54 protein-coding genes (1 of these 54 running past the window's edge) are annotated in these 56,489 nt (G+C 63.0%); 29 read left to right on the top strand and 25 right to left on the bottom strand.

Features of this window, described 5'->3' with window-relative positions; all coding sequences use genetic code 11:
* The 3 genes from BGP00_RS07920 to ftsH form a co-directional block, all read left to right on the top strand.
* Positions 1-419, top strand: the 3' portion of a protein-coding gene (locus tag BGP00_RS07920) for a homoserine O-acetyltransferase (RefSeq protein ID WP_172249261.1). 703 nt of this gene lie to the left of the window's left edge; 419 of the gene's 1,122 nt are visible here — the last part of the coding sequence; its start codon lies beyond the left edge, outside the window; its stop codon occupies positions 417-419.
* Positions 420-427: 8 nt separating this feature from the next.
* The gene (metW, locus tag BGP00_RS07915) at positions 428-1,021 is read left to right on the top strand and encodes a methionine biosynthesis protein MetW (protein ID WP_168603990.1); all 594 of its coding nucleotides are present in this window, start codon (positions 428-430) and stop codon (positions 1,019-1,021) included.
* 102 nt (positions 1,022-1,123) lie between these two features.
* Positions 1,124-3,073 (top strand): ATP-dependent zinc metalloprotease FtsH, encoded by a 1,950-nt coding sequence (ftsH, locus tag BGP00_RS07910; protein WP_292693278.1) that lies wholly within the window; start codon positions 1,124-1,126, stop codon positions 3,071-3,073.
* Between the two features lie 143 nt (positions 3,074-3,216).
* Here ftsH and rpoZ read toward each other — a convergent pair whose 3' ends face one another.
* Together rpoZ and BGP00_RS07900 are read right to left on the bottom strand one after the other, a co-directional pair.
* On the bottom strand, positions 3,217-3,561 hold the full coding sequence (gene rpoZ, locus BGP00_RS07905) for a DNA-directed RNA polymerase subunit omega (RefSeq protein WP_168603988.1): 345 nt from the start codon (positions 3,559-3,561) through the stop codon (positions 3,217-3,219).
* 93 nt (positions 3,562-3,654) lie between these two features.
* On the bottom strand, positions 3,655-5,199 hold the full coding sequence (locus tag BGP00_RS07900; protein WP_168603987.1) for a replicative DNA helicase: 1,545 nt from the start codon (positions 5,197-5,199) through the stop codon (positions 3,655-3,657).
* A 192-nt stretch (positions 5,200-5,391) separates the two neighbouring features.
* Between BGP00_RS07900 and BGP00_RS07895 the strand changes: the two genes are divergently transcribed.
* From BGP00_RS07895 to BGP00_RS07885, 3 genes are read left to right on the top strand one after another with little or no spacing between them, the layout of a single operon-like run.
* On the top strand, positions 5,392-5,907 hold the full coding sequence (locus tag BGP00_RS07895; protein ID WP_292923520.1) for a UPF0262 family protein: 516 nt from the start codon (positions 5,392-5,394) through the stop codon (positions 5,905-5,907).
* A 51-nt stretch (positions 5,908-5,958) separates the two neighbouring features.
* On the top strand, positions 5,959-6,687 hold the full coding sequence (locus BGP00_RS07890) for a glycoside hydrolase family 25 protein (RefSeq protein WP_168603985.1): 729 nt from the start codon (positions 5,959-5,961) through the stop codon (positions 6,685-6,687).
* Positions 6,606-7,148, top strand: a complete 543-nt coding sequence (locus tag BGP00_RS07885) for a cytidine deaminase (protein ID WP_292693272.1) — start codon at positions 6,606-6,608, stop codon at positions 7,146-7,148. Before BGP00_RS07890 ends, BGP00_RS07885 begins: the two co-directional genes overlap by 82 nt.
* On the opposite strand, the gene BGP00_RS07880 is transcribed toward BGP00_RS07885, so the two are convergent.
* Positions 7,145-7,579 (bottom strand): nuclear transport factor 2 family protein, encoded by a 435-nt coding sequence (locus tag BGP00_RS07880; RefSeq protein ID WP_292693270.1) that lies wholly within the window; start codon positions 7,577-7,579, stop codon positions 7,145-7,147. The two genes, BGP00_RS07885 and BGP00_RS07880, sit on opposite strands and share 4 nt — an antisense overlap.
* 245 nt (positions 7,580-7,824) lie before the next feature.
* Positions 7,825-8,556, bottom strand: a complete 732-nt coding sequence (locus BGP00_RS07875) for a nuclear transport factor 2 family protein (protein ID WP_168603982.1) — start codon at positions 8,554-8,556, stop codon at positions 7,825-7,827.
* Positions 8,557-8,709: 153 nt separating this feature from the next.
* Here BGP00_RS07875 and BGP00_RS07870 point away from each other — a divergent pair, with 153 nt between their 5' ends.
* The 7 genes from BGP00_RS07870 to BGP00_RS07840 all read left to right on the top strand — a co-directional run bounded on the left by BGP00_RS07870 (position 8,710) and on the right by BGP00_RS07840 (position 14,852).
* A complete protein-coding gene (locus BGP00_RS07870) occupies positions 8,710-9,723 on the top strand; it encodes an NAD(P)-dependent alcohol dehydrogenase (RefSeq protein ID WP_292693267.1) in 1,014 nt (337 codons plus the stop codon).
* Between the two features lie 10 nt (positions 9,724-9,733).
* Positions 9,734-10,843: an NAD(P)-dependent alcohol dehydrogenase gene (locus BGP00_RS07865; RefSeq protein WP_292693265.1), complete on the top strand. Its 1,110-nt coding sequence runs from the start codon at positions 9,734-9,736 to the stop codon at positions 10,841-10,843.
* Positions 10,844-11,151: 308 nt separating this feature from the next.
* The gene (locus BGP00_RS07860; protein ID WP_292693262.1) at positions 11,152-12,285 is read left to right on the top strand and encodes a cobalamin-independent methionine synthase II family protein; all 1,134 of its coding nucleotides are present in this window, start codon (positions 11,152-11,154) and stop codon (positions 12,283-12,285) included.
* Positions 12,286-12,327: 42 nt separating this feature from the next.
* A complete protein-coding gene (locus tag BGP00_RS07855; protein WP_292693259.1) occupies positions 12,328-13,074 on the top strand; it encodes an IclR family transcriptional regulator in 747 nt (248 codons plus the stop codon).
* 175 nt (positions 13,075-13,249) lie between these two features.
* Positions 13,250-13,681: a 50S ribosomal protein L11 gene (gene rplK, locus BGP00_RS07850; protein WP_168603978.1), complete on the top strand. Its 432-nt coding sequence runs from the start codon at positions 13,250-13,252 to the stop codon at positions 13,679-13,681.
* Positions 13,682-13,684: 3 nt separating this feature from the next.
* Complete coding sequence (gene rplA / locus BGP00_RS07845) at positions 13,685-14,386, top strand: 50S ribosomal protein L1 (RefSeq protein ID WP_168603977.1); 702 nt, start codon at positions 13,685-13,687, stop codon at positions 14,384-14,386.
* Between the two features lie 136 nt (positions 14,387-14,522).
* Positions 14,523-14,852: a hypothetical protein gene (locus BGP00_RS07840; RefSeq protein WP_168603976.1), complete on the top strand. Its 330-nt coding sequence runs from the start codon at positions 14,523-14,525 to the stop codon at positions 14,850-14,852.
* On the opposite strand, the gene BGP00_RS07835 is transcribed toward BGP00_RS07840, so the two are convergent.
* The 6 genes from BGP00_RS07835 to rimO form a co-directional block, all read right to left on the bottom strand.
* Positions 14,849-15,598, bottom strand: coding sequence for a hypothetical protein (locus BGP00_RS07835; protein ID WP_292693255.1), 750 nt, complete (start codon positions 15,596-15,598; stop codon positions 14,849-14,851). The genes BGP00_RS07840 and BGP00_RS07835 overlap by 4 nt on opposite strands.
* 2 nt (positions 15,599-15,600) lie before the next feature.
* Positions 15,601-16,797, bottom strand: a complete 1,197-nt coding sequence (locus BGP00_RS07830; protein ID WP_292693253.1) for a toxic anion resistance protein — start codon at positions 16,795-16,797, stop codon at positions 15,601-15,603.
* Between the two features lie 103 nt (positions 16,798-16,900).
* Complete coding sequence (locus tag BGP00_RS07825) at positions 16,901-17,461, bottom strand: YqgE/AlgH family protein (protein WP_168603973.1); 561 nt, start codon at positions 17,459-17,461, stop codon at positions 16,901-16,903.
* Positions 17,462-17,502: 41 nt separating this feature from the next.
* Positions 17,503-18,021, bottom strand: a complete 519-nt coding sequence (locus tag BGP00_RS07820; protein WP_292693248.1) for a hypothetical protein — start codon at positions 18,019-18,021, stop codon at positions 17,503-17,505.
* A 2-nt stretch (positions 18,022-18,023) separates the two neighbouring features.
* Entirely contained in the window at positions 18,024-18,800 is a 777-nt protein-coding gene (locus tag BGP00_RS07815) for a molybdopterin-binding protein (RefSeq protein WP_168603971.1), read from the bottom strand.
* A gap of 245 nt (positions 18,801-19,045) precedes the next feature.
* Positions 19,046-20,428, bottom strand: a complete 1,383-nt coding sequence (gene rimO, locus BGP00_RS07810) for a 30S ribosomal protein S12 methylthiotransferase RimO (protein WP_292693243.1) — start codon at positions 20,426-20,428, stop codon at positions 19,046-19,048.
* A 74-nt stretch (positions 20,429-20,502) separates the two neighbouring features.
* Here rimO and BGP00_RS07805 point away from each other — a divergent pair, with 74 nt between their 5' ends.
* Positions 20,503-20,862: a DUF1761 domain-containing protein gene (locus BGP00_RS07805; protein WP_292693241.1), complete on the top strand. Its 360-nt coding sequence runs from the start codon at positions 20,503-20,505 to the stop codon at positions 20,860-20,862.
* On the opposite strand, the gene BGP00_RS07800 is transcribed toward BGP00_RS07805, so the two are convergent.
* The 8 genes from BGP00_RS07800 to BGP00_RS07765 form a co-directional block, all read right to left on the bottom strand.
* Positions 20,859-21,182 (bottom strand): gamma-glutamylcyclotransferase family protein, encoded by a 324-nt coding sequence (locus BGP00_RS07800; RefSeq protein ID WP_292693238.1) that lies wholly within the window; start codon positions 21,180-21,182, stop codon positions 20,859-20,861. The two genes, BGP00_RS07805 and BGP00_RS07800, sit on opposite strands and share 4 nt — an antisense overlap.
* The gene (locus BGP00_RS07795; protein WP_292693235.1) at positions 21,179-22,249 is read right to left on the bottom strand and encodes a M23 family metallopeptidase; all 1,071 of its coding nucleotides are present in this window, start codon (positions 22,247-22,249) and stop codon (positions 21,179-21,181) included. The genes BGP00_RS07800 and BGP00_RS07795 overlap by 4 nt, the downstream gene beginning before the upstream one ends.
* Positions 22,246-23,010, bottom strand: coding sequence for a 5'/3'-nucleotidase SurE (gene surE, locus BGP00_RS07790; RefSeq protein WP_292693232.1), 765 nt, complete (start codon positions 23,008-23,010; stop codon positions 22,246-22,248). The genes BGP00_RS07795 and surE overlap by 4 nt, the downstream gene beginning before the upstream one ends.
* 139 nt (positions 23,011-23,149) lie before the next feature.
* Entirely contained in the window at positions 23,150-23,407 is a 258-nt protein-coding gene (locus BGP00_RS07785) for a hypothetical protein (RefSeq protein WP_292693230.1), read from the bottom strand.
* Positions 23,408-23,474: 67 nt separating this feature from the next.
* On the bottom strand, positions 23,475-24,746 hold the full coding sequence (serS, locus tag BGP00_RS07780; RefSeq protein WP_292693227.1) for a serine--tRNA ligase: 1,272 nt from the start codon (positions 24,744-24,746) through the stop codon (positions 23,475-23,477).
* Between the two features lie 134 nt (positions 24,747-24,880).
* A complete protein-coding gene (locus BGP00_RS07775) occupies positions 24,881-25,075 on the bottom strand; it encodes a hypothetical protein (protein ID WP_292693225.1) in 195 nt (64 codons plus the stop codon).
* A gap of 294 nt (positions 25,076-25,369) precedes the next feature.
* Positions 25,370-26,656 (bottom strand): dicarboxylate/amino acid:cation symporter, encoded by a 1,287-nt coding sequence (locus BGP00_RS07770; RefSeq protein ID WP_292693222.1) that lies wholly within the window; start codon positions 26,654-26,656, stop codon positions 25,370-25,372.
* A gap of 80 nt (positions 26,657-26,736) precedes the next feature.
* On the bottom strand, positions 26,737-27,924 hold the full coding sequence (locus tag BGP00_RS07765; protein ID WP_292693219.1) for a cytochrome P450: 1,188 nt from the start codon (positions 27,922-27,924) through the stop codon (positions 26,737-26,739).
* A 119-nt stretch (positions 27,925-28,043) separates the two neighbouring features.
* Between BGP00_RS07765 and BGP00_RS07760 the strand changes: the two genes are divergently transcribed.
* A complete protein-coding gene (locus BGP00_RS07760; protein WP_292693216.1) occupies positions 28,044-28,928 on the top strand; it encodes a helix-turn-helix domain-containing protein in 885 nt (294 codons plus the stop codon).
* On the opposite strand, the gene BGP00_RS07755 is transcribed toward BGP00_RS07760, so the two are convergent.
* Positions 28,925-29,560: a hypothetical protein gene (locus tag BGP00_RS07755; protein WP_292693213.1), complete on the bottom strand. Its 636-nt coding sequence runs from the start codon at positions 29,558-29,560 to the stop codon at positions 28,925-28,927. The genes BGP00_RS07760 and BGP00_RS07755 overlap by 4 nt on opposite strands.
* Before the next feature lie 127 nt (positions 29,561-29,687).
* On the opposite strand from BGP00_RS07755, the gene BGP00_RS07750 reads away from it, so the two are divergent.
* Positions 29,688-30,632, top strand: a complete 945-nt coding sequence (locus tag BGP00_RS07750) for an MBL fold metallo-hydrolase (protein ID WP_292693210.1) — start codon at positions 29,688-29,690, stop codon at positions 30,630-30,632.
* A gap of 46 nt (positions 30,633-30,678) precedes the next feature.
* Complete coding sequence (locus tag BGP00_RS07745; RefSeq protein WP_292693207.1) at positions 30,679-31,653, top strand: MBL fold metallo-hydrolase; 975 nt, start codon at positions 30,679-30,681, stop codon at positions 31,651-31,653.
* Between the two features lie 93 nt (positions 31,654-31,746).
* Here BGP00_RS07745 and hcp read toward each other — a convergent pair whose 3' ends face one another.
* Positions 31,747-33,387: a hydroxylamine reductase gene (gene hcp / locus BGP00_RS07740; RefSeq protein ID WP_292693206.1), complete on the bottom strand. Its 1,641-nt coding sequence runs from the start codon at positions 33,385-33,387 to the stop codon at positions 31,747-31,749.
* A gap of 97 nt (positions 33,388-33,484) precedes the next feature.
* On the opposite strand from hcp, the gene BGP00_RS07735 reads away from it, so the two are divergent.
* The 8 genes from BGP00_RS07735 (at position 33,485) to BGP00_RS07700 (ending at position 42,503) form a co-directional block, all read left to right on the top strand.
* Positions 33,485-33,886, top strand: a complete 402-nt coding sequence (locus BGP00_RS07735) for an Rrf2 family transcriptional regulator (RefSeq protein WP_292693203.1) — start codon at positions 33,485-33,487, stop codon at positions 33,884-33,886.
* Positions 33,887-33,900: 14 nt separating this feature from the next.
* Complete coding sequence (locus BGP00_RS07730; RefSeq protein WP_292693200.1) at positions 33,901-34,491, top strand: HPP family protein; 591 nt, start codon at positions 33,901-33,903, stop codon at positions 34,489-34,491.
* Between the two features lie 9 nt (positions 34,492-34,500).
* On the top strand, positions 34,501-34,986 hold the full coding sequence (locus BGP00_RS07725) for a CBS domain-containing protein (protein WP_292693198.1): 486 nt from the start codon (positions 34,501-34,503) through the stop codon (positions 34,984-34,986).
* 89 nt (positions 34,987-35,075) lie between these two features.
* Positions 35,076-35,744 (top strand): response regulator transcription factor, encoded by a 669-nt coding sequence (locus tag BGP00_RS07720; RefSeq protein ID WP_292693195.1) that lies wholly within the window; start codon positions 35,076-35,078, stop codon positions 35,742-35,744.
* Positions 35,741-37,075 (top strand): HAMP domain-containing sensor histidine kinase, encoded by a 1,335-nt coding sequence (locus BGP00_RS07715; protein ID WP_292693192.1) that lies wholly within the window; start codon positions 35,741-35,743, stop codon positions 37,073-37,075. The genes BGP00_RS07720 and BGP00_RS07715 overlap by 4 nt, the downstream gene beginning before the upstream one ends.
* A complete protein-coding gene (locus BGP00_RS07710; protein WP_292693189.1) occupies positions 37,072-38,454 on the top strand; it encodes a TolC family protein in 1,383 nt (460 codons plus the stop codon). The genes BGP00_RS07715 and BGP00_RS07710 overlap by 4 nt, the downstream gene beginning before the upstream one ends.
* The gene (locus BGP00_RS07705) at positions 38,451-39,419 is read left to right on the top strand and encodes a hypothetical protein (RefSeq protein ID WP_292693187.1); all 969 of its coding nucleotides are present in this window, start codon (positions 38,451-38,453) and stop codon (positions 39,417-39,419) included. The genes BGP00_RS07710 and BGP00_RS07705 overlap by 4 nt, the downstream gene beginning before the upstream one ends.
* A 3-nt stretch (positions 39,420-39,422) precedes the next feature.
* A complete protein-coding gene (locus tag BGP00_RS07700; RefSeq protein ID WP_292693184.1) occupies positions 39,423-42,503 on the top strand; it encodes an efflux RND transporter permease subunit in 3,081 nt (1,026 codons plus the stop codon).
* An 18-nt stretch (positions 42,504-42,521) separates the two neighbouring features.
* Here BGP00_RS07700 and BGP00_RS07695 read toward each other — a convergent pair whose 3' ends face one another.
* Positions 42,522-42,767 carry a helix-turn-helix transcriptional regulator gene (locus BGP00_RS07695; protein WP_292693181.1) on the bottom strand — a complete coding sequence of 82 codons (246 nt, stop codon included), beginning with the start codon at positions 42,765-42,767 and terminating at the stop codon, positions 42,522-42,524.
* A gap of 687 nt (positions 42,768-43,454) precedes the next feature.
* Here BGP00_RS07695 and BGP00_RS07690 point away from each other — a divergent pair.
* The 3 genes from BGP00_RS07690 (at position 43,455) to BGP00_RS07680 (ending at position 45,673) form a co-directional block, all read left to right on the top strand.
* Positions 43,455-44,648, top strand: a complete 1,194-nt coding sequence (locus BGP00_RS07690; protein ID WP_292693178.1) for a helix-turn-helix domain-containing protein — start codon at positions 43,455-43,457, stop codon at positions 44,646-44,648.
* Positions 44,649-44,730: 82 nt separating this feature from the next.
* Positions 44,731-45,378, top strand: a complete 648-nt coding sequence (parA, locus tag BGP00_RS07685; RefSeq protein ID WP_292693176.1) for a ParA family partition ATPase — start codon at positions 44,731-44,733, stop codon at positions 45,376-45,378.
* A 4-nt stretch (positions 45,379-45,382) separates the two neighbouring features.
* Entirely contained in the window at positions 45,383-45,673 is a 291-nt protein-coding gene (locus tag BGP00_RS07680) for a ribbon-helix-helix domain-containing protein (RefSeq protein WP_292693174.1), read from the top strand.
* Between the two features lie 81 nt (positions 45,674-45,754).
* On the opposite strand, the gene BGP00_RS07675 is transcribed toward BGP00_RS07680, so the two are convergent.
* The 4 genes from BGP00_RS07675 to BGP00_RS07660 all read right to left on the bottom strand — a co-directional run bounded on the left by BGP00_RS07675 (position 45,755) and on the right by BGP00_RS07660 (position 54,498).
* Positions 45,755-47,551 (bottom strand): ATP-dependent helicase, encoded by a 1,797-nt coding sequence (locus BGP00_RS07675; protein ID WP_292693172.1) that lies wholly within the window; start codon positions 47,549-47,551, stop codon positions 45,755-45,757.
* Positions 47,551-49,674 (bottom strand): AAA family ATPase, encoded by a 2,124-nt coding sequence (locus BGP00_RS07670; RefSeq protein ID WP_292693363.1) that lies wholly within the window; start codon positions 49,672-49,674, stop codon positions 47,551-47,553. The genes BGP00_RS07675 and BGP00_RS07670 overlap by 1 nt, the downstream gene beginning before the upstream one ends.
* 53 nt (positions 49,675-49,727) lie before the next feature.
* Positions 49,728-50,684 carry a 3'-5' exonuclease gene (locus BGP00_RS07665; RefSeq protein WP_292693170.1) on the bottom strand — a complete coding sequence of 319 codons (957 nt, stop codon included), beginning with the start codon at positions 50,682-50,684 and terminating at the stop codon, positions 49,728-49,730.
* Between the two features lie 121 nt (positions 50,685-50,805).
* Entirely contained in the window at positions 50,806-54,498 is a 3,693-nt protein-coding gene (locus BGP00_RS07660; protein ID WP_292693168.1) for an RNA-directed DNA polymerase, read from the bottom strand.
* A 418-nt stretch (positions 54,499-54,916) separates the two neighbouring features.
* Here BGP00_RS07660 and BGP00_RS07655 point away from each other — a divergent pair.
* A partial coding sequence (locus tag BGP00_RS07655; RefSeq protein ID WP_292925733.1) for a strawberry notch-like NTP hydrolase domain-containing protein occupies positions 54,917-56,489 on the top strand: 1,573 nt, incomplete at its 3' end.

Raw genomic sequence — 56,489 nt, 5'->3', positions numbered from 1 at the left:
AATTCGGGCGGCGGCTTCAGGACAGGGACGCGAAAAGCTTTGGCTTTGGCGCGGATTTTCAGGTGGAAAGCTATCTGCGCTATCAGGGCAGCAGCTTTACCGGCCGGTTCGACGCCAATTCCTATCTCTATATCACCCGCGCGATGAGCTATTTCGATGTTTCCGAGGAGCGGTTCGGGGCAGACCATACCACCCGCCTGTCCGAAGCCTTTGCCGGGGTTACGGCGCGTTTCTGCGTGGTCAGCTTCGACACCGACTGGCTCTATCCCACCGCCGAATCGCGCAAGATCGCCCATGCGGTCAATGCCGCCGGGGCGCCGGTGTCCTTTATGGAGCTGGCCGCGCCCTATGGGCATGACAGCTTCCTGCTCGATGTGCCCGCGCTCGACCGGGTGATTACGGGATTTTTGAGCCGATGAACCGGATTATGGCAAATTTGCGCCCCGATCTGGCGGTGATCGCCGGGCATGTGGCGCCTGGGGCGAAGGTGCTGGATGTGGGCTGCGGCGACGGCACGCTGATGGCGGCGCTGCGCGATGAGCGGGGCTGCGATGTGCGCGGGCTGGAGATCGACCCGCATAATGTCGCCGAATGCGTGGGCCATGGGCTTTCGGCCATTCAGGGCGACGCGGACACCGATCTGGCGCTCTATCCCGACGCCAGTTTCGATTACGCGATCCTGAGCCAGACGCTGCAGACCACCAAGCGGCCCGACATGGTGTTGGAGGAATTGCTGAGGATCGGGCGTCGAGCCTTTGTTTCCTTTCCCAATTTCGGCCATTGGCGGGTGCGCAGCGATCTGTTGTGGCGCGGGCGGATGCCGGTGACGCGGCTGTTGCCGGTGGGTTGGTATGAAACGCCCAACATCCACCACCTGACCATCGCCGATTTCCGCGATTTCGTGGCCCAGCGCGGGCTGAAGGTGGAAGGCGCGTGGTATTTGAACGGCGACAGCCTGATCAGCCCCGCGATGGCAACCTGGCGCGCGGAACATGCGGTCTATCTGCTTTCGAGAGGATAATCGCTTCTGATCGGTAAACTCGATCGGAATATACACCTTCCCCAGCTTGCGATTCAGCCCCGCCGCCCTACATTACATGGGTGTGAAAGGACGCGCCCCTCGATGAATGACGAACAGCCCAATGGAAACCCCTGGACGAAGAGCCTTTTGGTGTGGGGAGGGATCTTCCTCGCCCTGTTCTTCGCCGTATCGCTGTTCAGCGCGCGCAATGACATAGGCGCGCAGGCGATCCCCTATTCCGAATTCCGCGCCAAGGTCGCCGAGGGCAGCGTCTATGACGCGCAGGTGGGCGAACAGCGCATCACCGGCAAGTTCAAGAACGGCGAAGCCTACAGCACCGTTCCCATTCCCAATGACGTGACGCTGGCGCCTTTGTTGGCCCAGAATAACGTGAAATATCAGGGCAAGGCGCCCGAAGAGCCGAATGTTCTGCTCTATATCCTGCTGCAGGCTCTGCCTTTCCTGCTGATCGTGGCGGTGGGTTTCCTCGCCATGCGTCAGATGCAGAAGGGCGGTGGCGGCGGCGCCATGGGCTTTGGCAAGAGCAAGGCCAAGATGCTGACCGAAAAGCAGGGGCGCGTGACCTTTGCCGATGTGGCCGGCATTGATGAGGCGCGCGAGGAGCTGGAGGAAATCGTCGAGTTCCTGCGCGATCCGGGCCGCTTTTCCAAGCTGGGCGGCAAGATCCCCAAGGGCGCGCTGCTGGTCGGTTCGCCGGGTACGGGTAAGACGTTGCTGGCCCGCGCGATTGCGGGCGAGGCGGGCGTGCCTTTCTTCACCATTTCGGGTTCGGATTTCGTCGAAATGTTCGTGGGCGTGGGCGCAAGCCGCGTGCGCGACATGTTCGAGCAGGCCAAGAAGAACGCGCCCTGCATCGTCTTCATCGACGAAATCGACGCGGTCGGCCGCAGCCGCGGCAATGGCCTCGGCAATTCGAACGACGAGCGCGAGCAGACGCTGAACCAGTTGCTGGTCGAGATGGACGGGTTCGAGGGCAATGATGGTATCATCATCATCGCCGCGACCAACCGCCCCGATGTGCTCGATCCCGCCCTGCTGCGTCCGGGCCGTTTCGACCGTCAGGTCGTGGTGCCGGTCCCCGATATCGAGGGCCGCGAAAAGATCCTGGCCGTGCATATGAAGAAAGTGCCGCTGGCCCCCGATGTTCAGCCCCGCGTGATCGCGCGCGGCACGCCGGGCTTTGCGGGTGCGGATCTGGCCAATCTGGTCAATGAGGCGGCGCTGCTGGCGGCCCGGCGCAACAAGCGTCTGGTGGCGATGCAGGAATTCGAGGACGCCAAGGACAAGGTCATGATGGGCGCCGAGCGTCGCAGCATGGTCATGACCGAGGAAGAGAAGAAGATGACCGCCTATCACGAGGCCGGCCATGCGCTTGTCTCGGTGAATGAACCGGCCAGCGATCCGATCCACAAGGCGACGATCATCCCGCGCGGCCGCGCACTGGGCATGGTGATGCGCCTGCCGGAACGCGACTCCTATTCGTATCACCGCGACAAGATGCATGCGAACCTCTCGGTCGCCATGGGCGGTCGCGTGGCCGAAGAGCTGATCTTTGGTTATGAGAAGGTGTCGAGCGGCGCCTCGGGCGATATCCAGTATGCCACGGGTCTGGCGCGCAATATGGTCACCAAATGGGGCATGAGCGACAAGCTGGGGCCGCTGCAGTATGAGGATCAGAACGAGGGCTATCTGGGCATGGGCGCCAGCCAGCGCCTGTTCGCCTCGGATGAAACGAACAAGCTGATCGACAGCGAGATCCGCAATCTGGTCGACAATGCCCATGTGCGGGCGACCGACCTGCTCAAGTCGCAGATCGACAAGCTGCATACGCTGGCGCAGGCGCTGCTGGAATACGAAACGCTGACCGGTGACGAGATCAAGCAGGTGGTGGACACCGGCAAGATCGACCGCCCCGAAGCGCCCAGCGGTGTGCCTCTGCCCGCAGCGATCAGGGGCACCAGCGTGCCGCGCGCGGGCCGGTCGAGCGGTCTGGCGAACGGCCTTGGCGGGATTTCGCCGCAGGGGGCATAAAAGCTGCCTTGGTTGCGAAAATGGGCCTCGCTGGCAACAGCGGGGCCTTTTCTTTGGGGGCGTATCGAAGGCTCAAAACAAAAGGCCCCGGAAAAGCCGAAGCTCTTCCGTGGCCTTTTGTCTTAATCGCCAATGCGATGAAATCAGCCGTCGTAATCCCCGCCCAGCGAGGTGTTACGCACCGGAGCCGCCGCCGTGATGCGCAGCGCCTCGGCGCTTTGCGAGAGCGAGCCGATGTCATCGACTTCATCATCATCGTCAGGCAGGACGCGCTGCATCGAGGTGATCAGCGATTCCTTGAGGATCTTGGGACGGACGGTTTCCTCTGCGATTTCACGCAGGGCCACCACCGGGTTTTTATCACGATCGCGTTCGAGCGTCAGTTCCGCACCGCCCGAGATTTCGCGCGCGCGCTGGGCAGCCAGCAGCACGAGATCGAAGCGGTTGGGGATCTTGTCGACACAATCTTCAACGGTTACGCGCGCCATGGGCACTCCGTCTTGAATAGGGAAATTCCAGCGAACCTTGGCGCCTAGGCGGCAAAGCGGCGAAAGTCAAGGATTCGTGAGGCAAAGGACGCCTCACTCCTCCAGGTCATAGGAATAATTGGCCAATTCCTCGGGCGCCAGATCGCTGAACTTGGTGATCTTGGCCTCAAAGCGCATACGGACCTTGCCGGTGGCGCCATGGCGCTGCTTGGCGATGATCAGCTCAGCCAGACCAAAGACGCGCTCCATTTCCTCCTGCCACTTGGCATGGGCCTCGACCACCGCGGGCGGATCGGTGGGGCCGGGCTCCTTGGGCTCGCGGCCCTTGACGTAATAGTCCTCGCGGAACACGAACCAGACCATATCGGCGTCCTGTTCGATCGAGCCGGATTCGCGAAGGTCGGAAAGCTGGGGACGCTTGTCCTCGCGCTGTTCCACCGCACGCGAAAGCTGGGACAGGGCGATCACGGGAACATGCAGTTCCTTGGCCAAAGTCTTCAAACCGCGCGAGATTTCCGAGATTTCGTTCACGCGATTGTCGGTCGCCCGCCCGCTGCCCTGCAGAAGCTGAAGGTAGTCGACGATGACCAGACCAATGTCATGGCGCCGCTTCAAACGGCGCGCACGGGCGCGCAGGCCCGCAATCGTCAGGCCCGGCGTATCGTCAATATACAGCGGCAATTGGCTCAAACGCTGGCTGGCGAAGGAGAGCGCCTGAAAATCCTCACGGCTGATCTTGCCCATACGCAGCGCGCTGGAGGAAATGCCCGATTGCTCGGCAAGGATACGCGTGGCGAGCTGATCCGCGCTCATTTCGAGGCTGAAAAAGGCCGTCGCCGCGCCGATGCTCTTGGCTGGATCAAGGCCCAACTCGCGGTCGGTCAGCAGGCGGTTGGCCGCGTTGAAGGCGATATTGGTGGCCAGCGAGGTTTTGCCCATACCCGGACGGCCGGCCAGAATGATAAGGTCGGAATCGTGCAGACCGCCGATGCGCTGGTTGACCGAATCAAGGCCCGTGGTCTTGCCCGCGACATGGCCGCCGCTGTTGAACGCCTTTTCGATGCCCGAAATGGCGGTGCGGGTGGCCTCGGCAAAGCTCTTGGCCTCATTCGCGCCGCCCGCGCCGTCGGCCACCTTGTAGAGCGCGGCCTCGGCGGCCTCGATCTGCTCCAAAGGCTCGACCGATTCGCTGGTGTCCATCGCGCCCTGCACCAGATCGCGCCCCACCCGCACCAGTTCGCGCAGCAGCGCCAGATCGTAAATCTGTTCGGCCAGCACGCGCGGCGCGATCAGCCCCTGACCATCGGCGGTCAGGCGGCCCAGATAGGCCGTGCCGCCCAGCGCCTTGAGCGCTTCGTCGCTTTCGAAATAGGGCTTGAGCGTGACCGGCGTGACCACCGCCTTGCGATCCAGCAACTGCAGGATACGCTCAAAGATGCGGCCATGGACAGGTTCGAAGAAATGTGCGGGCGACAAGGGCTTGGCCAGTTCCTCGACCACGCGGTTGTCGATCAGGATGGCGCCCAGAAAGGCTGCCTCGGCCTCGATATTGGCGGGCAGCGCCTGCGCGCGCGCACCGGAATCATTGGCGGGCGAAAACGGCAAAGCCGGGGCGAGATGGGTGTCAGATTGTGCCATGGATGGGCCCTCATGCGCCCAGCGGCGGGGCGGCGCAATGGGGTGTGTTGCAAACGACCCTGTGGATAATGGGGATTGGGTCGGGGCGCTGGCGGGAAAATCTCTGTGCGGGCCCATGCTATGGTTTGCACCATAGTTCCTTGCACCCCCTTGCCTGCGCCCCTCGCATTTGCGAAATGAGGAGGTCTTATGTTGTCCAACCTGCCTCCCGTGGCGCCCACTGCGCGCATTTCCAGCATCGATCTGGATGAAACGACGATTCTGCGTCGCAATGACGACATCGAGCAGGAGCGGCGCGTGGCGGTGTTCGATCTGATCGAGGACAATGTTTTCAAGCCCTTGCGGATCTGGGATGCGGGCTATCACGGCCCCTATGCGGTGCGCCTCGCGGTCCATGACGGGCGTCTGTCGATGGAGATCAGCGATGGGCGCGAAGGGCATGAGGGCGAATTGCTTGAAACGATCATGCTGGGGCTGGGGCGCTTCCGCCGCTCGATTCGCGAATATTTCGCCATTTGCGAAAGCTATTATCAGGCGATCCGCAAGGCTTCGGCCAAGGAAATCGAGACGATCGACATGGCTCGGCGCGGGGTCCACAACCATGCTGCCGAACTTCTGCTCGAAAGGCTGGAGGGCAAGGTGGAAACCGACTTCCCCACCGCGCGCCGGTTGTTTACGCTGATTTGCGTACTGCATATCAAGGCCTGATGACGATTCGCGTTTCATGCGGACGGGCCATCACAAAGAACGTTGAATAACATGGCAAAAACCAAAACCCGTCCGCGCGGCAAAGGCCGTAGCGGGCGCCCGTCGCTTCTCTGGCGTCTGCTGGCGGTGCTGGCGCTGCTGGGCATTGTTGGCGGGGTCTGGGCATGGTGGAGCATGCGCCACTGGCAGCCCGACCGCACGACATTCCCCACGCAGGGCGCGCTGGTGGGCAGCGCGGACGGGCCGGTGGATTTTGTTGCCTTGAAGGCGATCGGCGCCAATTTCGTCTATATCGAGGCTTCGGCCAGCGCTTTCGCGCGCGATCCCGCCGTGGTGAAAAATCTGGATGCGGCGCGCAGCGCGGGCCTGCCATGGGGCGCGCTGCACAAATATGACCCGTGCCAGCCCGCCGACAAACAGGCCGCCAATTTCGTCACCGTGGTCCCGCGCGATAAAAAGATGCTGCCCCCGGCGGTCGAACTGGAGCAACTGGCCGATCATTGCCCGGTGCCGGTGTCGGATGCCGCCGTGGTCAGCGAGCTGATGACCTTTCTCAACCAGATCGAGACGCATACGGGCAAACCGGCTGTGCTGAAACTGGGGCGCGAATTTGAAAAGACCTATCCCATTGCTGCCACGCTCGACCGTGCGCTGTGGCTGAGCGCGGACCGGGTGCAGCCCGATTACGGCGGGCGGCCATGGGCACTGTGGACCGCCAATTCGGGCCTGCAGACCTCGGCGGCCGAGCAGCCCTTGCGCTGGGTTGTGGTGCAGAAGTAAAAAGGACCATGATGCACGCCATGAATCATAACCGTGATGCCCTGATCGCCGCCGCTCGTTCGGCTTCCGCCCGCGCCTATGCGCCCTATTCGGCGTTTCATGTCGGCGCGGCGCTCGGCTTTGCCGATGGCAGCGTGGTGACCGGCGCGAATGTCGAGAATGCCTCCTATGGGCTGGCGCTCTGTGCGGAAACGGTGGCGGTGTCGCGGGCGATGGCCGATGGCGTGCGCGGCGGGCTGGTGGCCGTGGCGGTCATCGGCGGATCGCCGGGCGAGGATGGCGTGGCCCAGCCCGGACCGGGGCCGGTGACGCCCTGCGGGCGCTGCCGTCAGGTGCTCAACGAACTGGCGCAACTGGGCGGCACCGATCCGGTGGTGTGGAGCGCATCGGCCGATGGCGTTGCGGAAATGAAGCTGTCGGAACTGCTGCCGCTGGCCTTTGGTCCGGCCAATCTGCTTTAGGCTTGCCGGAAATCCAGAGTGCCGCGCCGCTCGGCAAATTTCCATTCGCCTGAAATCAGCACCAGACGGTCCTGATAGCTGCCTACCAGCGGCGGCTTGGGTGATTGCAGCGGAAGGCCAGCGCCATCAGCTTCGCCGGTGAAGAGCAGGATCTGGCTGAAAGCGCTGGCGCTTTGCCCGTCATCGGCGACATCTACCACGATATTGGCCACGATATGTCGACTGGCGCGCGGCGGGCGGGCCTGAAACGCGGCCAGAATCGCCTCGCGCCCGGTGGTGAAACTGTCGGGAGCGGTGGGGCGGTTCATCCTCCCATCCTGCGTGTAAAGCGCGGCCAGATCCTCCCATTGGCCAGCGTCGTTCAGGTGGACGTAGCGCGTGATGAGGCGGGCGATGGCGTGTTCGGCAAGGAGGCGGTCGAGGTCGGTCATGGTGGGGGCTTTAGCAGGGTTTGCCTCCGGCGGGCAAAGGGACTTGTCCCTTTGCAATCCCGTTAATGGGGTGGGGGTTCGGGGGCGTGTGGGATTGGATTTAAAGCCTGCGGCGCGGCAAGGGAGCGCAAAAAGCGCCGCAGGCTTTAACAATTCAGCCATGGCGTCCGACACTCAACGCCGAACCCCATGCGCAACGAAGACATTAACGGGAGCGCGAGGGTCTAGACCCTCGCACCTGAAACTTAATCCTTAAACCCTTCCCGCGCCCGCGAATTATCCAGCACGATGGGCGCGCCGGTCACGGGGTGGGGATAGTGGAACGGCACGGTATCGGTGGCGGGCCACAGGCGGGGCAGGGGATCGACCAGCGCGTCGGGGCCGAGCGGATCTTCGGGGAAGAGCGTCTTGGTCATCGGGATATAGTCGATGGGGGTCTTGGCCCAGCCATCGGCAAAGGTGCCATGCCAGAAGGGATAGTAGCGCAGCGCCTTGATTTTCCAGACGAGTTCGCCCGCCTCATTGGCCTCGCGGACATATTCGTTTTCATACAGGCCGCCTTCCCACCATGCGCGCTGGTTGCCCTCGGCGCTTTCGTGCAGGCCGGCCTGCATCATCGAGCGGCCGCGCACATGGGCGGTCTTGCGGTCGGGGGCGACGTCGATCACCATTTGCAACTGGGGATGGTCGAGCAGCCAGCCGTAGCGCGGGCCATTGTGGCCCTGCGTGAAATTGGTCTGGAAACGCTCGATATAGAGGCGGCGGACCCCGGCCTTGCCCTTGTAGATCCCGCCCAGAAACCACACTTCGCCTTCATCGGAGAAGAGGTCGACAACCTCATTATATTGTGATTTATCAATGAAGAAGCCATAGGTGTACTGGATACGGCGGATCTGGTGGATATCCTGCTGGATGGCCAGATCATGCTCGACGCGTTCAAGGCGCGCGGCAAGGTCTGCGAGGGTTGCTTCAGCCATGGTACTCTCCCGGAGAAACGAGTCTTGGGACTCTGTGAATCTTTGTCATCCTTGTGATAACTTCATGGTTGCGAATATCAAAGCAAGAAATATGTATTACATACAAATTTGCCTCGCCATAAGAACGGGGACGCTAGGCCGGAGGAGGACGCTATGAAGGCATGGGTTCTGCGCAAAGGGGCGACCAGCCTCGATGACCTGCATCTGGTCGAGCGCGATGTGCCGCGCCCCGGCTGGGGCGAGGTGCTGATCCGGGTGCGGGCCTGCTCGCTCAATTTCCGCGATTCTGCGATCGTGCGCGGCGTCTATATCGGCGGCCCGGTGGCCGAGGATATCGTGCCCTTTTCCGATGGCGCGGGCGAGATCGTCGGGCTGGGCGATGGGGTACATGATCTGGCGCTGGGCGACCGGGTGGCGGGGATCTTTTTCCAGCATTGGCTCGAAGGGCCGCCCAATCCCGGCGTCGGCCCCGCGCTGGGGGCTGGCGGGGCCAACGGGATGCTGGCCGAATATGTCGTGCTGCCCGCGCAAGGGGTGATCCGCATCGCCCGCACGCTCAGCTTTGAGGAGGCGGCCTGTCTGCCCTGCGCCGGGGTGACGGCGTGGAATGCGCTGATGTGCGGTCCATCCCCGGTCAAGGCGGGCGACAATGTGCTGGTGCTGGGCACCGGGGGCGTGTCATTGATGGCGCTGCAGATCGCCAAGGCGGCAGGCGCGCGCGTGGTGGCCACCAGCAGCAGCGCGGGCAAGCAGGAGCGCGTGGCGGCGTTGGGGGCCGATGCCACCGTCAATTATCGCGACAATCCGCAATGGGGCGTCGAGGCGGCCACCCATACCAACGGCGGCTTTGAACATGTGGTCGAAGTGGGCGGGGCGGGCACGCTGGCGCAATCCATCGCGGCGGTCGGCTTTGGCGGCGAAATCGCGCTGATCGGTGTGTTGACGCGCGATGGCGACACCAGCCCCCACGGGCTGATGCTCAAAGGCGCCAGCTTGCGCGGGATTTTCGTTGGCTCGAAGGCGATGGCCTTGGAGTTGAACGCTTTTATCGATAGCAATCGCATCAGGCCGGTGGTCGATCGGGTGTTTCCGATGGCGCAGGTCAAGGATGCCTTCGCCTATCAATCCTCGCCCGATCTGTTCGGCAAGGTCGTTATCGCGCTTTAAGGGAGCCATTATGCCTGAAATTACCGCTGCCGTTTGCCGTCAGCCGCACGGAGCTTTGACGCTCGAAACCTTGCGCCTTGATGATCCGCGCGATGATGAGGTGCTGGTGCGGATCGTCGGCTCGGGCATTTGCCACACCGACCTTGCCGTGCGTGATCAGCAATTGCCCACGCCCATGCCGGTGGTGCTGGGCCATGAAGGGGCGGGTATCGTCGAGGCGGTGGGCGCGGATGTGACTCATGTGAAGCCGGGCGACCGGGTGCTGATGAGCTTCAACTCCTGCGGCACATGCCCGTGCTGTCACGATCACGCGCCGACCTATTGCTACAACTTCTTCCCGCATAATTTTGCCGGGGCCCGTGCCGATGGCAGCTTTACCCTGCATGCGGGCGAGGAGCCGGTGCATGGCAATTTCTTCGGCCAAAGCAGCTTTGCCACCTATGCGCTGGCCACGGCGCGCAATGTGGTGCGCGTGCCCGACAGTGCGGGCGCGGTGCCTTTGGAGCGCCTTGCGCCGCTGGGCTGCGGGATGATGACCGGGGCAGGTGCGGTTCTGCGCAGTATGAAGGTGCAGGCCGGGATGCCGATTGCCATCTTTGGCGCGGGCGCGGTGGGCCTTGCCGCGGTGATGGCGGCCAAGATTGCCGGGGCCGATCCGATCATCGCGGTCGATCTGCACGAAAACCGCCGCGCGCTGGCGCTGGAATTGGGGGCGACGCATGCGTTGGACGGGCGCGATGATCCTTTCGGCAAGATCGCGGCGCTTTGCCCCCAAGGGCTGGCCTATGCCTTTGACAACACCGGCCTTGGCAGCATCATCGAGAGCGCCTTCAACCTGCTCGCCCCGCGCGGCGTGCTGGGCATCGTCGGGGCCAGCGACCCCACCGCCATGCTGACGTTCAACGAAACCGCCTTCATGGGCGGCGGGCGCACGGTCAAGGGTATTCTTGGCGGGGATTCTGACCTGTTCGGCTTCCTGCCCGAACTGATCGAGCATCATCTGGCCGGGCGCTTTCCCTATGATCGGCTGATCGGGGTATTTCCGTTCGAGCAGATCAATGAGGCGATTGAGGCCGGAGAAAGCGGGGCTGTGGTCAAGCCGGTGGTGGTGATGCGGTAGGGTTCTAAGGGAGTTTAGATGCGAGGGTCTAGACCCTCGCGCTCCCGTTACTGTCTGCGTTGCACGATGGGTTCGGCGGATGGGTGTCGGACGCGGCGTTTGAGATTTAAAAGCCTGCGGCGCGGACAGGGATGCCTTTGCCGCGCCGCAGGCTTTATCGCCATCACCCAGCTATGAACCATAACCCCACCCCAAAATCGGGATTGTTAAGGGCCCCCGCCCTTAACCCGCCGGAGGCACACTTCTTTCTTCACCCATCCGATAATTTCATATAGGAGAACGCAAAAGCCCGTCACAGGAGAGGACACATGCCCCATATCCGCACCACCCATGTTGGCTCGATGCCGCGTGGGGAAGAGCTGACGCCGCTGCTGATCGCGCGCGACCGTGGCGAACCTTATGATGCGGCGGAATTTGACGCCAAGGTGTCGGCAGCGGTGAAGGAAGCGGTGCGTCATCAGGTGGAATGCGGGGTCGATATCGTCTCGGACGGCGAGATCGGGAAGATCGGCTATTCGACCTATATGATCGAGCGTCTGAGCGGCTTTGGCGGCCATGTGGATCGTAAGTCCGCGCTTGATCTGGCCGAGCATCCCGCGCTGGTGAAGAAGCTTTCTGCGATGATGGGCAGCCAGGATTTCGTGCGGGCGAGCTGCGTGGGGCCGATCAAGCTGGTCAATCTGGAGCCGCTGCACGAGGACATCCGCCGGTTCAAGGCGGCGCTGGCGCAAGAGGGCCGCGAGGGCACGCAGGCCTTCATGAACGCGGCCTCACCGGGCCTGATCACCGCGTTTCAGGTGAACAAATATTACCCCAGCCACGAGGCTTACCTTGCCGATCTGGCCGAGGCGATGCGGACGGAATATGAAACCATCGTCGATGAAGGTTTCTATCTGCAACTCGACTGCCCCGATCTGGCGATGAGCCGCCACACCGGCTATCAGGACCTGAGCGAGGCCGAATTCCTCAAGGTGGCCGAGGAGAATGTGGCCGCCTTGAACGCGGCGACCGCCAACATTCCGCCCGAGCGGATGCGGATGCATATCTGCTGGGGCAATTATGAAGGCCCGCATGACCATGACATTCCGCTCGAACGCGTGGTCGATATCATCCTGAAAGCCCGCCCCGCCACGATCCTGTTCGAGGCCGCCAATCCGCGCCACGAGCATGAGTGGAAGGTCTGGGCGGACGCCAAGATCCCCGATCACAAGATCCTTGCGCCGGGCCTGATCGACACCTGTTCGAACTATGTCGAGCATCCCGAACTGATCGCCCAGCGCATCGAGCGTTTCGCCGGGATCGTGGGCGCCGAGCGCGTCGTGGCCAGCACCGACTGCGGGTTTGGCACCTTTGCCGGTTATGGCAAGATCGACCCGGATGTGACGTGGAAAAAGCTGCGGTCTCTGCGCGAAGGGGCCGATATCGCCGGGGCGCGGCTGTAATCAGGGCTTTTACTGGGGCGTGGGCATTCTATAGGAGGGGGCATGGCTGAAGCTGGAACTTCCACCTCGCATGTCAAATCGGCGATGCGCACGCTCGACATTATCGAATATGTCGTGGCGCGGGGTGGCCCCGCGGTGGCGCAGGAAATCGCCGGGGCGCTGGCTATTCCGGTTTCCAGCTTGTCCTATCTCCTCGCCACGCTGGTCGAGCGCGGCTATCTGGAACGGGCCGGGCGCAATTACCTGCCGGGGCCGGGGTTGCAGCGTTTGCAGGCCCGCTCCGAGCCGACGCTGGAGGATCGCGTGGCCCCGCTGGTGCGCGCGCTGCGGGTGCAATTGAACGAGACGGCATCCTTCTTTGTCCGCGATGGCTGGCAGTTGCAGACGCTGGTGACCGAAAGCAGCGAACATGCGCTGCGTTATGCGATTGCCGTGGGCGCGCGGGCGCCGCTGCATGGGCTGGCGGCGGGCAAGGCGATTCTGGCCGCGATGCCCGATGAGGAGGTCGAGCGTTATCTGCGCGAAAGCCGCCGCGAGAGCTTTACCGAGGCCACGCTGGTGAGCGCGGCGGATCTGCGCCGCGAGATTGCCCGCACGCGCGAGCGTGGCTATGGCCGCACCGGCAGCGAATATTCGGTGGGCATCGAGGGGCTGGCCTGTGCGGCCATGGCCGGGGGCGAGGTGATTGGGGCCTTTGCCGTGGCGGTGCCGTCTGTGCGTTTCGATGCGGAGGTGGAGCAGCGCGTGGCCGGACTGCTGATGCGCACGGCGGGGCTTTTTGAAGGCTGACCCGCAGCCCCGCTTGCAATTACCCGACAAAGCTGTATGGGCGACCGCTTGCCGAATGAGGCGGGCTTGCCCGATTCTTTCGGTATTTCCGCGCGGGAGGGGCCTTCGGGCGCCGTTCGACCGCTTGATCTGAAGGGTCGGCCCGCCGGCTCGTACAGGATGAAAGGAGGCCATCGTGGCCAAGAAAATTGACGGTTATATCAAGCTGCAGATCGCAGCCGGCCAAGCCAAGCCCAGCCCGCCGATCGGCCCGGCTCTGGGTCAGCGCGGCGTCAACATCATGGGTTTCTGTAAGGAATTCAACGCGGCCACCCAGGGCGTCGAGCCCGGCACCCCGCTGCCCACCGTGATCACGGTTTATTCGGACAAGTCGTTCTCGTTCGTGACCAAGACCCCGCCCGCCACCTTCTTCATCAAGAAGGCGCTGGGCCTGAAGTCGGGTTCGAAGGCTCCGGGCAAGGATTCGGCCGGCAAGATCACCCACGCTCAGCTCGCTGAAATCGCTCAGGCCAAGATGAAGGACCTGAACGCCAACGATCTGGACGCGGCTGTCAAGATTATCGCCGGTTCGGCCCGCGCCATGGGCATTCAGGTTGTGGAGGGCTAAGACATGGCCAAGCTGACCAAGAAGCAGAAGTCGCTCGCCGAGAAGCTGGGCGACAACCAGAATCTGCACGGCATCAACGATGCCATCGCGCTGCTGCGCGAACTCAAGAGCGCCAAGTATGACGAAACGCTCGAAATCTCGATGAACCTGGGCGTTGACCCCCGCCACGCCGACCAGATGGTCCGCGGCATGGTCACCCTGCCCTCGGGCACCGGCAAGGACGTGAAGGTTGCCGTGTTCGCACGTGGCGACAAGGCTGAAGCGGCTCTGGCCGCCGGCGCAGACCGCGTTGGCGCCGAAGACCTGCTCGAAGACATGCAGGCCGGCAATCTCGACTACGGTCGCGTTATCGCCACGCCCGACATGATGGGCATCGTGGGCCGTCTGGGCAAGCTGCTGGGCCCCAAGGGCCTGATGCCGAACCCCAAGCTGGGCACTGTGACGCCGAACGTTGCCGAAGCGGTCAAGGCTGCCAAGGGCGGTCAGATCGAATTCCGCGTCGAAAAGGCCGGTATCATCCACGGCGGCATCGGCAAGCTCTCGTTCTCGGACGAAGCTCTGCGCGCCAACTTTGACGCTTTCGTTGACGCGATCGTCAAGGCGAAGCCCGCCGGCGCCAAGGGCAAGTATGTCCGCAAGATCGGCCTGTCGACCTCGCAGGGTCCGGGCATCAAGGTGGATCTGGCCGAAGTTCACGGTGGTTAATTCCATCGTCGGCTGATCCGCTTCATCTTCGGATGGACGGAATCAAGGGTCGGGAAAGGGCAACCTTTTCCGGCCCTTTTCCTTTGCGGTCGAGAATTTGCTGGACGCCCTTTGTGCGGTGCAGCATAGAAGGCCGATGCTGCATATCACTGATTATGGCCGCCTGATGGACTGGATCGTGGATACGTTCGCGCCCCAGTATCCCGACAAGATTGTCCATACCTATGTCGGTCTGGCGATCTGGCTGGGTGCTGCGGTGGTGATGCGGCGGCCTTTGGCCTCGCGCGGGCCGCTGATCGCGGTGATCGTGGCCGAGAGCCTCAACGAGCTTTACGATGTGCTGTTCCGCACGCTCTGGTCGTGGCAGGATACCAAGGGCGATATGCTCGCCACCTGGTTCTGGCCTGTCGTGCTGTTTGCGGCGCTGCGCTGGTTGCCCTGGCTGACGGGGCGCGTGAAGGATTAACCTTCCGGCGTCTCGCCATACTTATAGTCGATAAACCGGCTCTGGATCGCCAGCGCGTCCAGCTTGCCCTCGGCCAGTTGGCGCGTCACGCTGTCCAGTTCGCCGCTCAGCCGGGTCAGGCTTTCGCTCAATTGCTGATCCGGGCTGCTGCCCGCATGGGCTTGTCCGCGCAGCGAAGGCGGCACGGCGGTATAGGCATTGACCAGCTTGGGCAGATGTTCGCCCACCAATTGCCGGACCTGCCCCACGGCGGGCGCATTTTCATCCACCCGGTCAAGCTGCAGCGCCAGCCCATCCAATTGCCCGCCGATCCGCCCGACCAGATCGAGCGCCGGAGCGGGCAGGGCAGGGCGCTGCGCCTCCAGCCATACCTGCGTCTGCCCGACCAACTGGCGCGCGGGCGCGGCGCGCAGCGTTTCAAGGCTGGGCACCGGCACGGCACGGTCGCGCATCAGCATCCAGATCACCGCCACCAACACCGCCGCCACCGCGCCATAGGACAGCCAGCCCAGCAGATGCAGGATGCCCGAGAACAGGCCGATCACCATATTGACCAGCATGATCGCGACCACCACGCTGAGAGCCAGCGCGGCGGCCTTGCGCTTCTGCCCGCTGCGGCGCAGCGCGGCCGAACGCTGGCCGATGGGCTTGCCGGTCACGCGCCGCCCGCCCGCGCGCTGGTCGTTCAGTGAGGCGCGCGCGGCGGCCAGAATGGCGTCGCTGTTATGGGCGGGATTATCGGCCATGCTTATCCTTCAAGGCTGAGCAGCGAGGGACCGTCATGGGCCACCTGCGCCGAGGACTGGCCCTGAGCGCGGGCGATATAGCCCTTGGACTTTTCGACCTCGGCCGACAGCGTGTTGACGGTCTGCTTCATCGAATCGAGCGCCTTCACCTTGAACGTGTCGATCGTGTCCATCGTGTCATAGATGTTCTGGAACGCGCGCTGCAGCGTTTCGACGGGGATCGTGCTGGCGGCGGCCTGCTGGTGGATCTGGCCGGTCTGCTCCTTCAGCAGGGTGCTGGTCGAATCGATGATATTGGCCGTCGTCTCGTTCAACGCCGTGATCTGTTGCAGAACAAGGCGCTGGTTGGTCATCGCCTGCGCCACGGTCACCGCCGTGCGCAGCGCGGCCACCGTGGTCGTGCTGGCGCGGTCGACGCCCTTGACCAGCTCGACATTGTTCTTCTTGACCAGATCGAGCGCCAGATAGCCCTGCACCGTCACGGCCATTTGGGTCAGCAGATCCTGCGTCCGCTGGCGGGTGTAGAACAGGGCGGATTCGCGCAAAGCCTTGGCCTTGGCCGGATCGGTCGCGTCCAGATCGCCCGCCTTCTCCTCGATTTTCTCGTCCAGCTTCTTGGAGATATGGATCATCTGCTCCAGATTGCCCATCGCCTCCCACAGTTTGGAGCGCTCGACATCGATGGCCGCATTGTCCATCAACAGCTCGTCTTTGCCGCTGGCCAACTTGTCGAGGATCGCCTTGATATGGCCCTGGCTCGATACATAGCCGTCAAAATATTTCTGCATCGAATTGCCGAAGGGGATGAGGCCGAACAGCTTCTTGCCCGGCGACAATTTGCCCGCCTTGGCCGGATCAAGCGCCTCGACCGTGCGGCGCAATTCGATCAGATTGGCGCCCACGCCCTGATCCTTGTCCATCGCGCGCACGGGCCGATCCAGAAACCGGTTCGACATGCCCGAAGCCGCCGCGATTTCCTTGCGGCCCATGCTCGTCAACTGGTCGATGCGCTTGCCGAATTCGGGTGAATTGGTGTCCTGCGCGATCAGGTCGGCAATGAAACCATCGACCTTTTCATCCAGCTTGCTCTTCTGCTCGGCGCCCAGCGGGACCAGCCCTGCGGCCTGCGCGGGGGCCACCACCGGCACCGGATCGGGCGGGGTCAGGGTAATCGCGGGGGCTTCAACCGTGCTCGCCATACTATCCTCGTTTTCAGAACCGGCCTCGTTTTCAGAACCGGCCTCGTTTTTAAAACCGATGTGTATTATAGATGCAAGACAGTACGCCGCAAGGTCAAAAACCCTAGGCGCGCCCGGTAACATTGGTCAGATGCGCCGGGTCGATGCCCTCGGCACGCCAGGCCGCGCTCCACCGCGCCTCAAACGGGTGGTCGAACAGGATCGCGCCGCGCCCTTCGGCGGCGTACCAGCCATGCTGGCGCATTTCGGCGTCCAATTGCGCCTCGCCCCATCCGGCATAGCCCAGCGCCACCAGCCAGCGCGCCGGTCCGCGCCCCTCGGCAATGGCCGCCAGAATGTCGCGGCTACCCGTCAGGCTCCACTGATCGCTGACCAGCAGCGTACCTTCGCCCTTCCAGTCGGGGCTGTGCAGGACAAAACCGCGCTGCGGTTCGACCGGGCCGCCATGATGCACTTCGCAATCGGGGGCGAATCCGGTGGGAATGTTCAGATCGTCGAGCAGATTGTGCAGCGTGACGCCTTCGAGCACCTGGCCCACGCCAATGCCCAGCGCGCCGTCCTTGTCATGCATGCACAGCGCCAGCACCGCTTCTTCAAAGCGCGGATCGGGCATACCCGGCATGGCCAGCAGCAGGCGTCCGGCAAGGGATTGCGCTTCAATCATCGGCTAAAGGTAGGGCGGAAAGGGCAATTCTGCAAGCTGCGCTATTTACGCAATACCGCAGGCGTATAGCATTCCACCACCAGCGCGAGCGGCGAACCATCGGGCAGGCGCAGCAGCGCGCGATGCGAAAGCACCGTATCGCGCGGGCAGCCTGGGGCCGCGCCGCGCACCGCGCCCAGCCTTTCGCGGGTAAAGCCCAGCGGACCGGCCACCTTGCCAAAGGGCGTATCGGTGGTGCCCAGCGTCTGGTTCATCGCCGGGGTCAGCCTTTGGCGCGCGTACCAATTATGCGCCTCGGACAGAACCTTGGCGCCGCAGGACAGGCGGACATGGCGATAGGCCGGTTCCTGATCCTCGGAGAGTTTGAGCGTCTCGTCCAGATCGGGCGGGGGCATGGTGTCCTCGCCCTTGACCTGCGCGGCCTTGATGGTGGCCGGATCGGCCAGATGGCGCGCCTGACACCACTGGCCCAGCGCGGCGGTCGCGCTGTCCTGCGCGGCCAGCGTGGCCTCAAACGCAGGCAGCGATCCGGCATGGGCCAGCAATAGCGCCAGCAGCATGGTCAGATCCCGCCCAGCACCGGATCGCGCCCCATCGCCTCCAGCGCCGCCGATAGAGCCGTCACGCAGGCCGCCAGTTGCTCGGCATCGGTCGAGCGGATCACGAAATTCGAACCCGTCCGCCCCTCGCGGAAAAAGGGATAGGAGCCGATCGAGACGCCCTCATGGTCCTTCTCGGTCTGGGCCAGCAATTGCACCACCTCGCTCTCGCCCACCCAGCAGCCGACCGTTTCGGCCAGCACCGGCAGGCCGCCTTCCAGCGATCCGGTCAGCGCATCGAGCATGCCCGCCGTAATCATCGGCACGCCCGCCATGATATAGATATTGCCCCAATGGATGCCCGGCGCGCCGGAATAGCGGTTGGGGATCAGCCCCGCCCCCTCGGGCACGCGGGCCATGCGCAGCCGCATCTCGGTCAATTCGCTGCCGCGCGAGGCATAATAGTCGGCCAGAATCTGGCGCGCCTCGGGATGGACCACGACCGGCACGCCCAGCGCCTGCGCGATGGCGTCCACGGTGATGTCATCATGGGTGGGGCCGATACCGCCGGTGGTGAAGAGGTAATCGTTGCGCACACGCAGGGTGTTGACCGCCTCGACAATCGCGTCCGTATCGTCGGCCACCACCCGCACTTCGCGCAGGCGGATGCCCTGAACCCCCAGCCAGCTCGCGATCTGGGCGATATTCTTGTCCTGCGTGCGGCCGGAAAGAATTTCGTCGCCAATCACCACCAGCGCAGCGGTGAAGATGCGGGGCGAGGGAGAAGCTGATTCAACCATGCCGATAGGGGTAAGCAGAGTGGCGCGGCGCGGCAAGGCGGGAAAAAGGGCAAAACTGTGCAAATCTTGCCAGAATCCAATGGCGGCGGCGGATTGCGGGCAAAAAAAACCCGGCCGGAGCCGGGCTTTGGAAGTTTTGGGAGAGGATGCCTAAAAGGCCCGCTCCTTAAGCCTGACAACGCTGACTATTGCAAATGCGAAAAGCGCGTCGATTGTTGCGAAAAACGCAAGGAATGGGATGCCCTTTACGCGATCACCCCAAAAAGGTCATGCGCATCAGCATCTTCGATCAGCACGTCAACGATATCGCCCGATTTCAGATCCTGCGGCACATCGCGCAAAAGCACCTGTCCGTCGATCTCGGGGGCGTCGGCCTGGCTGCGGCCGGTGGCGCCGATGTCGCCATCCTCGTCCGGTTCGCCCACTTCGTCGATGATGACGCGAATCACGCGGCCCACCTTGGCCTGAAGCCGCGCGGCGCTGATCGCCTCGGTCTTTTCCATTAACCTGGTATAGCGTTCTTCCTTCACCGCCTCGGGCACGGCGCCGGGCAGGTCATTGGCGCTCGCGCCCTCGACCGGTTCAAACCGGAACGCGCCCACGCGGTCCAGTTGCGCCTCGTCCAGCCAGTCGAGCAGATATTGGAAATCCTCCTCCGTCTCGCCGGGGAAGCCGACCACGAAGGACGAGCGAATCGCCAGATCCGGGCAGATTTCGCGCCATTTCTTGATGCGTTCCAGCACGCGCGCCTCATTAGCCGGGCGCTTCATCGCGCGAAGAACATTGGGCGCGGCATGTTGAAACGGGATGTCGAGATAGGGCGTGATCAGCCCTTGCGCCATCAGCGGGATGACATCATCGACATGCGGATAGGGATAGACATAATGCAGCCGCACCCACGGGGCCTCGCCCTCGGGGGTACGCAGATTGCCCAGCTCGCGGGCCAGATCGGTCATATGGGCGCGGACCTCGCGGTCCTTCCACGTCCGGCTTTCATGGCGGATATCCACGCCATAGGCCGAGGTGTCCTGCGAGATGACCAGCAGTTCCTTGGTCCCCGCCGCCACCAGCTTTTCGGCCTCGCGCAGCACCGCGTCAATGCGGCGGCTGGCCAGTTTGCCGCGCAGTTGCGGGATGATGCAGAAGGCGCAGGAATGGTTGCAACCCTCTGAAATTTTGAGATAGGAATAGTGGCGCGGGGTCAGCTTGACCTCGCCGTCGGCCCCGGCGGGGATCAGGTCGACGAAAGGCCCGCGCGTGGGCGGGGCGGCCTCATGCACCGCGTCCACCACCTGCTCATACTGATGCGCGCCGGTGACGGCCAGCACATCGGGGAAACGCGCGCGGATCACCTCGGCCTCGTTGCCCATACAGCCGGTGACGATTACGCGGCCGTTTTCGGCAATCGCCTCGCCGATCGCGGCCAGGGATTCCTCCTTGGCCGAATCGAGGAAACCGCAGGTGTTGACCAGCACCACGTCCGCCCCGACATAATCGGGCGCAAACGCATAGCCATCGGCGCGCAGGCGGGTCAGGATGCGCTCGCTGTCGACCAGCGCCTTGGGGCAGCCGAGGCTGACCATGCCAACCTTGGGGGATTCGGGAATTTTTGTCAGCTTGTCACTCATGGGCTGCGCCCCTACGCTAAAATGGCGAATAAGGCCAGTTGCGGCGCAATCGTGCCGAAGGAAGGGAAATACGCATGGGTCCGGTAAACTGGGTGGCGATTGGCGTGGCGGCGCTGGTGGCGGGCCTGCTTGCGTTTCCTTGGTATGGGCTGATGCGCGCGGCGCGTTCGCCGGAGCCGTTGCGTTTGCTGGCGCTGGTGTTTCCGGCATGGCTGATCGGGCATAATTTCGCGCGGGTGGGCGCCGAAACGCTGGCGGCGAAACCGTGGCTTTACTGGATGATGTCGGGCGGATTTGCGCTGTTCATCGCGATCCCGGCGGGGGCGGCGCTCTATGGCCGCCATGGCATCGCCGGGCGCGAGGCGGCGGCTGATGCCGGCTATGTCTTTGTCGCCTTCATGGCGATGGGCACGGTGTTCTGGGCTATGGCCTAACGCGCGGCATAGATCGAGGCGAGGACTTCCTCGCCATCGACATGGACGATGATCGTCCGGCGCTCGTAACCTTCGCCCTCAAACGCATCAAGCCGTGCCCAGTGATCGGGCAGGGCGGGCGATTCGAACAGATCGACGCTGACCTCGCCCTCATCCCCCGGCACCAGCGCGGGAAAGGCCATCGCCGCGCCCCAGCCCGAATCGACCAGCCGCCCGCGCACCGTCCCGCGCCGCCACACACCGGGCAGATCCGAGATCTGGTGATGGTTCGGCCTGCCCGGCGCCAGCGTGCCATAGGTCGCAAGGCGGGTCCGGCTCATCGGGCGGGCTTTTTCCCGGCGGGCGAGGGCGCCTCGGGTTTGCCCGGCACCTTGCCCGCGCCCTTCTTGCCTTCGGTCAGCGCCTTTTGCGCGGCGGCGGCATCCTCTTTCTTCCCGGCCTTGGGCGCATCGCGGCGGGGCAGGAGGGGTAGGGGATTGACCGGATCGTCATTGCGGCGGATCTCGAAATGCAGTTCGTCGCGCGTGGCCCGGCCCGAATGGCCGACCAGCCCGACCCGCTCATGCGCCTTGACGCTGTCGCCCCGCTTGACCGTCAGTTTCGAGAGGAAGCCATAGGCGGTTTGCCATCCCTTGCCATGGTCGATCACCACCAGATTGCCGAAACTGTCGGGTTCGCGCCCGGCAAAGATCACCTCGCCCGGCGCGCTGGTGCGCACGGTTTCGCCCTCGGGCGCGACCAGATCGAGGCCGTTGTGGAAATCGCCGCCGCCCGCATCGCGCGTCTTGGCCACGAAACCGCGCCGCATCCGCCCTTCCATCGGCCAGAGGAAGCGGGGGCGGGCGTCTGATTTCGCTTCGTCCTTGTCGCCGTCTGGCGCCTCGTCGGGAGATTTTGCCGTCTTGGTGTCAGCCTTGGCTGTCCTGGCCGAATTGTCCGGTTTCAGCACGGTGGGGATCAGCAGCTTCTGCCCTTCATGCAGCCGGGCATTGGGCTCCAGCCCATTGGCCACCGCGATCGAGGAATAGGACACGCCATAGCGATAGGCGATGTCGAAACCGGTCTCGCCCGCCTTGACCACATGATGGCGTGTGCGCGGCAGAAACAGCTTTTGCCCGGCATGGACCGCATAATGCGGTGCCTTGAGGTGGTTGGCCTCGATAATCAGGATCTTGGGCACCTTGGCCCGATGCGCGATGCCGCCCAGCGTTTCGCCCGGCACCACGATATGCTCGCTTTCCTCCTCCAGCGGCAGGGGGGTGGGCAGATCGCCCTCGACCCCGGCGCGCGGGCGGTTCTTGGCCGTCTGCGCCCATGCGCCGGGTGCCCCCATCACCAGCAAGCCCGCCGCCAGCAGCGCGGCCATGCGCCAATGGGCTTTGCTCATCGAGCAAACCGCCCGGCCAGCGCGGCCAGCGAGGCGTCATGCGTCAGATCAAGCTGAAGCGGCGTGACCGAGATGAACCCGTCGGCAATCGCCTCAAGGTCGGTGCGGTGGCCCAGCGTATGTTCGATGCCATGCAGGCCGAACCAGTAATAGGGATAGCCGCGCGGGTCCGTGCTTTCGACCACCGATCCGCGGGCGTAATCGTGAAAGCCCTGACGCACCACGCGGATCCCCTGAACCGCATCGGCGCGCAGGGGGGGGAAGTTGACATTGACCAGCGTGCGCGGCGCAAAAGGCGTGTCGATCAGCGGGCGCAGCACTTTCTCGCCCCATTGCTCGGCCGCATCGAAGGAAACGTCGTCGCCCACGCCTTCCTTGGAATAGACCTGAGACAGCGCGATCGAGCGGATGCCCGCCAGCGTGCCCTCCATCGCGGCCGACACTGTGCCCGAATAGGTCACGTCATCGCCCAGATTGGCCCCGCGATTGACGCCCGACAGGATCAGGTCCGGCGCCTCGGGCAAAACCTTGCGCAGGGCGAGCGTTACCGAATCGGTGGGCGTGCCCGTGACCGAAAAACGCCGCTCGCCATGGCGGCGCAGGCGCACCGGGCGGGTCAGCGTCAGGCTGTGGCCCGCGCCAGATTGCTCCTCGGAGGGCGCCACGATCCAGATGTCGTCGGAAAGGGTGCGCGCGATCGCTTCCAGAACCTTGAGGCCGGGCGCGTGGATCCCGTCATCATTGGTCAGGAGGATGCGCATGCCTTGGCCCTTTCATTAGGAAATCAACCAAGGCGCCTTACATCCAAGCGCGCCGCCCCGCAACGAATGCGCAGGGCGGCAGGGCGGATTTCTTGGCGGAAACGACAGGCTGCTTCCCAAAATGGGCCAACAGGTCGGGTCAGAGGTGCTTTTTGGCCGATTTCGCCGCATCTTCAACGGCATCGTCGGCCTTGTCCGCAGCCTTGTCGATGGCCCTGTCGATCTGGTCGGCGGTCTTGTCGATGGCGTTGCTCTTGGCCGTTTCGTTGGCGTCATACCGGTTGAACAGGACCAGCCCGCCCACCAGCGCCACCAGCAGCAGAATGACCAGCAGGATGGTGCCGGTGCTGCTTCTTTCGACCACGATGATCCGGGGTTCGTTCCGCTGTTCTGTCATGGCCCGCGCTCCTTTGCTGCCGATGCCTGATGGAAGAGGCACCGGCGGCAAAGGTTCCATGGCCGGTTTACAGCGCGGAGATGCGATCCAGCCCGCCCATATAGGGGCGCAGCGCCTCGGGAATCGTCACAGAACCGTCCTCGTTCTGGTAGTTTTCGAGGATCGCCACCAGCGTGCGGCCTACGGCAAGGCCCGAACCGTTGAGCGTGTGGACGAATTTCGTGCCCTTCTCACCCGCAGGGCGATAGCGCGCATTCATGCGGCGCGCCTGAAAATCGCCGCAGTTCGAACAGGAGCTGATCTCGCGATACTTGCCCTGACCCGGAAGCCAGACTTCGAGGTCATAGGTCTTGCGCGCGGAAAAGCCCATGTCGCCGCTGCACAGCAGCATCCGGCGATAGGGCAGGCCAAGGCTTTGCAGGATATGTTCGGCAGCCCCGGTCATGCGCTCGTGTTCATCATTGCTCTGTTCGGGCGTGGTGATGGAAACGAGCTCGCATTTGTCGAACTGATGCTGGCGGATCAACCCGCGCGTATCCTTGCCCGCCGCGCCCGCTTCGCTGCGGAAGCAGAGGGTGAGGGCGGTGAAGCGCAGCGGCAGATCGCCGTCGAGGATCTGTTCGCGCACGAGGTTGGTCAGCGACACTTCGGCGGTGGGGATCAGCCAGCGGCCATCGGTGGTGGCAAACAGATCTTCGGCAAATTTTGGCAATTGCGCGGTGCCAAACAGCGCATCGTCGCGCACCAGCACGGGCGGCACAACTTCCTGATAGCCGAAGATCTCGGTGTGGGTGTCGAGCATGAATTGCCCGATGGCGCGGTTCAGACGGGCAATCGGCCCGCGCAGATAGGCAAAACGCGCGCCCGAAACCACCTGTGCGCTTTCAAAATCGAGGCCGAGCGGCGCGCCGATGTCGAAATGCTCCTTCGCACCCTCGATGGCGCGCGGCTCGCCCCAACGGCTGACTTCGGCATTGTCATTCTCATCCGCGCCCTGCGGCACTTCCTCGACGGGCAGGTTGGGGATGGAATTTAGTTCATCATCAAGTTTCGTTTGCCATTCTGCCATCGCCACTTCGAGGACGGGGAGGCTGTTCTTCAAAACCTCTGCCTTCGCTTTGGCTTCGGCCGCTTCTTCAGCTTTCCCTTCGGACATCAATTTGCCGATTGACTTCGATAGCCCGTTTCGCTCGGCTAAGAGCTTTTCGGCTTCCGTTTTAACGGCGCGTACCTGGCTGTCATACCCCAGAAGTAGGTTGGCGCGGGGAACATGCCCTCGGCGCGCAAGGCCGGCGTCAAAAGCTGCGGGGTTTTCGCGGATGAATCGAATGTCGTGCATAGGCTAAGGCGGGTATGGGGTGGGCCGGTTTTGGTCAAGTCCCTATGGGATTGCCGTCCTCGGCCCGGGCCATTCAGCCTGATGCACCGGGCGGGGGAGGAACCATGCCACCGCCCCCGCCGCGTCAGAAATGCTCAGTCGCGGGGGCGCTGACAGAAAGAGCGCAACCGGTTCTCGTCGGCTTCATTCTGAACATCGACGCGGATCTTGCCAAGGAAATTGCGGATTTCCACTTCGCCCAGATTATTGCCGTCACCGATCCACTTCTCGATGTCGGTAATCTGTGTGCGGTCAATGGTGAAAGACTTGAAAGGGATTGGCATTCCCATGGCGATTTCCTCGATGTTTTATGAAAATGGTTAAGTCACGGGCATCGTTTGGCCAAGTCTTGTATAGGTGATTCTGGTTACTAACGGATTAAGTGGTGATACTTAGTATGAAGGTGCCTCCGGCGGGCAAAGGGCGGGGGCCCTTTGCAATCCCGTTATGGGGTAGCGCTTCGGTTCGCGGGGATGTGGATTTGGCGATGGTTTCTAGCGGCGCGGCGACCTAGCGCTGTATAGCGCCACCCCATAATGGGATCGCCAAGGGACGAGTCCCTTGGCCCGCCGGAGGCAACCCCTTTATCCTTTCAAAGCCGCATCCAGCGCTGCCTTGTCCAGCTTCCCCTCCCACCGCGCGACCACTACCGTTGCCACCGCATTTCCGACGAAATTGGTCAGGCTGCGGCATTCGGACATGAAGCGGTCGACGCCGAGAATCAGCGCCATGCCCGCCACCGGCACGGATGGCACGATGGAAAGCGTGGCCGCCAGCGTGATGAACCCCGCGCCCGTCACCCCCGCAGCGCCCTTGGAGGACAGCATCGCCACGCCCAGCAAGAGCGCCTGCTGCCCCAGCGTCAGGTCAACATTGCACGCCTGCGCAATAAACAAAGCGGCCAGCGTCATGTAGATATTCGTGCCGTCGAGATTGAACGAATAGCCCGTGGGCACGACCAGCCCCACCACCGCCTTGGGGCACCCGGCCCGCTCCATTTTTTCGATCAGCGCGGGCAGGGCGCTTTCGGACGAGGACGTGCCCAGCACCAGCAGCAGTTCGGATTTGAGATAGGCCAGAAGGCGGAAAATCGAGAAGCCCGCAAACCGCCCGACAATCCCCAGCACCACCACCACAAACAGCAGCGAGGTCAGGTAGAAAGTCGCCACCAGCGCGGCCAGATGGGCCAGGCTGTGCACGCCATATTTGCCGATGGTAAAGGCCATGGCGCCAAAGGCCCCAAGCGGCGCGGCCTTCATCACGATGAAGACCAGCCGGAAAAAGACCGTCGAAACGTCCTCCAGCACGGTCAGCACCCGTTCGCCAACCTCGCCCACCGAGGCCAGCGAGACGCCGAACAGGATCGCCACCACCAGCACTTGCAGGATATTGCCTTCGGTCAGCGCCGAGACATAGGTTTCGGGTACCATCGCGTTGATAAAGCCCATGACGCTGCTTTCATGCGCCTTGGCGGCATAATCGGCCACCTTGCTGGCGTCGAGGCTGGCCGGGTCGATATTCAGCCCCGCGCCGGGGCGCACCGTATTGGCCACGATCAGCCCGACGATCAGCGCCAGCGTCGAAAAGGTGAAGAAATAGGCAAAGGCCTTGGCCGCCACGCGCCCCACCGAGGACAGATCGCGCATCCCGGCAATACCCGTCACGATGGTCAGGAAAATCACCGGCGCGATCACCATCTTGACCAGCTTGATGAAAATATCGCCCAGCGGCTTCATCGCCTCGCCCGCATCGGGCGCGAAATGGCCCAGCGCCACGCCGGCCGCAATCGCCATCAACACTTGCGCGTAAAGATGGCCGTACCAGCGCTTGGTCGTCGGCAGCGCCAGAGTGGAAACATCAGGAATATGCATGAGGGCCTTTCGCGCATCGGTTTGCCCCCATGATAGCGGCTGAACCCATGCGCGAAAGGGGGATGGCTACGCCTTATCGCTTATCCGCGGTGCAGCAGGAGTTTGCCGGGGCTGCGGAAATTGGACGAGGGCACCCATTCGAGCTGTTCATCGACGCGGGTGGATTCCGGCACGGCGGTCAGGAATTCCTCAAACAGAATCTGCACCGCCACCCGCGCCAGCATCGAGCCGAGGCAGGCATGGACCCCGCCGCCAAAGCCCAGATGGCGCTTGGGCCGCCTTGTGATGTCATAGGTGTCGGGATCGTTGAACACCGCGCTGTCGCGGTTGGCCGAACCATAGGCCAGCATGATGAAATCGCCCGCCTTGATGGTTTGCCCATGCAGTTCGATATCCTGCGTCGCGCAGCGCTTGAACCGCTGGGCCGAGGTGTTGAAGCGCAAGGATTCCTCAATGGCATCGGGCAACAGCGAGAGATCGGCGCAGATCGCGCGGCGCGCATCGGGAAAATCGGCCATGTTCAGCGCGAACATGCCCATAAAGCCAGAGAGCGATTCAATCCCCGCCATAATCAGCGTGGTGACGGTAAGCTGCACTTCCTTGTCGAGCAGCTTTTCGCCGTCGATCTCGGCGGTGATGAAGTTGGAGAGCAGATCATCGCCCGGATTGGCCTTGCGCTCCTGCACGATACGCGCGGCATAATCGGCCATCCATTGAAACGCGGCCAGATGCGCCGGGCTTTTCTGCCGCGTGACCGGATCGGTCTGAACCATCAGCACGGCATTGTCGCGCACTTCATCGGCGTTTTCGGGGGGCAGAGCAAAGAGATAGAAGATGAGATCGAGCGTGACCGCGCCGCCCAGTTCGCCCACGAAATCGAACACCTCCTTGCCCTCGATGGCGGCCAGATGCCGCCGTACCGAGGCCCGCGCCGGTTCGATCACATGGTCGAGCGCCCGCTTGGTCATCGCGCTTTGCACCAGCGCGCGCAGGCGGTCATGGCGCGGCGGATCGCTGCTGCCCAGCGTTGCCCCCGCGCGGCCGGGGAATTCATTGATGAGATTGCCCTTGGCGGAGGAATAGAGCCGCCAGTTCTGCAAGGCGTTCAAAATATCCTCATGGCGCGAGAGCACCCACATGCCCGCCTCCTCGCTCCAGAAACAGGGGTGTTGCTCGCGCAGGACTTTATAGGCGGGATAGGGATCGGCGTCATTTTCGGGCGAATAGGGATCGAAACGGAACGGACGATCCAGCGTGATCTGGCTCATCTTGCATATCCTCTCATGGTTTCTATGCGCGATGATTGGCATGACGGCGGACCCCTGCGTGAGGGCCGCCCCGCGCAAGCTCTTGCACTTTTCGATCAATCGGCGCAGGTTTCGGCCCTATGGCAAACAGGCATCAGATCCGCCGCTATGCGCTCTATGGCGAAGGCAATCATGCGATTGCCCCGGAATTCCTGCATATCGAAACGATCTCTGCCCGATCGAGCCAGCATGAATGGACGATCTCGCCCCACGCCCATCCTGGTATTTTTCAACTTCTTCTGCTCGATGGCGGCCATGGTGATCTGGTCGATGATACCGGCGTCACCCGGCTCTATCCGGTCAGCCTTGTCGTGGTGCCCTCGGGTTGCGTCCATGCGTTTCGCTTTGCCACCGATGCGCAAGGCTGGGTGCTCTCGCTGGCCGATGCGCTGCTGCATGATCGGCGACTGGCGGGGCTGCTGGGCGATGGCGGGCTGGCCGGTCATGGCGCGCGCCATCGCCGCCTGCCACCGGGCCCGGCGGAGCGACTCGGCTGGCTGATGGCCGATCTGGCGCAGGGCGCGGCCGAGGGCGCACGGGTGCTGCCCGCCTCGCTGGTGGCGCAACTGGCGCTGGTGCTGGCGCTGGCCGCCGAAGGATTGAGCGCCGCGCCCAATCCGCCGCGCAGCGGGCATGACGCGCTGGTTGCCCGCTTCAAAGCCTTGGTCGAGGCGCATTATACCGAAGGCTGGAGCGTGCAGGATTACGCCGCCCATCTGGCCACCACCGCGCCCACGCTGACCCGCGCCTGCCGCGCCGTGCTGGATCAGGCCCCCGCCGAAGTGGTCCAGCAACGCCTGTTGCTCGAAGCCATGCGCCTGCTCACCTATACCGCCAGCAGCATCGGCCAGATCGCCGCCACATTGGGCTTTGCCGATCCGGCCTATTTCGCCCGTTTTTTCAAAGCGCGCACCGGACGCACAGCCTCGGATTTCCGAGAGAGCCGGGCATGGGTGTCGGCCTAAATGTAATTACGGATTTCCCGGACAAACAGATCGACGTTGATCGGCGAGCTGGCCCGGTTGAGGCAGGCGGGAAAGAAGATTTCGGAAAAGAACAGGCTGCGCAGCAACAGGCCGATCTGGCGCGCCGCCGCCGCCGGATCGGTCGAACCCAGCCGGACAAAGATCGGCTCCCACCTTGTCTGGCGCGCCAGCATGACATTTTCGACCAGTTGCATCAGTTCCGGTTCGCGCCGCGCCATCAGGAAACATTCATAGCGCGCCAGCACGAAAGTGCCCCGTGCCTGCGACGCCACCCATTGCCACATATCAAAGCAGCATTGCGCGACCACCTCGACGCTGGGTTCCTCGCCGCACAGCGCCTCGATCCGGTCGACGATCTGGTCCATCTGCCGCGCGTCCTGGGCAAAGACCGTGCGGATGGCCATGGCCACCAGATCCTCACGCCGCCGGAAATAGGCCGATGTCGTACCCTCGGGCAGGCCCAGATGGCGGTCGAGCGCGCGATGGGTAAAGCCGCGGCTGCCATGTTCGCCCAGCACTTCGAGCGCGGCCTGCGCCAGTTCCTCGCGCCGGTTGCCTTTGGATGCGCCCTTTTCGCGGGCGCGGGGGGGTGGGGGGGCCAGATCATTCATGCCGCCCCCTGTTTGCCCTGCCTGACCTCGCTTGACAAGGACGGGTGTATTCTACAATTGTAGAAATTGAAGGCGGCGGAGGATGCCCGCGAAAAAACCGGCGGGGACCGCCCGCGAAAGGAGAGCAATGAAGAAGCACCGGATCGGCATGGGGCTGGCCCTTGCGGCCCTGATGATGGCGCAGACGGCATGGGCGGCCGAACGCCCCGCCTCGGCTGAACGCCCTGCGGCGGCCTCGGGCGATCACCTTGTCCTGCTGGGCACGGGCGGCGGGCCCGGCGGGCGGGTGGATCGCGCTGGCATTGCCACTCTGCTGGAGGTTGCGGGCCATCGCTATCTGGTCGATGCGGGCGGCGGCGTCTCGCGCCAACTGGCGCAGGCGGGGGTGGCCGAGCGCGATGTGCCTCTGGTGTTCCTGACCCATCTGCATGACGATCATTACGCGGGCCTGCTCAGCCTCGCCAGCTTTGCCTGGTCGACGCGGGGCAAGGGGATGCAATTGCTGGGCCCGGCGGGCACGGTTGAACTCGCCCATGCGCTGGGCGCGGTGATGGAGGTCAACGCCCGCATCCGCAATGCCGAATCCGGCCAGAACCGCCCGGTGGCAAATTTCCTGAGCGCGCGCGAACTGACGCCCGAGGCAGGCTATGACGATGGCGCGGTCAAGGTCAGGGCCATGCTCAACAGCCATTACACCCTGATGGACCGCAACCGCGCGCCCGGCGCGCAATCGCTCTCCTATCGCTTTGAGGCGGGCGGCAAGGTGGTGGTCTTTACCGGCGACACCGGGCCGACGGCGGGCCTGGCCGAATTTGCGCGCGGAGCCGATGTGCTGGTGGCCGAAATGGCCACGGCGGCCGACCGGGCGATGGTGCCCCCCCCGGTTCAGCGCCACATGGATGTCGAACATCTCTCGCCCGCGCAGGTGGGCGATCTGGCGACGCAGGCGGGCGTGCGCAAGCTGGTGCTGAGCCACGTGGGCCAGGTGGACGAGGCCGATCTGGCGCAGGTGCGCGCCCATTATGCCGGCCCGGTCGTGCTGGGCCGCGATCTGCAGAGCATTGCATTTTGAAAACAACCGGCGCGGCCCCCTGTCCGCGCCCGGAAGGGAGATGACCATGGCGAAGAAAATGATCCTGCTGGCGGGCCTGCTGCTCGCGCAACCTGTTGCGGCCCAACCTGTCGCCGCGCCGCCTGCCAAGGACGCCTACACATGGGTGACGCTGGGCACGATGGGCGGGCCGATGCCGCGCCCGGGGCGCAATGAACCGGCCAATCTGCTGGTCCGCGCGGGCGAGGCGCATCTGATCGACACCGGCGATGGCGCGATGACCGCGATGGCGGACGCGGGCGCCGACTATCCCGATCTGCGCACCGTCTGGATCAGCCATATCCATTTCGACCATCTGGGCGGGCTTTACGCGGTGCTGGGCCTGCGCCTGCAGACGCGCACGGTCAGGCCGCTGACCATCTATGGCCCGCCGGGGATGAAAGAGATCGTGGCGGGTCTGATCGCGGCGATGCGGCCCAGCGCGCGCTCGGGCTTTGGCATTCCGGGCGAGGTGCCGATTGATCCGGCGACCAATATCAATGTGGTCGAACTTGACGATGGCGCGGTGGTGAAACTGGACGCATTCACGGTTCGGGTGGCCACCAATACACACTACAGTTTTACCCCTGGCAGCCCTGAAGAGCATACCTTTCGTTCGCTGTCCTATCGCTTTGATCTGCCCGGGCGTTCGATCATCTATACCGGCGACACCGGGCCCAGCGAGAAGGTGACGCAACTGGCCAAGGGGGCGGACATGCTGGTGACCGAGATGATCGATCTGGACAATACGCTGGCCCAGATGGGCCGCCGTGTGCAGCACATTTCGCCCGAGGAAAAGACGCATATGGCCGAGCATCTGACGCGCCATCACCTCTCCACGCAGGCCATCGGTGAAATGGCGGCGAGCGCGGGCGTCGGCAAGGTGGTGGTCACCCATATCGCCGGGGGGGCGGTGCAGGGCGCCGATGCGACGTATCGCGATCAGATCGGGCGGCTGTTCAAGGGCCCCGTGGTCATCGCCAAGGATATGGAACGGTTCTGAGGGGGGAATTTCCGGCCATTGCTGCCCTAAGGCGTGGCCTAAACTATGGCGGCCCCGATTTTGGTCGGGGCCGCCAATCTTTGTCGGGCCGGATCAGGCCGCCTGAAGCATCCGGGCCAGATCTTCCTTCGCTTCGCCGGTCGGGCGGATGTCGAAGTTCTCCACCAGCACGCCCAGAACCTCGGGCGTCAGGAATTGCGGCAGCGTGGGGCCAAGGTGGATCTTCCTGATCCCCAGATGCAGCATGGTCAGCAGCACGGCGGTGGCCTTCTGTTCAAACCAGCTGATCGCGTAATGCAGCGGCAGATCATTCACCCCGCAGCCCAGCGCGCCAGCCACCGCGACCGCGACCTGAATGGCGGAAAAGGCATCGTTGCACTGGCCCATGTCCAGCACGCGCGGCACGCCGTTGATGTCGCCCATATCCTCGCGGTTGAAGCGGAACTTGCCGCAGCCCAGCGTCAGCACGAGGCTGTCCTTGGGCGTGGCGACGGCCAGATCGTGGAAATAATTGCGGCCCGGACGCGCCCCGTCGCAGCCGCCGATCAGGAACAGGTTCTTCACATCGCCCTTGCCGATCATGTCGAGCAAAGTGTCGGCCACGCCCATCACGGTGTTGCGGGCAAAACCGGCCGGGATGCGCTGTTCGGCGGCGTCCTCGGCAAAACCGGGCTGGGCCAGCGCGCAGGCGATGGCGGGGGCGAAATCATGGTCGGTCAGATGCGGAATACCCGCCCAGCCCACTGGCCCTGCGGTAAAGATCCGGTCGGCATAGCCCTTGATTTCGGGATTGATCAGGCAGTTCGAGGTCATCACGATGGCGCCGGGGAAGGCGTCGAAATCGCGCTGCTGGTCCTGCCATGCGCCGCCGTAATTGCCGACCAGATGGGCATATTTCTTCAGACCCGGATAGGCATTGGCGGGCATCAGTTCGCCATGGGTATAGACGTTGATGCCCTTGCCCTCGGTCTGCTGCAGGATGGCCTCCAGATCGCCCATGTCATGGCCCGACACCAGCAGCGCCTTGCCCTGCACCGGGGTCATGCGTACCATCGTCACTTCGGGATGGCCGAAACGGGTCGTGTTGGCCGCGTCCAGCAGTTCCATCACTTTCAGGTTCATCGCGCCCACCGCCAGCGATTGCGCGATCAGCGCGGCCATGTCGGTCGGGTCGCCCGCCAGAAAGGCCGAAATGCGGTGGAATTCGGCGCAGATCGCCGCTTCCTCATGGTCCAGCACGCGGGCATGTTCGCTGTAGGCCGCCGTGCCCTTCAGGCCATAAAGGATGAGGTTGCGCAGGCCGGTGATGCTGGGGCCGTCGCGGTCCATAAAGCGCTGGATCGCGGCAAAGGGGGCGGCGGCGGCCCATTCCTCGGCGTTGGCGCCGGGGTTCCATGTGGCCGGTTCAGGCAGGTCCGACAGGTCGGCGCCCGCCGCGATGGCGCAGGCCTTCGCCCGCTCGCGCATTTCCAGCGCCTGCGTGATCAGCGCATCGAAACGGCCTGCGTCGAAATTCACATTGGTCAGCGTGGTGAACCACACGTGGGGGGTAAAGGCGTCGACCTGTTCATCGCGCGCGCCCTTGGCCGCCGCCCGGTCGGCATAGGCCGAGACCCCCTGCATCAGGCGCAGCAGCACGTCCTGCATGTCGGCCACGGTTGCGCTCTTGCCGCAAGAGCCGACTTTGACAGCGCAGCCGCCCTTGTTCGATTGTTCGCATTGGACGCAATACATGGGGGATCTCCAGATAAGATGACTTTCAAAACCCACTTATCCGCGTCCGGGAAAGATTCATTTGAGATGAATCAAATTGCATCTTATTGCCCAACCCATGCAATTGACCCGACACACCGATTATGCGCTGCGCCTGCTGATTGATCTGGCCCAATCCAATAAGGCTCAGTTGGAGGGCGGCCGCGTGGCGATTGCCGATGTTGCCGCCGCGCAGGATATTTCGCGCACTCATCTGATGAAGATCGCCAACCAATTGGCCCATGCCGGTTTTATCGAGGCTATGCGCGGGCGCGGCGGCGGCATCCGGCTGGCCCGAGATCCGGCGGACATCAATATCGGGGCCGTTGTTGCCGCGATGGAGCCAGATTGCGGGATGGTCGATTGCGCGGGCTGCGCGCTGTTGCGGCGCTGCGGTCTGCCGGGCGTGTTTGCGCGGGCGCGCGGGGCCTTTGCCGATGTGCTGGCGCAATATTCGCTGGCCGATGTGCTGAAGGGGTGAGGGCTTTGCGGGGGGTGAACAATCTGTTCCATTGGGTCGGCGTCCAGAGCGCGCCCACGACCTCGCGCCTGTGGACGGCGGGGCTGGGGGCGGCCTTCGGCATTCTGGCGGCGGGGCTGGTGGTGCGCTTCTGGCCCGAGCTGGGGCTGGGCCTGCCCTTGCTGATCGCGCCCATCGGGGCTTCGGCGGTGCTGCTCTTTGCCGTCCCGGCCAGCCCTTTGGCCCAGCCCTGGGCGATTGTGGGGGGCAATACGGTTTCGGCTTTATGCGGCATTTTCTGGATGAAGGTGCTGGGCGATCCGGCCTATGCGGCCTGCCTTGCCGTGGCCAGCGCGATTGCCGCGATGAGCCTTGCGCGCTGCCTGCATCCGCCGGGCGGGGCCTGCGCGCTGACCTGCGTGATCGGCGGCAAGGCGGTTGTGGCGGCGGGCTGGTCCTTTGCGCTGGTGCCGGTGGCGCTGGACAGCGCCTTGCTGGTGGCCTTTGGCGTTTTGTACAATTCGGCGGTGCGGGGCAATTATCCCCATCGCGCCGCGCAATTTGCCGCGCCGGGGCCTGCGCGGGCGGGCTTTTCGATGGCGGACATCGAATCGGTCCTTTCCTAATATGATCAATTGCTCGACGTCAGCAGCGAGGATCTCGACACTCTGTTCCGTCAGGTCGAAACCCGCGCCTATCGCCGCTTGCACGGCACGATCCGTTGCCAACAGATCATGCGCGAGGACGGCCTGACGCTGCGCCCTGAGGATGGGTTGGCGCGGGCGGTGGCGCTGTTTGGCGGGCATCGGATCGGCGCGCTGCCTGTGGTCGATGCCGAAGGGCGGCTAGAAGGATTGCTGCGCCTCGACAGCCTCGTCTCGGTGGGTGAGGAGGCGAGGGTGGGGCAGGTGATGGACACTTCGCCCTGTATTGCCGCGGCGGACGCGCCCATCGACGAATTGCTGCCGATCCTGTCGGGCGGGATGTATCACGAGGCGCTGGTGGTCGATGCGCGCGGCCATCTGCTGGGGATGATTACCCAGACCGACCTGCTCTGCGCCCTGTGGCGCGGGCATATTGCCGAACAGATCGCCCTGCACGAAGAGGGCAAGGCCGGGTAAACCAAGCGCGATGGTTGGCAAATTGTATCCACCATCGCCTATCGGAATGGGTTATGCGGTGGCCAACGCCGCTAGTGAGCCCGATCCGCATGAACATTCTTCTGGCCGAGGACGATCCCGATACGCGCCAATTCGTCGAGGATGCCCTCGGCGAATTGGGCCATCGCGTGGTGGCCACCGCCAGCGGGGCGCAGGCGCTGGAATGGGCGCGCGATTCCGGCGCCGATATTCTGGTGCTCGACCGGATGCTGCCCGATATGGATGGCATCGCGGTTCTGCGCGCCCTGCGTGGGGGCGGGCATGGCCTTCCCGTGCTGATGCTGACCGCGCTGGGCCGGATCGAGGATCGGGTTGATGGGCTGGATGCCGGGGCCGATGATTATCTGGTCAAACCCTTTGCCATCAGCGAGCTGGTCGCGCGGATCAACGCGCTGACGCGGCGGACGGTCACGGTGGATACCGGGCCGTGTTTCGGCGGCATCGCGCTCGATCTGCGCACCCGGCAGGTGACGCGCGAGGGGCGCGTGATCCTGTTGCAGCCGCGCGAATTTCGCCTGCTTGAAGAACTGGTGCGCGCGGGCGGAGGTTTTCTCACCCGCACGATGCTGCTCGAACGGGTGTGGGATTTCCATTTCGACCCGCAGACCAAGATCGTCGAAACCCATATGAGCCGCCTGCGCTCGAAACTGAACGAGGGTTTTGTCGAGGACGCCATCGAAACGGTGCGCGGCATGGGCTATCGGGTGCGGGCATCATGATTGGGCTGCGGGCCAGCGCGGCGCGGCGCATCGCGCTGATCAGCTTTTGCGCCTATGCGGTGGCGATGCTGCTGGTGGCGGGCGCGGTCTATCTGGCCACGCATGCCGCCTTTTCCCGCCAGATCAACCTGAGCGTCGAACATGCCAGCGCCGCGCTGATGGCTGAATATCGCGACGATGGCCTAGCCGGCCTGTCGCGCGCGGTGGCGATGCAGCACAGCCCCGGCCCGATCTCGCTGGGCACGGCGGTGTTTGCGGCCGATGGGCGGCATCTGGCGGGCAATCTGGCCACGGCTGCCCCGGCGCCGGGCTGGCACCGCATCACCTTTCTCGACCCTCTCGAAGGCCCCGACACCGCGCGCGCCAAGGTCACGTTGCTGCCGGGCGGCGAACGGCTGGTGGTGGCCGCCGATCTGGAGGATCTTCAGGCCATCGACCGCGCGATCCTTGGCATTTTTGCCGGGGCCATGCTGGTGCTGCTGGGCATTGGCGTGGGCGGGGCCTTGGTGCTGGCGCGCTATTTACGGACAAAGCTGGCGGTGATCGAGGATACGGCATCGGCCATTGTCGCGGGCGATTTTGCCCGCCGCGCACCCGTGGGCCACAATGGCGACGAGTTCGACCGCGTGGCCGCCTCGCTCAACGCCATGCTCGATCAGATCACCTCGCTGATCGCCAATCTGCGACAGGTCAGCGCCGATCTGGCCCATGATCTGCGCACGCCTTTGACGGGCCTGCGCAACCATCTGGAGCGCATGGCCGCGCATGGGGGCGAGCAGGTCGCCATGGCGCTGGCCCGCACGGATGAGGTGCTGGAGCTGTTCGAGGCGATCCTGCGCATTTCCGAGGTCGAGGAGGGCAGCCTGCGCCGCGCCTTCACCCGGCTCGATCTGGCGGCCCTGCTGGGCGAATTGTCCGAAACGCTTGACCTGCTGGCCGAGGATGCGGGCAAAAGGCTGGAGACGCGCTGGCAGCCCGGCCTGATGGTGCTGGGCGACCGGCAATTGCTGGCGCAGGTCCTCATCAATCTGGCCGAAAACGCGATGCGCCATACGCCGCCGGGCGCGGCCATCGAAATCTCGGTGCTTGAGCGCGAGGGGCATGTGGTCTTGCAGGTGCGCGACAATGGCCCCGGCATTCCCGAGGCCGACCGCGCCCGCGTGCTGCGCCGTTTCGTGCGGCTCGAATCCTCGCGTTCCACCCCCGGCCATGGGCTGGGCCTCAGCCTCGTGGCCGCGATTGCCGATGCCCATGGCGCGGCGCTGACATTGGGCGATGCGGGGCCGGGCCTGATCGTCACCCTTACCTTTCCGCGAAAGAGCGCGTCATGAAATTGCTGAAAATGCCCATAGGGCTGGGGGCGGGGCTGGGGGCTTGCGGCCTGCTGGCGGGATGTATGCACGCCCCGCCGGTGCCGGTGGACCTGAACGCGCAGGTCTCCGCCGCCGCCAGCGCCGCCTATGATCCCGCGCAGGTGGCCGCCGCCGCGCGCGCCATGGCTCCGGCCGCGCGGGTTGCCCCCGATGCGCCTGACCGGCTTTCGCTGCTGGCCGCATTGATGCTCTATGATCCGCGCATTGCCCAGGCGCAAAAGGCGCTGAGCGTGGCGATGCGCGAGGCCGCCTCGGCGCGCAAGGTGGGTCAGCCCAGCTTTTCGCTGACCGGGCAATATTCGAACGACCCTACCACCGAGCCATGGCAGGCCAGCCTTGGCGCCAGCCTGCCGCTCGATTACGGCGGGGTGAAGGGCGCGCGCCTGAGGCGGGCCGATGTGGCGGTGCTGATCGCGCGCCACGATCTGGCCGAGGTGATCTGGGCCGAGCGCATGGCGGCGCGCGGGGCGTTGATCGACCTGCTGATCGCCCGGATGCGCGGCCCCTTGCTGACCCAACAGGCCGCGATCCGCGCGCAGATTCTCGACGCCACCGATGCCCGCCTGCGCGCGGGCGAGGGGGCCGCCATCGAGCGCGACAGCGCCCGCATCGCCGCCCGACAAGCCCAGCGCGCCCTGGACGACAATCGCGCCGCCATCGCCGACGCGCGCGCCCGTTTGGCCGCGACGCTGGGCCTGCCGCAATCCACTTTGCCCGATTTTCTTTGGGCCGATTTTGCCGACCCGGCCAGCGCCGCGCCGGTGCCCGATGCCGCGCTGGCCCATGGCGCGGTGGTGGCCCGCGCCGATGTGCTGCGCAGCGTTGCCGCCTATGACCAGAGCGAGGCGGATCTGCGCGGCGAACTGGCGCGGCAATATCCGCAAGTCACCCTGCAGCCCTCGATGACATGGGCGGGCGGGCCGATGACGGTGCCCTTTGGCCTTGGCCTGTCGATGCCCTCATGGGACGCCAATCGCGCCACGATCCGCGCCGCTCTGGCCCGGCGAGAGGCGGCGGGTGCGGCGATCCATACCGCCATCGCCAATGCGCTTGGCGCCATCGACACCGCCGCGCAGGAGAGCCGCGCGGCGCGGCTGGCGCAGGCCCATGTGCAGAGCGGCGAATGGCCCGCCGCCATGGCCGCCGCCCGCCGTGCGCAGCAGCGCCTTGCCATGGGCGAGACGGCCCGCATCGAAGCGCTGACCATGCAGGCAGGCGCGCTCGATGCCCAACTGACCCTTACCGATGCGCTGGGCCGCGTGCAGCGGGCCGATGCGGCGCTGGAAGATGCGCTGCGCCGTCCGCTCTCCGGCCCCGAAATGGAGATCAAGCGATGAAACAGCCCCTTGCCGTGGCAGGCTATATTCTGGGCGGCGCGCTGGCAGGCGCGGCGCTGCTGCATTTCGCCTCTGGCCCGAGCGCGCCGGATGCCGATGACGCGCCCAAGAAGGAGGCAGCCGAACCGACGGAAGCCGATGGCGCGCTCCATGTCGATGCGGCAAAGATCGGGCTGCAACTGGCTACGCTGCCCGCCACAACGATCAGCGCGGGACAGCAGGGCTATGCCCGCGCGATCGACCTGTCACCGCTGGCCGCGATCGGGGCGGAGATCACGGCGGCGCAGGCGGCGGTGGCGGCATCGGGCGCGGAGGCGGCACGGCTCAATGACCTGGCGGCGCAGGATGGCAATGCCTCCCGCCGCGAGGCGCAGGCCGCCAGTGCGCAGGCCGCCAGCGACAAGGCCCGCCTGACGCTGGCGTGTCAGCGCGTGGCGCTGGAATTTGGCGCGGGGCTGGCGCGGCTGGGCTGCAACGCGATTCCCGGTCTGGCGCGCGAGGCGGCGGCGGGGCAGCGGGCGGTGATCCGCATCGACATGCCCGCCGGGCCTCCGCCAGCGGGCGCGATGGTCGAAGTGGGCGAAGGCGCGCAGATGAAACGGCTGCGCGTGCTTGGCCCGGCGGTCGGCGGCGATGCGCAATTGCAGACCGCAGGCGTGCTGGCCATCGCGGATGGCACGGCCAGCGTTGGCCGCGTTCTGCCCGCGCGGATGGGCGCAGCGGCCGGGCAGGCGGGCGTGCTGGTGCCGCGCGCGGCGCTGGTGCGCTCCGATGGCGCTCTCTTCGTCTATCGCGCGCGGGGCAAGGATGGCTTTGAACGCATCGCGCTGACCGGCGCCGTGGCGGGCGATGCGGGGTGGGCGGTGCCGGTTGGTGCATTGCATGTGGGCGACCGCATTGTGGTCGAGGGCGCGGGAACCCTGCTGGGGCTGGAACATGCCGCGCCGGCGGGCGGGGATGATTGAGCCATGCTGACCACGATTGTCCGCCAATCCCTGCGCTATCCATGGCTGGTGCTGTTGGCCGCGCTGACCTTGCTGGCCAGCGGGATCATGGTGCTCCGGCAAGCGCCTTTCGACGTGTTCCCAGAATTCGTGCCCCCGCAGGCCAGCGTGCAGACCGAAGTGCCGGGCTTTACCCCGCTTCAGGTCGAACAACTGGTTACGCGCCCGCTGGAGGCGGTGATCAACGGGGCCAACGGGGTGGAAACGGTCCGTTCGGAATCGATTCAGGGCCTCTCGGTCATCAACATCACTTTCCGCGAGGGTTCCGACCCCTATCGCGCGCGTCAGCAGGTGTCCGAGGCGCTGGCCGATGCCGCCGCGCGCCTGCCCGCCGGATCGGGGACGCCGCGCCTGACGCCGCTGGTTTCCTCGACGATGGACCTGCTCAAGGTCGGGCTGGTCAGCGATAGGATGACCCCGATGCAATTGCGCGAGCTGGCCGAATGGACGGTGCGGCCGCGTCTGCTGGCGGCGCATGGGGTGGCGCGGGTCAATGTCTATGGCGGCGATGAACGCCGGATCGAGGTGCGCGCGCGGCCCGAAGCGCTGTTGACGCGCGGGCTGACGCTGTCCGATCTGAGCGCGGCGGTCAGCCGGGCGGTGGCGGTGAATGGCGGGGGTTTTGCCGATACGCATAACCAGCGCATCCTGATCGACCCGGGCGCCAGCGCAACGACCGCCAAGGCCGTGGCCGATGCGGTGCTTAACCGTGTGGGCGGCGGCACGGTGCGGATCGGCGATGTGGCCGATGTGGCCGATACCGCCGCGCCGCGCTTTGGCGATGCTCTGGTGATGGGGCGGCCGGGCGTCCTGCTGACCGTATCGAGCCAGTATGGCGCCAACACGCTGGACGCCACGGCGGCGGTCGAGCAGGCGCTGGGCGAATTGAAGCCTGCTTTGGCCAGCAGCGGGGTGACGGTCTATCCCGCGCTGCACCGCCCGGCCAATTTCATCGAGACGGCGCTTTCGGGCATCGGGCGCGATCTGGTGGTGGGCGCGCTGATGATTGCGGCGGTGCTGTTTGCCTTCATGCGGCGGTGGAAGGTCGTGCTGATCGCGTTTCTGTCGATCCCGCTTTCGCTGGTGGCGGCGCTGCTGGTGCTGAACGCTTTTGGCATGACGATCAATGTCATGACGCTGGGCGGGCTGGCGGTGGCGCTGGGCGTGGTGATTGACGATGCGATTGTGGATATCGAAAACATCGTGCGCCGCCTGCGTGAGGCAGGGGCAGGCGTCGATGCCCATGCCCGCCGCGCCATCATCGAACAGGCCAGCGTCGAGGTGCGCGCGCCGGTGGTCTATGCCACCTTTGTGCTGGGCCTGACGATGCTGCCGGTGGTGTTGCTCAGCGGGCTGCACGGAGCGTTCTTTGCGCCGCTGGGTCTGGCATTTTTGTTGGCGACGATGGCTTCCTTGCTGGTGGCCCTGACGGTGACGCCTGCTTTCTCGCTGCTGCTGCTGGGCGCGGATGAACATGCCGAGGAGCCGCGCGTGCTGACCCGGTTCAAGGACCGGCATCGGGCGGTGGTGGCGCGGATCTGCACCCATCCGGTGCGGGCTGGTTGGGCGCTGGCGCTGATCGGGGTGGTGACGCTGGGGGGCTTTTACGCTTTGAACAGCGAATTGCTGCCCGCCTTTCGTGAGCGGCACTATGTGCTGGGCATCAAGGGGCCGCCGGGCGCGTCCTTTGACTGGATGCGGACCACGGGCATCAGGATTTCGAAGCAATTGCTGGCCATCCCCGAAGTGCTGAGCGTGGAGGAGCAGGTCGGCCGCGCCGAGGCGGGCGAGGATACATGGCCGCCCAGTCAGGGCGAGTTCCACGTGCGCCTCAAACCCGTTTCGGCGGCGGGCGAGGAACATGCGCTGTCGGAAATCCGCCGGATTCTGGCCGATACGCCCGGCATCCAGAGCGAGGCGACGACCTTTCTTGGCGATCGTATCGGGGAATCGCTTTCGGGCGAAACCGCCTCGATTTCGGTCAGCGTGCATGGCGCGGATCTCGATGAACTGGACCGCGTGGCGGCGCAGGTGGCGGGGGTGCTCTCGGCCACGCCCGGCGCGGTCGAGGTGCGGGTCAAATCCCAGCCTGGCGCGCCCGCGCTGGGGGTGACGCCCGATCCGGCGCGCATGGCGCTGCATGGGGTCAGCGCGGGCGATGCGGGCGATGCGATCCGCGCAACCTTTGCAGGGATGAGCGCCGGGCAGATCAGCCTTGCCGACCGCACGGTGGATGTGGCCATCAGCGTGCCGCCCGCCCTGAGGCAGGACCCCGAAGCGCTGGGCAATGTGATGGTGCGCGGGTCGGGCGGCAGCGCGGTGCGTTTGGCCGATATCGCCACGATCTCGCTGGGCACAGCGCGCGCCACCATCGAGCATGAAGGCGGCCAGCGCCGTCAGGTGGTGACCGCCAATGCTGCGGCCGGGGCCAATGTCGGCCAGATCGTTGCCCATGCGCAGGCGCAGATTGCGGCGAGGATCAAGCTGCCGCCGGGTGTCTACCTGTCATGGTCGGGCGCGGCCGAGGGGCAGGCGGCGGCCTCGCGGCAATTGCTGAGCCATGTGGCGTTTACCGCGATCGGCATGGTGGCGCTGCTGGTGCTGGCCTTTGGCGGATTGCGCCCGGCGATGCTGGTGCTGGCGGGGCTGCCGCTGGCGATGGCAGGGGGCGTGGCGGCCGTGGCGTTGACGGGCGGCGTGGTGTCGCTGGGGGCGCTGGTGGGCTTTATCACGCTGTTCGGCATTTCGGCGCGCAACGCCATCCTGCTGATTTCCCACGCCGATCATCTGGTGGCCGAGGAGGGGGCAGAGTGGTCGCTCGACACCGTGCTGCGCGCGGTGCGCGAGCGTGTAACGCCGATCCTGCTGACCGCGCTGGTGACGGGTTTTGCGCTGGTGCCGCTGGCGCTGGAAACCGGGCAATCGGGGCGCGAGATTCAGGGGCCGATGGCGCTGGTCATTCTGGGAGGGCTGGTCAGCTCGCTGCTGCTCACGCTCTTGCTGTTGCCCGCGCTGGTGTGGCGCTGGCGGCATCGGCGCGGTTAGGGCCGATGCCGGGCCGCTTCAGGAAGCGCCGAAAGTGGCGGCAATGCGCGCCGCCGCCTCGGTCGCTTCTGCTGCCATCAGGTTCAACGCCTTGGCGGTGTCCTGCATCAGGCCCGCGCTGATCGGCCTTTCGCCGTTGATGAAGCGGCGGATTGCCCTTTCATCGATGCCAAGACGGCGCGATGCGGCGGTGGTGCCGCCAAGGACCTGAATGCAATGGGCAAAATGCTCCGGCACGTCCTGAATTGCCGATGGTGCGCACATGGTCTCTCTCTTTATGGGCTGTGATGTGTCGAGCAGCGATTGCGGCAAGGCCCATGCTCTCGTCAATCCCCGGCTCAATCTCTGGCCTTCTGAATCGCGCTCGTGGAGGAGGCAGCCTTATCGCTGCCCCCTGAGCCTCGCGGCGGCGCCATGATCGCAAGAGGTTGGGCCATGGACGAGGCGACAGGGAATGGGAGCAACCGCAAGGGCCAATGCCTTGCCGAGACCCCTGAACCGGCCCTGCAGGGATAAATGAGCTGGGGATTTGTCAGGGTCAATTTCCAGCCATAACTTCCTGAATGATCGAAGGAAGTCATGGTGGGCGCGACAGGGATTGAACCTGTGACCCCACCCGTGTGAAGGGGATTGGCGATCTCGCGTAAGTATCTTGAAATTACGCGATAAAATCGACCCTCCAAATTTGCCGTGTACGAGCTTTGTACGAGAGGCTCTTTTGCACGCTCTAACTGCGTACGCAAAAGCCTTCCTTGGGCATTGTTTAGCACAAATCGCACGTTGCGTCGTGCCCAAACATGACCCGGGTGAGGGGCCACCTCCAGACTGCCAAATAACCGCTGGAAGGGCGGCAACCCTTCGCAGCGGCTGTTGGAATAGCTGTGCGGCTATGGTGGAATCCTATCGCTCCCAAGACTCTGTTGCAAGCATGATTGCTGGGGGAGGGGCGCCATGAGCACCACCCTTGCCCATAGGGGGCTGCCAGCGGGCGTGGGTCGTTTCGATCTGCTGCGCCTGTTCGAGCAAGTGGCACGGCCAGGCTTTGGTCTGTCCTCAACAGCCGTCGCGCTCGTCCGCCATTATGTGCTGAAAACGATGGACGGTGACTACCTGTCTGGCCGTATCTGCGCCGTCTGGACGCAGGCTCGTCGCTTTGCCGAGAAACTGGGCCTGACCCCGCGCTCGATCAATTCGGCTGAGCGCGAGTTGGAGCAGGCGGGGTTCATCCTGCGCAACGCCGGCATCAACGGTGAGCGCGCCGGTGATCGGCAGGATGGTGTCGTGGTCTGGGCGGCGGGCATCAATCTGGCGCCATTGGTTGAGCGCTTTGCCGAGTTGCAAGCCAAAGCCGAAGCATTGGAATTGCAAGCCCGCGCCATCCAGCAATGTCGCGCCGAGATCCGCCAGTTGGGCCAGCGCATCCGCGATGCCGGTGACGAGGATCTGCGCGAGCGGGCTGAAACCATCCTGCCCGATGGCCGCACGGCCCGGATCACCAGCATCGAACGCTTGATTGCTATCCGCGAGGCTCTGTCCGCCATGCTCGCCGCGATCGAATCTGCGCCCGATCCCGCGCCCCGTGCACCGAAAACTTCCGACGCGCCGGAAGAAAACTGCGCACCCAATATACAGGACAAAAACTCACCACGAAGGCGTACCGTGCGGCCCAGCGATCCGCTGGAGCGCATCAGGCCCGCGACCGCGCTAGTGGTGGCCACCGAGAGCTATCGCGGCATCGTTGAGGCGCTGGGCGGGCCGACCTGGCCTAACTTGGTCGAGGCGTCGTGGCGCAGTTGTGGTCGGCTCGGCATCGCCCAGAGCACTTGGGGTCGGGCTTGTCAGCAGTTCGGGCGGGAACGTGCGGCGCTCAGCGTGCTGCTGATCGACCGGAACGCCGAAATGCCGCTGGGCCACCGCTATCGGGTTGGCTCTCCGGCACGGTGTCTGACGGGCATGGTACGGCGGGCAGGCTCGGCAGGGGTGAACCTTGCGGGGCTGTTCCGCGCGACAGAGCGCAACGTCCAAGATGCCCTGCAACAAACTCCAGCGCCTGAACAGTTGATCGAGCCGCAGGCTGGGCCTCTGGCTCATCTGACAGCGAGATTGATGGCCAGCATGGAGCGGCGGGTCGCACCGGATGGTTGAACCTGTCCAACATCTCACGGGTCCAAAGGTCCATTCTCTCACAAGCCCACACGTTCACATGTGAACGGGCAAGGAAATCATCATGAGCATAATCGCCATCGTCAGTCAGAAGGGCGGATCGGGCAAAACCACCCTGTCGGTAAACCTCGCCGCCGCAGCCGAAGGGGCTGGAGCCGTCGCCCTCATCATCGACACCGATCCGCAGGCCACCGCCAGCCAATGGGGCGCATGGCGCGCGGACAAGGCGCCAGAGGTGATCGACAGCGCGCCGCCGCGTATTCAGGCCAAGGTCGATGCCGCCAAGGAACAAGGCGCGACCTTCATCGTGATCGACACGCCTCCCCATGCCGACAGTGCGGCCAGCAGAGCGGTGGAGGTTGCCGATCTGGTGCTGATCCCTTGCCGCCCCAGCGCCTTCGATCTTGCGGCGATCAAGACCACGGTCAGTCTGGTGAGGTTGTTCGACAAGCCGGCCTACGTCGTCTTCACCGCTGGCCCACCACATGCTCCGCGTATGTACGAGGAGGCGGTTGAACTGGTGCAGGGCTTCGGGATCGAGAGTTGTCCGCACATCCTGCCGGATCGGGCCGTCTATCGCCATGCCAGTGCTGCGGGTGCCTCGGTGATCGAGTTCGAGCCTGCGGGCAAGGCCGCCGCTGAGATCACGGCGCTTCACATGTGGACCATCGCACAAGTGAACATGTCCACGACCCCACATGAGGGAGTGTGAGCAAATGAGCCGATTTGCCAATCTCGCCGACAAGCCCAAGCCCAGCCCTAAACCGCGGTCCCAGCCTGCCGCGCCCGGCAATGAAGAGCATGCCGGCGCAACAGTCTCGATCAGTACGCTGCCGAGGTCGAATAGTCGGGCCGGTCGCAAGGCCATCGCAGGCTACTTTTCGCTGGAAATGTCGCTAGCGATGCACGTCTGCGCCCGCAAGCATGGCCTCAGCCTTCAGGAACTGATGGCCGAGGCCTTCGACGATGTCTTGCGCAAATATGGACAGAGCCCAGTCGGAGAATGACCATGATAGAGCATTGGCCGGTAAGTCCCCTTTCTTTAGGTGAGGGGGGAGCCGAGTTCAACCGGCGGGAGGCCATCCGGCCTAGGGCACACTATCGTAGGAAAAGACGCATTGCAGGAGTACTTTGGTCGGCTCGTAATCTGGCCCCCGCCGCCGGCTTCGTCCCCGCTCAGAGATCAGATGCAGGTTCTTTCGCGCCCGCGAGGCAATTACATAGAGCAGTTTCTTCGCGGCATCGATAGGCTCGACCTCGTTGAAATTTGGCACCATGTCCTCAAGCAAGCCAAAGGCAATTACCGTGTCATACTCGGCACCTTTGACGCCGTGGATCGACGAGATAGTAATTCCCCGCTGTCCCGCGAAAACACGGCGGAACAAGGCTACCTCAGCGATCGCTTCCGAACCCTCTCGCACAAGGCGATCTATTCTGCGCTGTGAACTATCGAAGAAAGCTTCGTGATGCTCCCTCAGCGATTCATTAGTGCGCCAATCGATCCCGATTTTCAGGAAGATTGCCTCGAAGGCCTCTCGCAGGAAGGTCAGGCCATCCGTCTCATCGATCACGATGGAATTGCAGATGCGAAGGAGTGTTTTGCCCTCGAGGCCGTCTGCCTCGACTCCAGCATCGCGAAGGCCCGCAAGTACTTCTCCTGCCCAGCGCATGCGCCGTACGAAAAGTGGCGGTGAGGCTTGCGTAAGAATGATGCGGGCCAGCTTGTACCAGAAATTGTCCGTATCACGAGCGAAGGGAACCATGCCCGGCCCGTCGAATGTGTATTCGGGCAAGACAGTCGCCAGCCGCCGTGTCATACTGGCGAGATGAGCCCACCATGGCGCCACGATGCAGACCTCCTGCGGCGCAATGCCTAGGACCTCGATATTATATCGGATCAATCTCACCAGTTCGGCTTCGAGAGCGTCACGCCTTGTGCAGCTGTCGAATGATACAAGGCTTGGAAAGTCCTTCGCCGGTCCGACCGCGACGCTTTTGGAGGTCAGGACATTGTAATTCCCGAAATAACCGACGATGCGCGACGAGGAGCGGTAATTGTCCGAGAGCTCCATCGCGGTGAATGCGAGGCCGCTTAAACGACCAAACTCCTCTGCGGAGATGGCGTATCCACCAAGCGAGCCATAAATGGCTTGGTTGGGATCACCGACGATAAAGGCGGTCGCCTGCGCCTTGCTGGCCTTGAGGATTGCTGCAAGGATCTCATATTGAATCTTTCGCGTATCCTGGAATTCATCGACCATAACGCAAGAAAAAATCGAGCCGAGAAGCGTGGAGATTGGCGAGTGCCGCTGGATCATCTGATGGGAGTAACTTAGGATCAATTCGAAATCGAGTTGTCGGTTGGTGCGAAGGCCTCTCCAGTACTCCTTCAAAACCTTCTTGATCGCCTCCTGCTTCCCGGTATCGCGGCAGGTGAGCTTGAAGCCAGTTGGCGTCGCGTAATAGCCGCAGTCGTGGCTGGTCAGTCTTGTGGTCGTGACGGATGAGCAGAGCGCATCCAGCATTTGCTCCGTATCGTGGCCGTTGATGACACGGAACCCGTGCTGCAGCGTCGGGTGATAGATGGCATAGGGCCTAAGAATCCACTCGAGGCAAAAGGCATGGATTGTGCCGATCCATAGCTGTGAGGTATCGACACCCAGCTGCTCGATGCGCTCGTGGATTTCGTCAGCTGCGCGGTGCGTGTAGGTAATGGCAAGTACGCGCTTTTTGCCGGATTCCAACTCGGACAGGAGCCGCGCAATCTTGTAGGTCAGGGTGCGTGTCTTGCCGCTGCCTGGACAGGCAGCGAGAAACACGCTGCCAGACTGCTCGATCGCCTTTTCCTGCGCCGGGTTAAGATCACCTTTGTCCCAGATAAACATCAGAAATCCGAGATAATTTCGTTAATGACGTCCTCCGGGAAATGGGCACGCATAGCTGCGCGAAGCTGATTGAATTCAATTTGGCCACTGCGGTAGAGTTCCACGCACTGCCGCATCTGCGCGATCTCGCAATCCCAATGAAGACCGCTTTCTTTAAGGTAATCGAGGCGATAAGAGAGGACACTGGTCCACATCGCCCGGCTCAAATTCATACGGGCGCTGAAAATGGCTTCGAGAATGTAGACAGGTATCTTCGAGTCGGGCGAGATCATCCGGCCAAGGTGGATGGCAAACCAACCTTTGCCGACATGGCCCGCCATGGTGAGTATTCGGGAGCCGAACCGGACGATGTCGGACGAAGAAATGTCACTTTTGGCCAGGGCTATCGTTGCAGGATCCGAATAGACCTCCTCCACTATCCCCAAAACCGCGTCGGTGTTCCCCGCGTTGAGAAAATCGACCTCGAAGGTGTGATCGGCAAAATGGGTGCTTAGCCACTCATTGCCGACACATAAGTTTTCAAGGCGTTGTTTGCGCCCGGCGCCAAGCTCCTCCGATCTCAGGGCGCTCTTCCTTGCTTTGGCGGTAGGTTCGTCATCGAACGAATTAGGCGCAGTCGGGATGAACGCGCGGTCTGAATCCGTGATGATGGCGCAGCGCTTCCTGATTCTCCTGTTGTGGAAGAGGATCGCCACATTCTCGAAGCCGGTGCTGCGGATGTTGATCAGACTGATGCCAAGTTCGTCGAGGCTGAGACCAAACACCCTCTTGATCAGCAGGGGTATCAGGATTTCCTCGGCATCGCCTTCCACCAGCACGACGCTCTTGGCGAAAAGGAGATTGCTACGCACCGCATCGAGATAGCGCTGGATGTTGCCGATCTGTGCCCGGTTGAGGCCCGTCGATGGCTGGAAGACTTCGCATCGACCATTCTCTACCCGACCTAGAATGTTGATGTTTTCAACATTGCTGGCCTCCGAAATATGTGTGGAATGCGTGGAGTAGATGACCTGGGTGTCATCATAGTTGAGCCGATCGAACAGCGTTTTCTGGATATGAGTATGGATGTGCGCTTCCGGTTCCTCAATCACCAGAAAATTGGCGAAGGACTCTTTCTCTTTCTGGTACTTGAATTCCAGGAGTTTCAAGGTGAGGTAAATTAGATTTGCGCCGCCCAGGCTCAATTCATGAATGGGGCCCTCATAGCCCTCTTCAGATTCGCCCACGAACAGCTTTAACGATTGAAAGAGCTGATCGGCTTGGTCGGGGAGGTCGGATCGGATCGAAAGCGCTCGTGGAGAATATGTCTCCCCGGCCGCGTCGAGAATGGTTTCCCTGATGTCCGAGCGGATTTCTCCCACCTCGGTGAGATCCTCGATTGCATCGTTCAGTTTCCTCACCATCCGACTTATCGGATCAATGGTGGTCGGGTCGATTTCCCCGCTCTTACCCTTAAGAAGCGTTAGCAGCGGGTTGGTTCGATTGTTCTGGAAATCACTCACGACATCGCGAAGTGCCTGAACGAAGGTGAAGCTGACCTCCCGCGAGATCGAGAGCATGCCCTTGATAACCGCGCCGATCTCTGGTTGGTTGAGTTCCTCAGGGAACTCAACCGCCTCGAAATCCCCGACGAGGGCCTTGTAGGTCTCGGGATTGACGAAGTCGGCACTGCTTCGGCCGGTGAAGATCGGTTCATAATCAGCGATGCTGATCTCCGCCCGCAGCGCGGCCAGACCAGCTCGATCACCGGGGCGAAGATCGGCAAGTCTACGCCTAATGGCAGCTTTGGGACGAAAAATCAGATTGTAGGTGGCCCGGCCAATGCCGTTGTCCTCAATATTGCCCGCTCCGTGAAGGAAGAGGGATTGAATGGCCTCGTCCTGGGAAACCTCTTCAAATTCTAGACTGATGATGATCCAATGGCCCCTCCAATCCCCAAGGCCGCGATAAAAATCCTTGTCGTCCAGGCGATAGGCCATCCGCAGCAGTGTATCGTCGAGGAGGAGCCTGATCGCCCGAAATAGATTGGTCTTGCCCGAACCGTTCTCGCCAATGACCGTGTTGATGCCTTTCTTGAACACCGCATTGGCGCGCTCGAAATTCCTGTAATTGACGATCTGCAGTCTCGAGATATGTACTGATGTCTCCCTTGGGTCTCTTGGACTGCATTCCAGCCTTACAGACGATCCGAAAACCTGTTGTATGCGTCGATCTTGTGGACAGGCAGATTGACTTCGCGCCGGTAGATTTCCTTGCGAAGATAGTCGATCTCCGTCTCGCGCTGGTGATCATCGACATCGATGTACCAAGCCCTGGGGTTGAGATTATCGTCACCGTTCCAGCGATATCCACGAGCCTTCAGGATGTCCTTGAGATCGAAGGGGGCGTTTTCAGCCCAGATCCGCCAGCCCGATTGGCGCGCGACCTCGAGCAATCGAGCCATGGCGGCGATTCCGGAATTCGGGAGAGGCATGGCCAGCAGTTCTATGGCAGCGCGGCAGTCATTCTCGGCGCGGTGGCGATCGTAGAAGAAGCCTGCGCCCGCCACCAGATAGGCAAGCTTGGTTCCTTCGTAACCTTCGCTGGCCCAATTTACCTGTGTCATCGAGCATGCCCAGGGTTTGCTAACAAAAACGTCACTCAGTGGTTCAACAAATCGGCGGTCGAAAGCGGCATTGTGGGCAATGACCAAGGAGGCATTGCTCGCGAAGGCCTTTACCTCATTGGGGTCGATGCGTTGGCCCGCTACCATTGTATCGGTAATCCCGGTAATGGCGGTGATGGCCGGATCAATCGGAGCTGAAGGCTCCTGGAATTGCTGATAGGCCTTGCCCACCTCAAAAATGGACCCGTTAAGCCCATAGGTAAAGGGAACCATCGCCAGTTCGATGATCTCATCCTTTTGCGCATCAAGGCCCGTGGTCTCGACATCGACGAAAAGGCCGCTGCGCGTAGGTGTACCATCAGGCGGGGTTATGGTTGTGCGTGTCTTGAGGCGCCGAAGGACGCGGTAGTCCCCACTGGCCTCCAGTTGCTCGGCAAAATGCTCCAGCGCCGATGACCGAGCGGAAGGCAGTTCAAGGTTGCCGGCCGGCTGACTGGAGGACGTTGTGATAGCTTTGGGATCTGACATTACGACGTCCTGATCTCGCATCTGGAATGAGTGGGCATAGTGGAGGTAAGCTTAAAAATGACCGCCTTCAATTGAAGCATATCTTTCATTTTTTCGGCTCCCCCTCTCACTGGGTTGGCCATCATACGAGCCCCGCCGGTGGGTACTTCCAGCCTTGCGCTTTTATCGCACCCAAGGCACGGCGCTGCTTCATTTCCTCTATATCTTCGATCTCGAAAAAGGAGATCGTTGCCTGAGGTTGCCCGTGGGTGTGAAAGACCTGCCGAAGATGTGCCCCCCCCTTGGGTACATGGGCGTTGCTGCCGCCATAAGCGCCATTGTTTGCGATCAGGACCAGCTGATACATATGGTAATGCAGGGCTTGCGCCATGTGATCGAAGGTGCCGACGTCGAGATTGAGTGCGGGGATGGCAAAGACGTCCGATCGTTCGCGAAGGTCACTAGCCAACCGCAGATCGGTTGCATCATAGCAGATGGCCCCTGTCAGCCAGAGTGGATCTTGGGCTGGATCGCTCGACCATTCATATCCGATGAGCCACTGGCAGGGACGAAAGCCGGTCACCAACTCGACTGGCGTCGTGAAGTCATGTTCCATGGGGGAGAGGTGTTGCTTACCCTGTCGCCGGATAACCGTCTGAAGGCCTCGGCCCTCTACAACGCGTGGTATGATCCATAGAGCGGAATTGACCAGAGGCTGACCTGGCACGACCTGTTCATAGGTTACCCCTGTAAGGATGGCAGTCTTGAACGCCCGGGCGAAGGGCACAAGATGGGTGGCGACGTCGTCAGGATGGACAGACAGTTCAGGCAAGATCAGCCAGTCCAGGCGCTTATCGGCCGGCTTGTGGGTTTCGCGCAGATCCAGCATTTTTTCGACTGCGGCGAGCGCTGTCGAGAGGTGGTTGCGGTGCTTTTTACGCAAATGCGGTTTGCTCATTTGGAGATCTTTGGACGAAAAATCCCTTTCTTCCGGCATGAGCGATTGGACGACGCACGCTCTAAGCGGCCTTTTGTCCTTGCCGATGCCGGGGATCGGAGCGGCCACTTCGAGCATCAATGTGCCTGTGGCCGCGCCGATCGCCTCACGGGCCGCAGTCAGCGCAGCGCTAATTCGGCTTGCGGTCTCCTCCAGGGTCAGCTCGATACTCTGGTCCTTGTAGTTGTAGCACCCGGGCCAGAGCAGCAGTTCAAACAGCAGGTCTTGAGTAAATTGCGATATTGCCAGCCAATCGTCTCCGAAGGCTTCGTGCCCATTGTAGATCCCGTACTGCCGCTGGAACCAATGGGCGCGGGTGGGACGGTAGATAGCCTCGGCTTCCTTCCAAGATGCGGCTCGCACCGGTAGGCTGAAATCAATGCTCGCGGTCAAGATGAACCGGAGCAGATAGCCGAGCTGAAATCGCCAACGCTGGGCATCTTTGACCCATGATGGCGGGGTGTAGATCGACATATATCCGCTTGAGGTGTCGGCGGGTCGGAAATCGATCTTGCTTACAGTCCCGTAGCCCTTGAAATCTGTAATCGCGATCTGAACTGACGTGGGAGGAATCACATCGGGAATTGCTGCCGCTTTGACAAGCTTGATGAACGTCTCTGCAAAACTGAGAATGCCGATCTCATTGCGCAAGGCATTGAGCGGTCCCTTGTCGCGAACGAAGGATTGCAAGGTTTGTACGTCTGGCATGGAGGCCAGGTCCCTTGTTCCCAAATCCTCGGCAATTCCAGCTGGCACGGAAAATTTTTTGCCGACGCTGCTGTACAGGTCTCGAGCAAATTCAAGATCGAGTTCTGCAATTTTAGCAAATTTGGCTCGGGTCAGCCTTTTCGCAACGAGTTTGACAGCCTCCCCCTTGGACAGGAACGAGCGCCGAGCAACAACCGCGTAGACCGCATAATCCTTTGGCGGCAAGTCGCGGGACGTGCCCGTCAGGAAGGTGAGAAGATCCCAGTAATCTTGGTTGGAATTTGCCCCGCCGGGTTCTGCGATACCTTTGGGATCATGCACGGCAATGTAGAGGAGGGCTTGCTGGATCAGATACCAGGGTGCAAGCTTGGCATGCTGAGTGACGATACGGATCGCGAACTGCAGCAGCTCCGCTCGATACTCATTGACATCCACCGCTTTGGGTAGGGATTCCGGGTCCTCGATGAAGCCGGTTTCGGTTGCCCCGGCCCGAAAAATCTCCGCAAGGCAGTAGAAAGCGACCTTACGTCCTTTGACCAGTCCGCTTTTGCGATCGAAATATGGTTCGATCAGTTTCAGCACCTCAGCCAGTACCGCTCGAGAGGGCCAAAGGTCGAGGCCGACGCGAAGAAGCCGGACGTTGGACGGATCAAAAATCCATCGTTCGACCAGACTTAGCGCGAAGACGTGAGCCTCTTCATCAAGCTCGGCCTGTGAGAGGCGGTCCCGACGGAACAAGGCCTCATCGCTCTTCGCGCTATTCTGGGGTGCGTTGCTGTCAAGGAGTGGCCTGAGCGAGCGGAACGTCTTTCTGAACCGACCCGCTGCAAAGCGTCCGATCGTTTCATCCTTGACGTCCGGCACTGCCCGGAGGCTTGCAGGACCTGATGCAGCCGCGCTGCCACTCAGGCTCAGCTGCGACGTCACCAGCGCCTGGATCGCCTGAATGACCTCTTCACCACCGCTTGCATCGAATCCGCCCGAGATTGCTGTCTGGATACGTTCCATTTTGCGGGATTGGCGCATCAATGGGGTTTTCTCTCCACCGAGAGAGGCTGTTGAGGTCTTTTCGCGAGCGAGCTCCAGTCCGGGACCGGTTTGGGTCAGCATGTCCTGAAGCCACAAAAACACGGCCTCTTCGGCTTCAGGCTGCGAAACATCTGAGGTGAGCGTGATCGTAAGCCGGATATCGTCCACATACCGGCATGCATCCTCAAGCCGGATGCTAGGTATGATCTCTTTTCTGAATCTCCCAAGGACGCGCTTGTCGAAATCCAGCAGCACGATGTTGGAGAAAAAACCAGCCGCCACCAGACCCTGGGGAAGGGCGGTGCCGGCAAATGTCGGAATCCCAGCATTGCGCTTGTATGCGCCGAATTTACCCTTGTCGCCTGGCTGCCAAGACCAGTTGAGGATTTGACAGGCCAGATCGAAAAATTGTTCGTCGTCGTCTGGAGTTTGCAAGGCCCGGATCTTGGAATGGAGCAATGCGGGTGTCACCCGGTCGTAAAATTGCTTCAGATCGGTCTGAAAAATAACAACGCGCTGCCCGGAGCGAAGGTTCTCGGCAACCACTTCGGACCGATTGAGAAATGCACGGTAGTCCTGAAAATAAGCGCGATAAAGCTTGGATGAGCCCCAGCGATGAACCAGTCGTTTGGCCGGATCGGGCCCGTCGCAGAACAGCCGATTGCCATAGGACATCATCCTGCGCCGGAATGGGAGATGATTGACATCGCCACGGGGGTCACCCTGGATGGTTTCGACCCGTTCGCTCAGGCACAGCATAAGTGCGGTGGCCGCGACTTGGTCAGCCAGCGAGACATGCGCTAGCGGGCGGATCTTGAGCGCCCTCTCGTCCTCTGGCTTCCAAAGCCCTTGCGCATCAACCTGCCATCTTTGACTTTTCGGGGCAGGAACGAGCTTTAGCGCATCGGTCTCATAATGGCCGGATTTTAGACGCTTTGCGAGTTTCGATATGAAATTAGGAAGGTCCGCCGCAGCCTTATCGAGCTCAAGCGTGTCAGAGAACCAGTTATGATAGCGGATGTAGGATGCAGCTTTTTTCCAGGCCTGAACGAGAAGATATTCCTGGGACAGATCCTCGAGTCTTGGAAGAAGTTGCTGCACGTTGTCACCTGTTCAATATCCCGTGCGGATTGATACGCAGCTTGGCGGAATATGGTCAACGCATCTGTGTGGGAGCGCAGATATAGAAGCCGTCAGAGGCCATGATCGTCTTTGCGGCACCCCGGATTATGAGCAGAGTAATCGAAATTTCATGGAGGCTAAGTTGACCATTTTAATCTCAGCATGAGCCTGAACGATGATTGTTCGCTATTAGTTTTGAAACGCGCCGTTTTTACCGGCAGCTTTAGTTCTGGGGGCTGGATGAATCAAGGCCCGCTGTCGACGATCGGGAGAGGGCACTTGGGTGGCAGTTTTGGGGCGTTAAATGTCAAAGTCAGAGCGGGAGGAAAGGCTTTCGAGTTCCCTGAACCCGAAAGGATTTCCTATGCCTCACTGCCACCAGGAGCCCGCAGCGTATGTGGGCCAGCTTGCTGAAGGCACGCGCAGTTTAGTGCCGCATATTGCGGGGGGCCACAAGCTCACCCGCATGGTGCTGAATGCGGCCATGGAGGCCGCAACCGGCTCTACCTCGGCCTCGGGTGTATGGTCCCAACGCGACAGCTTCCAGATGATGGAAATGGTGGTGATCCAATCGCTTCGAGAGCAATCTGTCCCATCGACAGTCGTGCAGGCACTTTCCTTCCTGAACGATCTCGAAGCTCGCCTCCCAACCCAAACGGTCCGCAGCGAGGAGCAGATCGAGCATCAGCACTTTTCGACGCCGCTTGGGCTGGCTTGGCTGGCAGCCCACCTTGCGGACCTCCAGCCAGACGACATCGTGCTCGAACCCAGTGCCGGCACCGGAATGCTGGCGATCTGGGGCAGACATGCTGCGAGCCTCCATCTCAACGAGATCGATCCTGTCCGTCAGGAGTTCCTACGTTACCTGTTCCCTACCGCGCAGGTGACCGGCTTTGATGCCGTGCGCATAGGCGCCCATCTGACGCAGCGCCCCAGTGTCGTGCTGATGAACCCGCCATTTGCGCGCAACGCCGCTGGCATCGAAGATCCCACCACGGCCGCCCGCCACCTGGCTGCAGCTTTGGGTGTTCTGAAACCCGATGGTCGCCTCGTCGCCATCATGCCCGATAGCTTCCAGCCCCAAGGTCGCCGAGCGGAACTGTTCCAGCGCGCGCTGCGGGGCGCGAGCGTTGCCTTCCATGCGCGACTTGAGGGGGCGTTCACCAAGCAGGGTACATCGATCCCGGTTCGCCTGCTGGTGATCGACAAACGCGCTGGTGCCATCAGCACCACCGTCATCAACCGATCAAACCTCGCAGACCTGCTTCCGTTTCTGTGCAAGGTTCCGGCGCGACGCCGCGTCGCGTCCGAACTGCCGCTTGTCGCCGCGCCACCGGCTCAGCCATCCAAATCCACCGCGCCCCTGCTTGGCGGATTTCGGACAGGCGCTCCGAAACTGGCCCCTGCGAATCCCCGCAGCAATACCAACGGCGCCATGCCACTGCCCTACGCCGTTCGCGACACCATCGCCGACGCCGAGCAGGCTATCGGCGTCTATGTCGCCTATCGGCCGCAGCGACTGGTCTTTGACGATGCCGGAGACCACCCGACCCAACTGGTGGAATCGGCGGCCATGGCCTCGGTCGCGCTCCCAGCGCCGAGCTACATCCCTCAGCTTCCTGCAAATGTGATCCGTGACCGCGTGCTGAGCCGAGCTCAACTAGAAACGCTGGTCCATGCGCTCGATGCGACCTCATCCGATCTTCCTGGACGCTATTACGTGCCGGGACGCGGGTTGGAACTGGTGCCCGATGCTGAAGGTACAAACTACCGTCGCGGCTTCTTCCTCGGCGATGGCACCGGCGCTGGCAAAGGTCGCCAGCTTGCCTCAATCCTGATGGATCAATGGCTGCGCGGCCACCGCCGCCATCTCTGGATCAGCGAGAGCAATGCCCTGATCTTATCCAGACTCTGTGAGTCTGTCTTAGCGAGAGCACCTCCGGTACAATGGGGCGGATATTCGCGACGGA

Source organism: Novosphingobium sp. 63-713 (assembly GCF_001898925.1).
In the GTDB taxonomy this organism is placed as follows: domain Bacteria; phylum Pseudomonadota; class Alphaproteobacteria; order Sphingomonadales; family Sphingomonadaceae; genus Novosphingobium.
The sequence above is the reverse complement of the archived record's forward strand: the minus strand, read 5'-3'. Positions and strand labels throughout refer to the sequence as shown.

Excerpts from the sequence above, each read along its gene's own strand:
- BGP00_RS07690 (WP_292693178.1), top strand. The coding sequence starts at position 43,455 with ATGAGCACCACCCTTGCCCATAGGGGGCTGCCAGCGGGCGTGGGTCGT.
- BGP00_RS07745 (WP_292693207.1), top strand. The coding sequence starts at position 30,679 with ATGGCGAAGAAAATGATCCTGCTGGCGGGCCTGCTGCTCGCGCAACCT.
- BGP00_RS07675 (WP_292693172.1), bottom strand. The coding sequence starts at position 47,551 with ATGTTTATCTGGGACAAAGGTGATCTTAACCCGGCGCAGGAAAAGGCG.
- rplA (WP_168603977.1), top strand. The coding sequence starts at position 13,685 with ATGGCCAAGCTGACCAAGAAGCAGAAGTCGCTCGCCGAGAAGCTGGGC.
- BGP00_RS07705 (WP_292693187.1), top strand. The coding sequence starts at position 38,451 with ATGAAACAGCCCCTTGCCGTGGCAGGCTATATTCTGGGCGGCGCGCTG.
- BGP00_RS07880 (WP_292693270.1), bottom strand. The coding sequence starts at position 7,579 with ATGACCGACCTCGACCGCCTCCTTGCCGAACACGCCATCGCCCGCCTC.
- rpoZ (WP_168603988.1), bottom strand. The coding sequence starts at position 3,561 with ATGGCGCGCGTAACCGTTGAAGATTGTGTCGACAAGATCCCCAACCGC.
- BGP00_RS07795 (WP_292693235.1), bottom strand. The coding sequence starts at position 22,249 with ATGAGCAAAGCCCATTGGCGCATGGCCGCGCTGCTGGCGGCGGGCTTG.
- hcp (WP_292693206.1), bottom strand. The coding sequence starts at position 33,387 with ATGTATTGCGTCCAATGCGAACAATCGAACAAGGGCGGCTGCGCTGTC.
- BGP00_RS07855 (WP_292693259.1), top strand. The coding sequence starts at position 12,328 with ATGGCTGAAGCTGGAACTTCCACCTCGCATGTCAAATCGGCGATGCGC.
- BGP00_RS07885 (WP_292693272.1), top strand. The coding sequence starts at position 6,606 with ATGGGCACTGTGGACCGCCAATTCGGGCCTGCAGACCTCGGCGGCCGA.
- BGP00_RS07805 (WP_292693241.1), top strand. The coding sequence starts at position 20,503 with ATGGGTCCGGTAAACTGGGTGGCGATTGGCGTGGCGGCGCTGGTGGCG.
- BGP00_RS07860 (WP_292693262.1), top strand. The coding sequence starts at position 11,152 with ATGCCCCATATCCGCACCACCCATGTTGGCTCGATGCCGCGTGGGGAA.
- surE (WP_292693232.1), bottom strand. The coding sequence starts at position 23,010 with ATGCGCATCCTCCTGACCAATGATGACGGGATCCACGCGCCCGGCCTC.
- rimO (WP_292693243.1), bottom strand. The coding sequence starts at position 20,428 with ATGAGTGACAAGCTGACAAAAATTCCCGAATCCCCCAAGGTTGGCATG.
- metW (WP_168603990.1), top strand. The coding sequence starts at position 428 with ATGGCAAATTTGCGCCCCGATCTGGCGGTGATCGCCGGGCATGTGGCG.
- BGP00_RS07825 (WP_168603973.1), bottom strand. The coding sequence starts at position 17,461 with ATGATTGAAGCGCAATCCCTTGCCGGACGCCTGCTGCTGGCCATGCCG.
- BGP00_RS07865 (WP_292693265.1), top strand. The coding sequence starts at position 9,734 with ATGCCTGAAATTACCGCTGCCGTTTGCCGTCAGCCGCACGGAGCTTTG.
- BGP00_RS07840 (WP_168603976.1), top strand. The coding sequence starts at position 14,523 with ATGCTGCATATCACTGATTATGGCCGCCTGATGGACTGGATCGTGGAT.
- BGP00_RS07765 (WP_292693219.1), bottom strand. The coding sequence starts at position 27,924 with ATGAGCCAGATCACGCTGGATCGTCCGTTCCGTTTCGATCCCTATTCG.
- BGP00_RS07755 (WP_292693213.1), bottom strand. The coding sequence starts at position 29,560 with ATGAATGATCTGGCCCCCCCACCCCCCCGCGCCCGCGAAAAGGGCGCA.
- BGP00_RS07710 (WP_292693189.1), top strand. The coding sequence starts at position 37,072 with ATGAAATTGCTGAAAATGCCCATAGGGCTGGGGGCGGGGCTGGGGGCT.
- BGP00_RS07785 (WP_292693230.1), bottom strand. The coding sequence starts at position 23,407 with ATGACAGAACAGCGGAACGAACCCCGGATCATCGTGGTCGAAAGAAGC.
- BGP00_RS07770 (WP_292693222.1), bottom strand. The coding sequence starts at position 26,656 with ATGCATATTCCTGATGTTTCCACTCTGGCGCTGCCGACGACCAAGCGC.
- ftsH (WP_292693278.1), top strand. The coding sequence starts at position 1,124 with ATGAATGACGAACAGCCCAATGGAAACCCCTGGACGAAGAGCCTTTTG.
- serS (WP_292693227.1), bottom strand. The coding sequence starts at position 24,746 with ATGCACGACATTCGATTCATCCGCGAAAACCCCGCAGCTTTTGACGCC.
- BGP00_RS07870 (WP_292693267.1), top strand. The coding sequence starts at position 8,710 with ATGAAGGCATGGGTTCTGCGCAAAGGGGCGACCAGCCTCGATGACCTG.
- BGP00_RS07775 (WP_292693225.1), bottom strand. The coding sequence starts at position 25,075 with ATGGGAATGCCAATCCCTTTCAAGTCTTTCACCATTGACCGCACACAG.
- BGP00_RS07815 (WP_168603971.1), bottom strand. The coding sequence starts at position 18,800 with ATGGTTGAATCAGCTTCTCCCTCGCCCCGCATCTTCACCGCTGCGCTG.
- parA (WP_292693176.1), top strand. The coding sequence starts at position 44,731 with ATGAGCATAATCGCCATCGTCAGTCAGAAGGGCGGATCGGGCAAAACC.
- BGP00_RS07665 (WP_292693170.1), bottom strand. The coding sequence starts at position 50,684 with ATGTCAGATCCCAAAGCTATCACAACGTCCTCCAGTCAGCCGGCCGGC.
- BGP00_RS07900 (WP_168603987.1), bottom strand. The coding sequence starts at position 5,199 with ATGGCACAATCTGACACCCATCTCGCCCCGGCTTTGCCGTTTTCGCCC.
- BGP00_RS07830 (WP_292693253.1), bottom strand. The coding sequence starts at position 16,797 with ATGGCGAGCACGGTTGAAGCCCCCGCGATTACCCTGACCCCGCCCGAT.
- BGP00_RS07760 (WP_292693216.1), top strand. The coding sequence starts at position 28,044 with ATGGCAAACAGGCATCAGATCCGCCGCTATGCGCTCTATGGCGAAGGC.
- BGP00_RS07875 (WP_168603982.1), bottom strand. The coding sequence starts at position 8,556 with ATGGCTGAAGCAACCCTCGCAGACCTTGCCGCGCGCCTTGAACGCGTC.
- BGP00_RS07695 (WP_292693181.1), bottom strand. The coding sequence starts at position 42,767 with ATGTGCGCACCATCGGCAATTCAGGACGTGCCGGAGCATTTTGCCCAT.
- BGP00_RS07735 (WP_292693203.1), top strand. The coding sequence starts at position 33,485 with ATGCAATTGACCCGACACACCGATTATGCGCTGCGCCTGCTGATTGAT.
- BGP00_RS07720 (WP_292693195.1), top strand. The coding sequence starts at position 35,076 with ATGAACATTCTTCTGGCCGAGGACGATCCCGATACGCGCCAATTCGTC.
- BGP00_RS07835 (WP_292693255.1), bottom strand. The coding sequence starts at position 15,598 with ATGGCCGATAATCCCGCCCATAACAGCGACGCCATTCTGGCCGCCGCG.
- BGP00_RS07820 (WP_292693248.1), bottom strand. The coding sequence starts at position 18,021 with ATGCTGCTGGCGCTATTGCTGGCCCATGCCGGATCGCTGCCTGCGTTT.
- BGP00_RS07800 (WP_292693238.1), bottom strand. The coding sequence starts at position 21,182 with ATGAGCCGGACCCGCCTTGCGACCTATGGCACGCTGGCGCCGGGCAGG.
- BGP00_RS07680 (WP_292693174.1), top strand. The coding sequence starts at position 45,383 with ATGAGCCGATTTGCCAATCTCGCCGACAAGCCCAAGCCCAGCCCTAAA.
- BGP00_RS07700 (WP_292693184.1), top strand. The coding sequence starts at position 39,423 with ATGCTGACCACGATTGTCCGCCAATCCCTGCGCTATCCATGGCTGGTG.
- BGP00_RS07715 (WP_292693192.1), top strand. The coding sequence starts at position 35,741 with ATGATTGGGCTGCGGGCCAGCGCGGCGCGGCGCATCGCGCTGATCAGC.
- BGP00_RS07750 (WP_292693210.1), top strand. The coding sequence starts at position 29,688 with ATGAAGAAGCACCGGATCGGCATGGGGCTGGCCCTTGCGGCCCTGATG.
- BGP00_RS07890 (WP_168603985.1), top strand. The coding sequence starts at position 5,959 with ATGGCAAAAACCAAAACCCGTCCGCGCGGCAAAGGCCGTAGCGGGCGC.